This window comes from Roseateles depolymerans, assembly GCF_003387155.1.
Lineage (GTDB): Bacteria > Pseudomonadota > Gammaproteobacteria > Burkholderiales > Burkholderiaceae_C > Roseateles > Roseateles depolymerans.
This window is the reverse complement of sequence record NZ_QUMT01000006.1, coordinates 169,540-227,210: the sequence shown is the minus strand read 5'-3', so window position 1 is coordinate 227,210 and position 57,671 is coordinate 169,540. Positions and strand designations below refer to the sequence as shown.

The following is a 57,671-nucleotide window of genomic DNA, read 5'->3' as shown; positions in this document are numbered from 1 at the left end:
AGGCGCCGCCCCTATCTGAATTTGGAGCGTTGATTATATGGTTCAGGCAGGCCCGACCCCGGCCCCTGGGGAGCTGCTTTACCGGGCAGGGACAACCCCAGGGCCTGAGGTGCTGGAATCCCCCGAGGACGTGCAGGATGTGGGGGGCGAAACCCCCGAGCGGCGCGAGGCGGAAGCCGGTCCGCAGGAGATCGGCCAGCGGCTGGACAAGTGGCTGGTGCAACTGGCGCCGGAGTTCTCGCGCAGCCATCTGCAGACGCTGATCGACCGGGGCTGCGTCACGCTCGATGGTGCCGTCGTCAGCCAGGCCTCGCGCAAGCCGCGGCTGGGGCAGCATCTGGTGCTGGAGCTGCAGCCCACCGAGGAGGCACTGGCCTTCCGTCCGGAGGCGATGAGCCTGGCCATCGTGCATGAGGACCCGCATCTGCTGGTGGTCAACAAGCCTGCGGGCCTGGTGGTGCACCCGGCGGCGGGCAACTGGTCCGGCACCTTGATGAACGGATTGCTGGCCCATCACCCCGGCGCCGCGACGCTGCCGCGGGCGGGCATCGTCCACCGGCTGGACAAGGACACCTCCGGGCTGATGGTGGTCGGCAAGACGCTCGCGGCGGTGACGGCGCTGGTGCGCATGATCGCGGCGCGGGAGGTGCACCGGGAATACCTGGCCCTGGCCCATGGCCGCACCCCCGAAGACTGGACGGTCGATGCGCCGATCGGCCGAGACCCGCAGTCGCGCACCCGCATGGCGGTGGTGGGCAGCGGCAAGCCGGCGCGCACCGACTTCCATCGCCTGGCCGAGGTGCAGTGGCAGGATGACCGCGGCCTGTCCCGCACCGTGTCCGCCTTGCACTGCGTGCTGCACAGCGGGCGCACTCACCAGATCCGGGTGCATGCAGCCCATCAGGGCCATGCGCTGGTGTCGGATGCGCTGTATGGCGGCGCGCCTGCGCTGGGGCTGGTGCGGCAGGCGCTGCATGCGGCCCGGTTGAGCTTTGCGCATCCCGTCACCGGCGAGCCGCTGCGCTTCCAGGCGCCGCTGGCGTGCGAAATGGCCGCGGCCTGGGAGGTCGCGGGTTTGCCCGAGCCGGTGTTTTGAGGCGGGTGCCGAGACTGGCGCTACAATGAGCCCAGAATTTGCGCCAAATCGCCGCGGGCCTGTAGTTGTAGCCCGGGTGCAGCGCCAGGCGAAGCACGTGCGACGCATGTCACGGGGTCCGTCCCCGGTCACTGCTTTGCCCACCGTCCCGCCCCACCCGGCGGTACCCCAGATCCCAAGCACAAGCAGATCGAACTGGTTCGGCACGGCTGTTGCCGCTGCCGACGCCCAAGATGGCGAAAGACACAGACCTGACCGGCTCCCGGGCCGGCTGCATGACTGACTGCACATGAACACGCTGGAGGCCAAGCGCGTCCTCGAGACGGCGTTGTTGTGTGCACAAGGGCCGCTGACATTGCGAGACATGCGCTCGCTGTTTGCGGACGAGCTCAATGCCGACAGCATCCGCCTGCTGCTGGATGAGTTGCTGCGTGAATGGGAAGGGCGCGGGGTGGAGCTGGTGGCGCTGGCCTCGGGGTGGCGCTTTCAGAGCCGTCCGGAGCTGCGTGAACATCTGGACCGGCTCAATCCCGAGAAGCCGCCCAAATACTCGCGGGCGGTGCTGGAGACTTTGGCCATCATCGCCTACCGTCAACCGGTGACGCGGGGCGATATTGAAGACATTCGCGGCGTGGTGGTGGCCACGCCCATCATCAAGCAGCTGGAAGATCGCAACTGGATTGAGGTGATCGGCCACCGTGAAGCACCGGGACGACCCGCGCTGTACGCCACGACCCGTCAGTTCCTGGATGACCTGGGACTGTCGAGCCTGGAGCAGTTGCCCGCCTTGATCCAGGCGGGCGATCCGACGCCGATCCCCGGCAGCGTGCAGGGCTCGCTGCTGGACGAGACCCCGGCGGTGGTCGAGGTGGAGCCGGAAGAGGGCGCGCTGGCGGTGGGTGTGTCGGAAGCGGCGGCAGTGGAAGACGGGGCGTCGCCTGAGGCAGCAGCCCAAGAGGGCGTGCACGAAGAAGGGATGCCCGAGGGCTCTGCAGCGTCGGTTGAGTCGCCGGGGGCGCCACAGGCAGTACAGTCCGGGGATCAGCCTTCCGCATTGGCGGACGATGCTGAGGGTGCTGAAACGGTCTCTGCAGCGGACGCGGCACCTGCATCGGAAGAGACAGGCGCTGTGCTGCTGTCCGAGGCATCCGGTGATGAGGATGCGCGGCCGGGTGCGGCGGGTCGCAAGTCGGCGGGATCGTCGCCTGCCCTGGCAGGGGCGCCTGCGCCGATGGGCGGACTGTCGGCAGCAGCTTTTGCGGCATTTGCCGCATCGGTGGCGGCTTCGGTGGACGACGGCTCGGAGCCGGCCGCCGGGAACGACGCTGACGACACTGACGACACTGACGAGAATGTGGACGCCCAGGCCGATGGCCTGGACGTGGACGAAGGTCCCGAGGGCGATGCCGACCGGCTCGCGTCCGACGGAACCGGATCGGAAGACACGATCGGTGTCCTCCCCCAGGGGCGGGAGGAACCGGACGCTCTCGCCGAGAACAAACCCCAGGCCGGGACTTTCGCGGACAGCGAAGCTCCGGCCGGGCGTCTGGCAGGGGATGCGCCCGCCAGGGACGACAACACCGCATCGGCCTTGCCGGCGACTTCCATCGCTGAAGAGACCTCCGAACCGACGGCCGCCGAGCGCGCGCCGACTGAAGAACAACCGCCCGGGACGGTCAATCCCGTGGCTGATAAGAGTGCCTCGTGAGGGGCCGTGTCCACCGCTGACAAGGTGCAAGCCGACACATGAATTCAAACGATATTGACGATTCCAAGCCCGACGCGCTGAACGCAGCTGCGACGGATGCGACCCCTGATGCGCCGGCCAAGCCCAAGCGCACCCGCAAGACGGCCGCCGCCGCGCCTGCAGAGGCGACGGATGCGGCAGCGCCTGCGGCCGAGGACGCGCCCAAGCCGCGCACGCGCCGCAAGGCGGCTGCACCTGCAGAGGCCGCAGAGGCTGCGCCCGCCGCCGAAGCGAGCGCAGCGGCTCCGGCCGATGCCGCGTCTTCGGACGAAGAGGCCGCCGCCAAGCCCAAGCGCCGCACCCGCGCCAAGGCCGCAGCGACCGATGACGCATCGGCGGCTGTGTCCCTGGACGCCGCTGCCACGCCGGCCGTGGCCACTCCGCCCCAGGCTCGCACCGATGTGGCTGCGGCCGTGACGCCCGAGTCCGCCCCCGCGGCGGCGACGGGCCCCCGTTTCACGCTCGGCGACGAAGTGGTGGCTGAGCCGGTGCACGGCGAAGAAGCGGCTTCGGCCTCTGAAGAGGGGGACGATGGTGATCGTGGTCCGCGTCAGGGCCGCAATCGCCGCGGCCGTGGTCGCAACCGTGACGGCCGCGAGGCGCGTGACGGCGCTCCTGATGGCGCACAAGCCGCTGCCGACGGCACGCTGGCCGCCGAGGCACCGTCCGCCGATACCGCCGAGCTGCAAGCCCTGGCACAGGCCCGCTTCGATGACCTGCTCTCCGGCGCCTTCGACGCGGACGTGGATGCTGGCGCCCAAGCCGGCGCCCAGGCATCGGCCGACGACGAGGCCTCCGATGACGCCGACGCCCTGGCCGACCAGGACGGCGACGCCGGTGCCGATGCCCCCGCCAACAAGCGGGTGCTCGCGCCCGAGCCGGACGCTCCCAAGCTGCAGAAGGTGCTGGCCCAGGCCGGTGTCGGCTCGCGCCGGGACATCGAGGACATGATTGCCAAGGGCCAGATCACCGTGAACGGTGAAGTGGCCCATGTGGGTCAGCGCATCTCCTACGGCGACCGCGTGGCGGTGGCCGGCAAGCCGATCAAGGTGCGCATTGCCCCCGCGGCGCCGCGCATCCTGGCCTATCACAAGCCGGTGGGCGAAGTGGTGACCTTCAACGACCCGGAAGGCCGTCCGACGGTGTTCCGCAACCTCCCGCGCCTGCCCCAGGGCAAGTGGCAGTCGGTCGGTCGCCTGGACCTGAATACCGAAGGCCTGCTGCTGTTCACCAACTCCGGTGAACTGGCCAATCAGCTGATGCACCCGCGCTTTGGCGTGGAACGCGAATATGCGGTGCGCGTGCTGGGCTCGCTGAGCAATGAGCAGAAGAACACGCTGCTGACCGGCGTGGACGTGGATGGCCAGCAGGCCAGCTTCAAGAGCATCGTCGATGGCGGCGGTGAAGGCGTGAACCGCTGGTACCGCGTGGTCATCACCGAAGGCCGCAACCGCGAAGTGCGCAAGCTGTTCGAGACGGTGGGCCTGGCGGTGAGCCGCCTGATCCGCATCCGTTACGGCACCGTCGTGCTGCCGCGCGGCCTGCGCCGCGGCGTGTATGTGGAGCTCGGCGACGCCGACGTCCGCATCATCCGCCAACTGGCCGGCCATGTGCAGCAGGAACGTTCGGACCGCGGTGATCGCGGCGGCGACCGGGGTGACCGCAATGCCAAGCGCCGTCGTGGCGGTGGCAACGGCGGCCCGCGCCCGAGCCGTCCCGAACCCCGCCAGGAACGCGCCGACCGGCCGGACCGTGGCGAGTATCGTCAGCAGGAGTCGCGCCAGCAGGAGCCGCGTCAGTACGAGCCGCGCCAGCATGACCAGCGCCAGCACGAGCAACGCGCCCAGCATCAGCAGCGTCCGCAGCAGGAACGCGAACGCGAGCGCGATCGTGACCGTCCGCGCCGCGAAGAGGATGATGACGACTTCATCCCGCGCCATGTCAATCCGCTGGAGCAGACCTTCGACCGCCGTTTCGCCACCAGTGGCAAGCGCGGCATTCCGGCCGGTTTCGGCCGGGGTGGCAGCGATCCGCAGCACAACGGCGGCCGGGGTGGCAATGCCCGCGGTCCCGGCGGCGAGCGCCAGCCGGACCCGATGAAGACATCGATCGGCTATATCGGCGCTGATGCTTTCATTAACCGCAACAATCGCGGCGGTCGCCGTGGGGGTGGCGGCGGAGGGGGCGGCGGCGGTGGCGGTGGACGCGGCCGGCGCTGAGCGGGCAGGCCCTCACCCGTCTCTGCGCAGCACCTTCAGTAACCCCGGCGACATCCCGATGTCACTGGGGGCTTGACTTCACGCATTACAATCCCGGGCTTTGCCAAGTCCACGATTTCAAGGAAAAACATATGGCCATCGAACGCACCCTGTCCATCATCAAGCCCGATGCCGTGGCGAAGAACGTCATCGGCCAGATCTACGCCCGCTTCGAAGGCGCTGGTCTGAAGATTGTGGCCGCCAAGATGGTGCACCTGTCGCGTGGCGAGGCTGAGGCCTTCTACGCCGTGCACAAGGCGCGTCCCTTCTTCAACGACCTGGTGAACTTCATGATCTCGGGCCCCGTGATCATCCAGGTCCTGGAAGGCGAGAACGCCATCCTGAAGCACCGCGACCTGATGGGCGCCACCGACCCGAAGAAGGCCGAGAAGGGCACCATCCGCGCCGACTTCGCCGACAGCATCGACGCCAACGCCGTGCACGGTTCCGACGCTGCGGAAACCGCCGCCCAGGAAGTGGCGTTCTTCTTCCCCGGCATGAACGTCTACAGCCGTTAATGGCAATTGCCTCTGGACTCTGGGCCAGGAGGCCATAGAGAGAAAGAGGTCACCACCATGGACGCGGTCAACCTGCTCGGATTCGATCTGCAAGGCCTGGCCGCGTACTGCGATCAGCTGGGGGAAAAGCGTTTTCGCGCGACCCAGCTGTTCCGGTGGATTCATCAAAAGGGCGCTTCGGACTTCTCGCAGATGTCCGACCTGGCCAAGTCCCTGCGGGACAAGCTGGCCGGGCGCGCCCTCATCACCGGGCTGCCGGTGATCTCCGAACATGTCTCGGCCGACGGCACCATCAAGTGGCTGTTCGACGTCGGCCAGGGCAATGCGGTGGAAGCGGTCTACATCCCCGAGGATGACCGCGCCACGCTCTGCATCTCCAGCCAGGCCGGTTGCGCCGTTGGCTGCCGTTTCTGCTCCACCGGCCATCAGGGCTTCAGCCGCAATCTCGAGACCTGGGAAATCCTGGCCCAGCTCTGGCATGCCGAGCACAGCCTGCGCAAGCGCCTGAACCAGGACCAGCGCATCATCTCCAACGTGGTGATGATGGGCATGGGCGAGCCGCTGCAGAACTACGGCGCCCTGGTGCCCGCGCTCAAGGTGATGCTGGACGACCACGGCTACGGCCTGTCGCGCCGCCGCGTGACCGTTTCGACCTCGGGCGTGGTCCCGATGATCGACCGCCTGCGCGAAGACGTGCCGGTGGCGCTGGCCGTCTCCTTGCACGCCCCCACCGATCCGCTGCGCGACCAGCTCGTGCCGCTGAACCGCAAATATCCGATTGCCGAGCTGCTGGACAGCTGCAACCGTTATCTCGAATCCGCCCCCCGCGACTTCATCACCTTCGAGTACTGCATGCTCGACCATGTGAATGACTCGCCGGAGCAGGCGCGTGAGTTGATCCAGCTGCTCAAGGGCAAGGTGCCCTGCAAGATCAACCTGATTCCCTTCAATCCCTTCCCGGCTTCCGGCCTCAAGCGCAGCAGCAATGAACGGGTCAAGGCCTTTGCCGATCTGCTCATCCAGTCCGGCATCGTCACCACCGTCCGCAAGACGCGCGGTGACGATATCGATGCGGCTTGCGGCCAGTTGGCCGGTGAAGTCCAGGATCGCACCCGCGTCCATCTGCGGATGGTGAGGGCGCCGGTGGTGGTGCATCGTGGCGCGGCGGATGCCGCTCGGGGCACGGCCCCGGCCCCCGGTGGCACCCCAGCGTCGGCGGCCACGGGTGCATCCTCCAGTCCCGGTTCTCAACCCCCGCTACGTCCTCGCACATGACCACACTGACGCCTGGCTTCCTGCACACCCGCCGTACGGTCCGCATCCTGTCTGTTGCGCTGATGGTGGGCGCGTTGTTGCCAGGCTGCGGTGCACCCGCCGTGAATCGCCAGGAACCCAAGACGGCCAGCGATGCCACCGATGCCGACCGCCGCGCTGCTGTGCGGATGGAGCTGGCGTCCGCCTACCTGGGCCGAGGTCAGTATGAAACCGCGCTGGACGAGCTCAAGCAGGCGCAGGCGATCAAGCCGGACGTTCCGGGCGCGGTCAGCCTGCGGGCCCTGATCTACGCCGCCATGGGCGACTACGACGCGGCCGAGGACGGTTTCAAGAAGGGCCTGGCCAGTGGCCGCCCCGATGCCGACCTGATGCACAACTACGGCTGGTTCCTGTGCCAGCGCCAGCGCTACGACGAGGCCGCCCGCCAATTCGAAACCGCCCTGGCCGTCCCCCAATACCGCACGCCCGGCCGTACGCTGCTGGCCTGGGGCGTGTGTGACGCCCGCTCCGGCAAACTGCCGGCCGCCCAGCAGCATCTGCTCAAGGCCTTTGAATACGAACCGGGCAACCCGACGGTGGCCGTGAACCTCGGCGAAGTGCTGTATCGCCAGGCCGACTACGAACGGGCCCGCTTCTACGCGCGCCGCGTCAACAACAATCCTGAACAGGCGAACGCGTCCAGCCTCTGGCTGGAACTGCGGATTGAACGCAAGGCCGGCAACACGGCCAACATGGAAGATCTGGCGAAACAGATGCGGAGCAAATATCCGCAGTCGCCGGAGACACAGGCCTTGAACAATGGTCGATTCGATGAATGAGGGACATCGCATGACATCCACGGCGGCCGACGAGGCGCCGGCGTCGCTGGACGCCGCCATCCAGTCCGAGGTGACGGCCGGAGCCGCCCTTCGCCGGGCGCGGGAGGCCCGCGGACTGCACATTGCGGCCCTGGCCGCCACGCTCAAGGTGCCGCAGTCCAAGCTGGAGGCGCTGGAGGGCGACCGCTACAAGGAACTGCCGGACGCCACCTTCGCACGGGCCCTGGCCCGCTCGATGTGCCGGGCGCTGAAGATCGATGCCGAGCCGGTGCTGGCCATGCTGCCGCGCGGCGGCAACGAGGCCTCGCTGGACCGGGTGACGCCTGGGCTGAACCAGCCCTTCCGCGAGCGCGCGTCCAGCCAGGAACCGATGGTGTCGGCGGCGCTGCTGAAGAACCCGGTGCTGCTGGGCGGCGCTGCGCTGCTGGTGGCGGCCCTGGCGGTCTATCTGGTCCCCGCCAGCGTGGTGGACGATCTGACCCATCGCTTCCAGCGTGAGCCGGAGACTGCGTCCCAGACGGGCACCACGACCGAGCCGCTGCAGGTGGAAGCACCGACCGTGGCCGGTTCCGCGCCGGGCATGGCGGAGGCTGCATCGGCAGCGGGTGCGACCGGTCAACCGGTGGTCGCCGTTGCAGGGCAGGGCGCCAGCGCGCCGGTCGGCACGGTGCCGTCCGCAGGCGCCACGGGCACGACTGCCCCGTCTGGCACCACGAGCACCACGGTGGCGACGGGCGCTGGCAGCACGTCCGGAACCGGCAGCGCCGCAGCCACGCCGAGCGTCGGCGGCCTCGCGACGCCGTCCGGCACGCCCCCTCAGACGGCCGCTCAAACGACCGCTCAGACGACTGCTCAAACGACGCCCCAAAAGCCCGCCCAGACCCCCGTCCAGGGCGCAGCTCCCACGCCCACCCAGACCGCGGCCACCACCCCCGCAGCGTCCCCGTCCGCCCAGGCGGCCCCGGGCGCCAGCCTGCTGCGGGTGCGCGCGACCGGCGAGACCTGGGTGGAAGTGGTGGACAGCCAGGGCCAGACCCTGCTGTCGCGCCTGCTGCGCAATGGCGAGCAGGTGGACCTGAACGGCACCGCCCCCCTGAAACTGCGCGTTGGCAATGTTTCCGGCACTGAGCTGGTCTTCCGCGGCAAGTCCGTGGATCTGGCCGCTCGCGCCCGCGACAACGTGGCGCGCCTGGAATTGAACTGATGAGGGTGGGGGAGGTCGCTCCACCAGCCACCCTCCCAACCTGACTGCACGACCATGGACCATCCGACCGACTCCTCTTCCGACCGCGAGACCGCCAACAGCGTCGACAACGCCGACAGCGACCTGATCCTGGCGGCCTCCCCCGCCGCGCGCCGCAGCCGTCAGGCGCGGGTGCGCTGGGGCGACCATGAGGTGACGATCGGCGGCGACGCACCGGTGCGGGTGCAGTCGATGACCAACACCGACACGGTCGATGTCATCGAGACCGCCATCCAGATCAAGGAACTGGCGGTGGCCGGCTCCGAGCTGGTGCGCATCACCGTCAACACGCCGGAAGCGGCGGATGCGGTGCCGCACATCCGCGACCAGCTCGACCGCATGGGCATCAACGTCCCGCTGGTCGGCGACTTCCACTACAACGGCCACCGGCTGCTCACCGAGCATCCGGCCATGGCGCAGGCGCTCAGCAAGTACCGCATCAACCCCGGCAACGTGGGCAAGGGCGACAAGAAAGACCGCCAGTTCGCCCAGATGATCGAAGCGGCGGTGAAGTACGACAAGGTCGTGCGCATCGGCGTCAACTGGGGCAGCCTGGACCAGGAACTGTTGGCCCAGATGATGGACGACAACGCCCGCCGCCCCGCCCCCTGGGACGGCAAGCAGGTGATGTACCAGGCGCTGATCCAGTCGGCGCTGAGCTCCGCGACCTATGCCCGCGAACTGGGCATGAATCCGGACAACATCATCATCAGCTGCAAGGTCAGCGGCGTGCAGGACCTGATCTCGGTCTACCGCGCCCTGTCCCGCCGCTGCGACTACGCACTGCACCTGGGCCTGACCGAAGCCGGCATGGGCACCAAGGGCACGGTGGCCTCGGCCGCTGCGCTGTCGGTGCTGCTGCAGGAAGGCATTGGGGACACCATCCGCGTGTCGCTGACGCCCCAGCCCGGTGAGTCCCGCACCCAGGAAGTGGTGGTGGCGCTGGAGATCCTGCAGTCGCTGGGTCTGCGCGCGTTCAACCCGAGCGTGACCGCCTGCCCGGGCTGCGGCCGCACCACCAGCACCACCTTCCAGGAACTGGCCAAGCAGATCGACGACTTCCTGCGCGCCCAGATGCCCATCTGGCGCACGAAGTACGCCGGTGTCGAGAACATGAAGGTCGCGGTGATGGGCTGCATCGTCAACGGTCCCGGCGAGAGCAAGCATGCCGACATCGGCATCAGCCTGCCCGGCACCGGCGAAGCCCCGGCCGCCCCGGTGTTCATCGACGGCCAGAAGGCGCTCACCCTGCGTGGTGACAACATCGCTGGCGAATTCCACGCCCTGGTCGAAAACTACATCGAAAAACGTTTCGGCGGCCACTGAGGGCCGCACCCGACATGACAGACGTGAAGAAGCTCCCGCCCTTGCAAGCCGTCAAGGGCATGAATGACATCCTGCCGCCGGAGTCGGCCCGCTGGGAATGGCTCGAAGGCCTGATGCGCGGCGTGCTGCAGCGCTACGGCTACCAGAACGTGCGCACCCCCATCGTCGAGCCGACCGCGCTGTTCGTGCGCGGCATTGGCGAGGTGACCGACATCGTCGAGAAGGAGATGTACGCCTTCGAGGACCGTGCGGACAAGAACGGCCAGGCCGAGCATCTGGCCCTGCGTCCGGAGATGACCGCCGGCGTGGTGCGCGCCATGATGGAGCATTCCTTCCTGCGTGATTCGGGACGGCGCCTCTACTACTTCGGCCCGATGTTCCGCCGTGAAAAGCCGCAGAAGGGCCGCTACCGCCAGTTCCACCAGATGGGCGTGGAAGCGCTGGGCTTCTCCGGCCCGGACGTGGATGCCGAGGTCATCCTGATGGGCAGTCGCCTGCTGCGCGAGCTGGGCCTGGTGCAGGGCGACCACTTCGAGCTGGAGCTGAACTGCCTGGGCCAGCCGGACGAGCGCCGCGCCCACCGCGAGGCGCTGATCCAGTACCTGCAGCAGCATGAAGACCTGCTGGACGAAGACGGCAAGCGCCGCCTGCACAGCAATCCGCTGCGGGTGCTGGACACCAAGAACCCGGCGCTGCAGGACATGGCCAACAACGCGCCGCGCCTGCTGGACTTCCTGGGCGAGGCGTCCCTGGCGCACTTCAACGGCGTGCGGGCCATCCTGGACGCGGCGGGCGTGAGCTACCGCATCAACCCCCGCCTGGTGCGCGGCCTGGACTACTACAACCTGACGGTCTTCGAATGGGTCACCACGCGGCTGGGCTCGCAAGGCACCATCTGCGGCGGCGGCCGTTATGACTACCTGATCGAGCAGCTGGGCGGCAAGCCGTCCCCGGCGGTCGGTTTCGGCATGGGCATGGAGCGCATGCTGCTGCTGCTGGAAGAAGTCGGCACGCTGCCGGCGTCCCCGGTGCCGGACGCCTACGCCATCATTCCGTCCGCCGACGGCCTGCCTCAGGTCATGGTGGCGCTGGAAGCGCTGCGCGCGGCCGGCGTGTCCGTGGTGATGCATCCGGGGCAGGGCGGCATGAAGTCTCAGTTCAAGAAAGCCGATGGCTCCGGCGCGCGTTTTGCGCTCATCTTCGGCCAGGACGAACTCGCTCGCGGCGAAGTCTCGGTCAAGCCGCTGCGCGCCGAAGGTGGCGAGCAGGTCACCCGCAGCCTTTACCAAATCGCTGACTGGGCAGGCGAACTCCGCACCGCATAATCGCGGCTTTTGCACACTCAACCGACCCCCTCTCTCTCATGGCGTCTCATCTCGATCTCGAAGAACAGGAACAGTTGGAGCAGCTCAAGGCGTTCTGGCAACGCTGGGGCAATCCCATTGTGTGGGTGCTGACCCTGTGCCTGCTGGGTTACGCGGGCTGGACGGGCTGGAACCTCTGGCAGCGCAACAAGGCGGCCGAAGCGTCGGTGCTGTTCACGCAGCTGGAGCAGTCCGTGAAGACGGGCGACCTGAACGGCAGCCAGGGCCTGTGGGCGCAGTTGCAGAAGAATTACGGGTCGACGGCCTACGCGTCACAAGGCGCGCTGCTGACGGCCAAGCTGCAGCTGGACAAGGGCAAGGTGGATGAGGCCAAGGCGTCGCTGAACTGGGCGGCCGCCAATGCCAGCGATGGGGCCTATGCCGACGTGGCCCGCCTGCGCCTGGCCGCCCTGCAGATGGATGCCAAGCAGTGGGACGAAGCCGGCAAGACGCTGGACGCCGTCAAGGGCGCTGAATTCGCGCCCCTGGTGGCCGACCGCCGCGGCGACATCGCACTGCTGCAGAACAAGCCTGACCAGGCCAAGACCGAATTCAAGAAGGCCTACGACGGCCTGGACAAGCAACTGGACTACCGCCGCATGGTGGAGATGAAGCTGGCCAGCCTGGGCGTGGCGGTGGACGCTGACAAGGAGGCTGCCCAATGAGCCGCCGGCTGAGTGCGCTCCGGCCGCTGATGCGTGCGGCCGTGGTGGTCGGTGCCGCGGCGGCGCTGGGCGCCTGCTCGCTGTTCAGCAGCTCCAAGGACGTCAAGCCGGCCCCGCTGGAAACCTTCACCCCGGCGCTGAATGTGCGGGTGGGCTGGGAAGCGCGGGTCGACAGCGTCAAGTTCCCGCTGTCCATCACCGCGGTGAACAACCAGTTCGTGGTGGGCGGCTCCGACGGCGTGATCACCGCGCTGGCAGCCGACACCGGCAACGTGCTGTGGCGGGTCGAGATCGGCAAGGGCCTGAATGCCGGCGTCGGCAGCGACGGCCGCTTCGCCGCTGCGGTGAACCGGGACAACGAACTGGTGGTCAGCGAAGGCGCCAAGATCCTGTGGCGCAAGAGCCTGACCGTGCCGGTCATCACCTCGCCCTTCGTGGCGGGTGAACGGGTGTTCGTCATGACCCTGGACCGCATGGTGCAGGCCTATGACGCCCTGGACGGCCGCAAGCTGTGGGAACTGCGCCGCCCGGGCGAGCCGCTGACCCTGCAGCAGCCTGGCGTCATCGGTGCCTACCAGAACACGCTGCTGGTGGGGCAGGGCTCGCGTCTGGCGGGTGTGGACCCGCTGCGCGGATCGCTGCAGTGGGAAGCCACCATCTCCAACCCGCGCGGCACCAATGAGGTCGAGCGTCTGGCCGATCTGGTCGGCCCGATGGGGCGTGACAACGCCACCTTCTGCGCCCGTGCCTTCCAGTCGGCCGTCGGCTGCATCAACGCCGATCGCGGCTCCGCCATCTGGACCCGCACCGTCGGCGGCACCCGCGGCGTCAGCACCGATGCCGTCATGACGGTGGCGGGCGATGCCTCCGACCGCCTCTCCGCCTGGGGCACGCCCACCGGGGACGTGATCTGGACGGCGGACCAGTTCCTGAACCGCAAGCTCAGCGCGCCACTGGTGACCGACAAAGCGGTCATCGTCGGCGACAGCGAAGGCTATGTGCATTTCCTCTCCCGCGACAAGGGCCAGACGATCCAGCGTCTGTCCACCGACAGCTCCGGCGTGGCTGCAGCGCCCGTGCGCCTGGGCAATGTCGTGCTGATCGCCACCCGCAGCGGCAAGCTGTTTGCGCTGCGCCTCGATTGATTGATTGATGAAACCAGTGATTGCCCTGGTGGGCCGCCCCAATGTGGGCAAGTCCACGCTGTTCAACCGGCTGACGAAAAGCCGTGACGCCATCGTCGCGGACTTCGCCGGCCTCACCCGCGACCGCCACTACGGCGACGGCCGCCTGGGCGATCGCGAGTACATCGTCGTCGATACCGGCGGCTTCGAGCCGGACAGTTCCACCGGCATCGTCAAGGAAATGGCCAAGCAGACCCGCCAGGCCGTGGCCGAGGCGGATACCGTCATCTTCGTGCTGGACGTGCGCAACGGCCTGTCCGGTCAGGACCAGGACATTGCCCGCTACCTGCGCCAGTGCAACAAGCGGGTGCTGATCGCGGTCAACAAGGCCGAAGGCATGCAGGACTCGCCGCTGCTGGCGGAGTTCCACGAGCTGGGCATGGGCGAGCCCCATCCCATCTCCGCCGCGCACGGCCAGGGCATCCGCAGCCTGCTGGAGGCGGCCCTGGAAGGCTTTGAGACCGACGAGGACGACCTGCTTGACGCCGAAGAGGGTGACAAGCCGCAGGTCATCCGCCTGGCGGTGGCGGGCCGTCCCAATGTGGGCAAGAGCACGCTGATCAACACCTGGCTGGGGGAAGAGCGCCTGGTGGCCTTCGACATGCCCGGCACCACCCGCGACGCCATCAGCGTCGACTTCGAGCGCAACGGCCAGAAGTTCAAGCTGATCGACACCGCCGGCCTGCGCCGCAAGGGCCGGGTGTTCGAAGCCATCGAGAAGTTCTCGGTGGTCAAGACCCTGCAGGCCATTGCGGACGCCAACGTCGTGCTGCTGCTGCTCGATGCCACCCAGGGCGTGACCGACCAGGACGCCCACATCGCCGGCTACATCCTGGAAAGCGGCCGGGCGGTGGTGGTGGCCGTCAACAAATGGGATGCGGTGGACAGCTACCAGCGCGAGGTGCTGGAGCGCCAGATCCAGACCCGCCTGGCCTTCCTGCGCTTCGCGCCCATCCTGCACATCTCGGCGCTCAAGCGCCAGGGCCTGGGCCCGCTGTGGAAGGCGCTGGCCGATGCTTATTCATCCGCCTACCGCAAGATGACCACGCCGGTGCTGACCCGCCTCATCCATGAGGCGGTGGAGCACCAGCAGCCCAAGCGCGCCGGCACCTTCCGGCCCAAGCTGCGTTATGCCCACCAAGGGGGCATGAACCCCCCGATCGTGGTGATCCACGGCAATTCGCTGGAGCATGTCAGCGAGGTCTACAAACGCTACCTGGAGGGCCGGATCCGCGATCATTACAAGCTGATCGGGACGCCGATGCGCATCGAGATGCGCTCCTCCAAGAACCCGTTTGCAGACGAAACCTGATTCACGGCCGGTCCGGGGAAACCCGGGGCTGTGATAAGGTCCGGGTTCCAACACCTTCTCTCCCCCTCACAACACGGAGCATATCGTGAGCAACAAAGGACAACTCTTGCAAGACCCCTTCCTGAACCTGCTGCGCAAGGAGCATGTGCCGGTGTCCATCTATCTGGTCAACGGCATCAAGCTGCAAGGCCACATTGAGTCCTTTGACCAATACGTGGTGCTGCTGCGCAATACGGTCACGCAGATGGTCTACAAGCATGCCATCTCCACGGTCGTGCCCGGCCGCGCCGTCAACTTCCACGCTGGCGACGGCGGCGAAGCCAACTGATCCAGGCGGGCCTCCCGGCCATTCCTGACCCGGGCCTTGATTGGACGCCGACCACCCCCATCTAGGGTGAACATGCGCGAACCCGCACATGGGTTTTTGAACGCCGTCCAGACGAGGCCCGACACACATCCATCTTGAACAGCCAAGATCCCACTCATCAGTCGCCGCCCCCCGAGGCGGCGCGTGCCATTTTGGTGGGCGTCGACCTGGGCCGCGGTGAGCCCTTCGACCCCACCCTGGACGAACTGGCCCTGCTGGCCGAATCGGCCGGCGACACCCCCGTGGCCCGCATCGTGGCCAAGCGCAAGGCGCCGGATGCTGCCCTCTTTGTCGGTTCCGGCAAGGCGGACGAAATCAAGCTGATGGTGCAGGCCCATGCGGCCCACACCGTGCTTTTCGACCAGGCCATCTCTCCCGCGCAGCAACGCAACCTGGAACGCCACCTGGGCGTGCCGGTGGCCGACCGTACCGCGCTCATCCTGGAAATCTTCGCCGCTCGGGCGCAGAGCTTCGAGGGCAAGCTGCAGGTGGAACTGGCGCGCCTGCAGTACCTGGCCACCCGGCTGGTGCGGCGCTGGAGCCACCTGGAGCGTCAAAGCGGCGGCATCGGCATGCGCGGCGGTCCGGGCGAGCGCCAGATCGAGCTGGACCGCCGGATGATCGACGACCGGATCAAGACCATCAAGGAACGGCTCAAGAAGGTCGAGCGCCAGCGCAGCACCCAGCGCCGGGCCCGCGCCCGCAATGGCGTGTTCCGCGTGTCGCTGGTGGGCTATACCAACGCCGGCAAGAGCACGCTGTTCAATGCGCTGACCAAGGCCCGCACCTATGCGGCCAACCAGTTGTTCGCCACGCTGGACACGACCACCCGCTCCCTCTACCTCGAGGAAGCGGGCAGCAGTGTGTCGCTGTCGGACACGGTGGGTTTCATCCGCGACCTGCCCCACAAGCTGGTGGAGGCCTTCAAGGCCACGCTGCAGGAGGCGGCAGACGCCGACCTGCTGCTGCATGTGGTGGATGCCGCCAGCCCGGTGCTGACCGAGCAGATGGAAGAGGTGGAGCGGGTGCTGGCCGAAATCGGCGCCCAGCACATCCCGCAGATCCTGGTCTACAACAAGCTGGATCTGCTGGAGCCCACCCAGCGCCCCCGGGAGATGCAGGACTGGCTCCCGCGCCTGGGCGGCGAACATGGGGGCCAGCGTCTGCCCCGCATCTTCGTCAGCGCCGCCGGCGGGGAAGGGCTGGACCTGCTGCGTTCGCGAATTGCGGCGCTGATGCAGGCGTCCCCCGTGCCGGAAACATGGGATCCCGATTTCAAGAGCGACGAGCTTCCGCAAGACCTGACCCAGGATCTCCCCGCACCGAAGGATGCTTCGGGGCATGATCCCGGGGAATGACGGCTGGGATGCCCGATACTTGCAACAAGACTTCCTCACCAGGATGCGTATGAACCAACACAACAGCATGCCCGCCGGCTCCGGCCGGACGCCTCAGGGAGGCTCCCGCATTGGAGGGCGCTTGCGTCAATGGGTGGGCCTGTGGATGAGCAACGGCCGCAATGAAGGCCCGCCTGACCTGGACGAACTGTGGCGCGACTTCAACCGCAAGCTCTCCCGCCTGTTCGGCGGCCGCGGCGGCAATGACGGCAACAGCGGCGGCAGCGGCGGCGGCAACAACTACCAGCCCGACATGCGCGGCGCCGGCATCGGCGTGAGCCTGGTCATCGGCGTCGTGGTGCTGGGCTGGCTGGCCAGTGGCCTCTTCATCGTGCAGGAAGGCCAGCAGGGCGTGATCACCTCCTTCGGCAAGTACAGCCGCACGGTGGACGCCGGCATTTCCTACCGGCTGCCCTATCCGTTCCAGGCGCATGAAGTGGTGTCCTTCACCCAGCTGCAGTCGGTGGAAATCGGCCGCAGCCAGGGCACGACCGGCGGTCTGAAGGATTCGTCCATGCTGACCCAGGACGAGAACATCGTGGACATCCGCTTCACGGTGCAGTACCGCCTGAAGGATTCTCGCGACTTCCTGTTCGAGAACGTGGACGCCAACCAGGCGGTGGTGCAGGCCTCTGAATCGGCGGTGCGCGAGATCGTGGGCCGCAGCAGCATGGACTCGGTGCTGTACGAGCAGCGCGATGCCATCGCCATCGACCTGAGCAAGTCCATCCAGGCGCAACTGGACCGCCTCAAGACCGGCATCCAGATCGTCAGCGTCAACGTGAACGGCGTGCAGCCGCCCGAGCCGGTGCAGGCCGCCTTCGACGACGCCTTCCGCGCCAACTCCGACCGCGAGCGTCTGAAGAACGAGGGCGAAGCCTACGCCAACAAGGTCATCCCGACCGCGCAGGGCCAGGCCGCCCGGGTGCGTGAAGAAGCCGAAGCCTATCGGGCCAAGGTGGTCTCCACCGCCGAGGGTGATGCCGACCGCTTCCGCAGCGTGCTGACCGAGTACCAGAAGGCCCCGGGCGTGACCCGCGACCGTCTCTACATCGACGCCATGCGGGACATCTACTCCAACGTCACCAAGGTGATGGTGGACAGCCGCAACAACTCCAACCTGCTGTATCTGCCGCTGGACAAGCTGATCCAGCAGCAGGGCACCGGTTCGTCTGGTGTCACCAGCAGCACGCCCAGCCCGGTCGCTCCGCAGGATCCGACCACCAGCGGCAGCACCATGCTGAATCCGGACAACCGCTCGCGGGACAACCTGCGCGGTCGTGACCGCGACAGCCGCTGATCGAAGGGGAGACTCAGACAATGAACCGCATCGTTTCCGTCGTCCTCGGCCTGCTGATCCTCTTCATGGTGGCCAGTTCCACCCTGTTCGTGGTGGATCAACGTCAATTTGCCGTCGTCTATTCGCTGGGTGAGATCAAGGAAGTGGTCACCGAGCCGGGCCTGAAGTTCAAGCTGCCGCCCCCGCTGCAGAACGTGATCTTCCTGGACCGTCGCATCCAGACCCTGGACAGCCCGGACACCCGTCCCATCTTCACCGCTGAGAAGAAGAGCATCGTCATCGACTGGCTGGTGAAGTGGCGCATCGTGGATGCCAGGCAGTTCATCCGCAACAGCGGCCCCTCCATGCGCAACCTGGAGAACCGCCTCAGCCCCATCGTGCAGGCGGCGCTGAATGAGGAAGTGACCCGTCGCACCGTGCGGGCCGTGCTGGCCACCGAGCGCGAAAAGGTCATGACCGATGTGCGCAAGCGCCTGGAAGAAGAAGCCAAGCAGTTCGGCATCGAGATCGTGGACGTGCGCGTCAAGCGCGTGGACTTCTCGCCCACCATCACCGAAGCCGTCTACAACCGCATGAAGTCTGAGCGCATCCGCGTGGCCAACGAACTGCGCGCCACCGGCGGTGCCGAAGGCGAGAAGATCAAGGCCGATGCCGACAAGCAGCAGGACATCATCCTGGCCGAGGCCTATCGGGACGCGCAGAAGATCATGGGTGAGGGCGATGCCAAGGCGTCGGCCCTGTATGCCGAGGCCTTCGGCAAGGACCCCAACTTCGCGCAGTTCTATCGGTCGCTGGAAGCCTATCGTGCGTCCTTCCGCAAGAAGAGCGACATGATCGTGGTGGATCCGTCGTCCGACTTCTTCAAGGCCATGCGTGGGGCCGGCGGCGCCAACGCGCCAGCCGCTCCGCAGAAGAAGTAAACCCAACCCCGCAGGCACCGAAAGGTGCCTGTGTCGTTTCATGAATGGCAAAAGCTGGTGGGCAGCCCTCGGGCTGATGCTGGTGGTGGAGGGGCTGATGCCCCTGCTTCGCCCGATGGCCTGGCGCGAGGTGTTCACGAAGCTGCTGGCGATGAGTGACGGCCAGATCCGTTTCATCGGGCTGTGCAGCGTCGTGGCGGGGGGTGTGCTGCTGGTGCTGATGGCCGGCTGAGTCGCCCGGCCGTAGGGGTCGCCCGCCCTCAAACGTGGCGAAATACCGCAGTCGGCGCCGCTGCCGACGGTGCGGATGACCCTTGCTCGTGCGTTCAGCAACGCCAGCGCTGCGCGACCCCGGTACAATGCCGTTTTTAACCCCCTCCCTGAACGTCCATGGCCTCTGCTTGGCTGCTGCCCGAGCACATTGCTGACGTCCTGCCTTCCCAGGCCCGCCGCATTGAAGAACTGCGTCGAGATCTGCTGGATATGGCCCGGACCTACGGTTGCGAGCTGGTGATGCCTCCCATGTTGGAGCACCTGGACTCGCTGCTGTCGGGTACCGGCCAGGCTTTGGACCTGATGACCTTCAAGCTGGTGGACCAGCTCTCCGGCCGCAGTCTCGGCCTGCGGGCGGACACCACGCCGCAGGTGGCGCGCATCGACGCCCATCTGCTGAACCGCGAAGGTGTGACCCGGCTGTGCTACTGCGGCCCGGTGCTGCACACCCGTGCGGAAGGCCTCACCGCCACCCGCGAACCGCTTCAATTTGGCGTCGAGATCTACGGCCATGCCGGCCTGGAGGCCGACCTGGAAGTGCAGGAACTGGCACTGGATGCCCTGCATCGCGCCGGCCTGACCCAGATCACGCTGGACCTGGGCGACGCCCGGCTGGTGCGGGGCGTGCTGGGCGACCACCGTCTGGACGAAGACCGTCTGGCCGTGCTGGTCCAGGCCATGGGCGCCAAGGATGCAGGCGGTGTCGCCTCGTTCGAAGGCGAACTGCCCGCCGCGGTGATCGACGGCCTGCAGACGCTGCTGGGCCTGTATGGCGACATCGAGCTGCTGGCCCAGGCCCGTGAACGTCTGCCCCGTCACCCGCTCATCACCGCGGCGCTGGACGACCTGGACTGGCTGGTGCGTCACCTGCGCGCCACCCATCCGGAACTGCGCATCGGCCTGGACCTGGCCGACCTGCCCGGCTACGCGTACTACAGCGGCGTGCGTTTTGCACTGTATGCCCAGGGCTGCAGCGATGCCGTCCTGCGCGGCGGCCGCTATGACGAGGTGGGGGCCGTGTTCGGCCGCCGTCGTCCGGCGGTGGGCTTCAGCCTGGACCTCAAGACCCTGGTCGGGCTGATCCCGGCCACCCAGTTGCGCGCCGCCGTTCGTGCACCCTGGGGCGTGGCGCCGGACCTGCGCGCCGCGGTGCGTCGCCTGCGGGAGCAGGGCGAGACCGTGGTGTGCGTGCTGCCCGGCCATGAGCACGAGAACGACGAATTCGAATGCGACCGCGAGCTGGTGAACACCAGCGGTCAATGGGTGCTGCGAGCGCTGTAAGCCTCGCCCCCACCAACAACCTCTTTGATCGGATGAACAACATGCAAAGCACTGAGATCGCGCGCGGCCGCAACGTGGTGGTCGTTGGCACCCAGTGGGGTGACGAAGGCAAGGGCAAGGTCGTGGACTGGATGACCGATCACGCCGAGGGCGTGGTGCGTTTCCAGGGCGGCCACAATGCCGGCCACACGCTGGTGATCAAGGGCGTGAAGACGGCCCTGCAGCTGATCCCCTCGGGCATCATGCGCGACGGCGTGGCCTGCTACATCGGCAACGGCGTGGTGGTGGACCCCTCCCATCTGCTGTCCGAGATCGAGCGCCTGGAGAAGGCGGGTGTGGAAGTGCGTTCGCGCCTGTTCATCAGCGAATCCTGCCCGCTGATCCTGCCCTTCCACGTGGAAGTGGACCGCGCCCGCGAAGCCCTGCGTGAAAGCAGCGGCAGCGGCAAGATCGGCACCACCGGCAAGGGCATCGGCCCGGCCTACGAAGACAAGGTGGCCCGCCGCGCCCTGCGCGTGCAGGACCTGAAGCATCCGGAGCGTTTTGCCAAGAAGCTCAAGGAGCTGCTGGACATGCACAACGTGGCGCTGTCCGGCTATCTGAATGCCAAGCCGCTGGAATTCCAGCCGATCTTTGACCACGCCATGTCGCTGGCCGACCAGATCAAGCCGATGATGGCCGATGTGGGCTACCTGCTGCACAAGGCGCATCAGGCCGGCCAGAACATCCTGTTCGAGGGCGCGCAGGGCACGCTGCTGGACATCGACCACGGCACCTACCCCTACGTGACCTCCAGCAACTGCGTGGCCGGCAATGCGGCGGCGGGTGCGGGCGTGGGTCCGCAGATGCTGCATTACATGCTGGGCATCACCAAGGCCTATGCCACCCGCGTCGGCAGCGGTCCGTTCCCGACCGAGCTGGACTGGGAGAACCCGGGCACCGTCGGCCACCATCTCTCCACCGTCGGCCAGGAGCGCGGCACGGTGACGGGACGTGCCCGTCGCTGCGGCTGGCTGGATGCTGCAGCGCTCAAGCGCTCCATCATCATCAACGGCATCACCGGCCTGTGCCTGACCAAGCTGGACGTGCTGGACGGGCTCAAGGAAGTGAACATGTGCGTGGGCTATGAGCTGCATGGCCAGCGCATCGACATCCTGCCGCTGGACGCCGACGACATCCTGGCCTGCAAGCCGATCTACGAAGTGTTCCCCGGCTGGACGGAAAGCACCTTCGGCGTGACCGACTGGGATGCGCTGCCGGCCAATGCCCGCGCCTACCTGAAGCGGGTGGAAGAGGTGATCGGTGCGCCGATCGCGATGGTGTCCACCGGTCCGGATCGGGACCACACCATTTTGCTGCGTCACCCGTTCCAGGCCTGATCTTGGCTTGACCGCGGTCTGATCGCCATTTTTTGACCCCTTATCTGTTTCTTTCCTGAGGAGCCCTCCCCATGTTGACCGACGACGGCAAGCATCTGTATGTGTCGTGGGATGAATACCACTTGCTGATCGAACGCCTGGCATTGAAGGTGCACGCCTCGGGCTGGGAATTCGATCAGATCCTGTGCCTGGCCCGTGGGGGCATGCGCCCGGGGGACGTGCTGTCGCGGGTGTTCGACAAGCCGCTGGGCATCATGTCCACGAGTTCGTATCGCGCGGAAGCGGGGACGATTCAGGGGCGGCTGGATATTGCCAAGTACATCACCATGCCCAAGGGGGAACTCGCCGGCCGCGTGCTGCTGGTGGATGACCTGGCGGATTCGGGCGTGACGCTCAAGGCGGTGGTGGAGCGTCTGCGTGGGATGCCGGCGATTCAGGAGCTGCGTTCGGCGGTGATTTGGACGAAGAGTGTGTCTACGTATACGCCGGACTATTACGTTGAGCTGCTGACGACCAGCCCTTGGATCCATCAGCCGTTCGAAGACTACGATTCGCTGCGGCCGGATGCTTTGGCCAAGAAATTCGCGATCTGAGCTCCCCCCCTACCGGCTCACGCCGGCCCCCCCCGGGGGGCGAGCGCGGTGGACTGGCAGAGCCAGATCCACGCGCTCCGCTTGGGTGGGAGCGGCGCTTCGCGCGCTCCATTTGGTGAGGAGCGGTGCTTTCGCGTTCCGATGCGTGGGCGGCAACTGCCGGGTGTGCGTGAAAATGAAAGGTGGCCTGAGGGTCGCCTTTTTTTTGTTCTGGCGCGGTTGGGGATGGGCTTCAGCTGCGCTTTTGATTGGGGGCGGAGAGAGATGAGCGAAGAGAACAGTCAAGGTGTCAGCGACGATGACAAGGCGATCGCCAGGAAACTGGCGGCTGCGTTCAATCGTCCGATCAAAGTCTTCTCGCATCGCGACGATGAGCAGGACGACCTTGAGGTGAACGTCTTCTATGCGCCAGACGCCCCCGCGCGTGGAGTGGCGTCTTACGGCACCATCGGGCTGTCCAATTCCCCGCTTTTCACGCCAAAGGGGGAGGCGCAACATCGGCTCGAATTGGTCGGCGCCTGCGCTTCCGAGGTGGAACACTTCCCCAATGCGCTCGCCACCGTCGCCATGAAAATCATGGGAGGACACCCGGCGTTTCCCGGTGCCATCTTCCACGGGGTGATCGATACCTACAAGCTGTCCCCCACCATGAGCAGCATGATGCTGGTGGATCCGTTTCTCTGGGACGATTCATTTGCCGCTGAGACGCTCAGCGCAAAAACAGTGGCGTGGCTGCAGGCCATTCCCATCAGCAAGGAAGAGGCACAGTTCGCGCAAGCAAATGGGGCGGATGCGTTGACTGATCTGTTCGTTGAGGAGCAGATTGATGTGTACGACATCGAGCGCAGCAGTGTGGTGGGCCGCGGGGCGTAGAAGCTCAGTCACTTGGCGGTGATGTGCCGGTGGTGGGGCGGTAATGTGCCGGTGATGGCCGCGGCACGCGATGGCGCAGCTCTTTCTGGCGCCCCTCGGCACTCCTGTGCACTGCCCCGAGGACTCGGTCACGCAAGCGCGACCCCGGTTTGGACCTACGGTCCAAACCATTCGAGTCCTCGCGTGATGTCCACTGGACATCACTTCCTGGGCGTCAGAATGAGAAAAGGGGTCAGCTTGCGCTGACCCCTTTTCGAAATTGGTGCCCAGGAGAGGACTCGAACCTCCACGGAGTTACCCGCTAGTACCTGAAACTAGTGCGTCTACCAATTCCGCCACCTGGGCTAAGTTCCAAAAACCGACCCTCTCTGATTCCCCAGTTCCACATCACCTACATTGGATAGCTTCAGTCTTCAACCTCAGGTATCCTAGGAACCAAGTTCTCGAGAAGCGCTTTTGCGTTTCAGGAAAGACAAGGATCATACTATCAAAAACTTCAAGAACGCAAGCTCGCAAACGCCCAATTCATTGATGGGCGAAGTCGAAGGGACCGTGCAAGGCCATCGCGACGGCCACGGCTTCCTGATGCCGGATGACGGCCAGCCCGACGTCTACCTGTCCTCCCAGGAAATGCATGCCGTGATGCACGGCGACCGGCTGCGCGTGCGCATCGTGCGCTTCGACAAGCGCAATCGCCCCGAAGGCCGCGTGCTCGAAATCCTGGAACGCCGCAAGAAACCCATCATCGGCCGCTTGCTGCTCGAATCCGGTATCTGGCTCGTCGCCCCCGAAGACAAGCGTTATGGGCAGGACATCCTCGTCCCCAAAAACGCCATTGCCAATGCGACCGCCGGCCAGATCGTGGCCGTCGAACTGACCGAGCCGCCGTCCCTGTATTCGCAACCCGTTGGTCGCGTGACCGAAGTGCTCGGCGAGATCGACGACCCCGGCATGGAAATCGAGATCGCCGTGCGCAAGTACGAGGTCCCGCACGCCTTCAGCCCCGACACCCTTGCCCAGGCCGCCAAGCTGCCCGACAAGGTCCGCGCCGCCGACATGAAGCACCGCGTGGACCTGCGCGACGTCGCCCTGGTCACCATCGACGGTGAAGATGCCCGCGACTTCGACGACGCCGTCTATTGCGAACCCCACAAGCAAGGCCGCGGCAAGAACGCGTTCAAGGGCTGGCGCCTGCTGGTGGCCATCGCCGACGTGAGCCACTACGTCAAGCCCGGCGAGCCGCTGGACCGCGATGCCTACGAGCGCGCCACGTCCGTCTACTTCCCGCGCCGCGTGATTCCCATGCTGCCGGAAAAGCTGTCCAACGGCCTGTGCTCGCTCAATCCTGACCAGGACCGGCTGTCCATGGTCTGCGACATGCTCGTGGACGAAGCCGGTGAGGTCCAGGCCTACCAGTTCTTCCCGGCCGTCATCAATTCCCATGCACGGCTGACCTACACCGAGGTCGCTTCGATCCTGGGCAACACCCACGGTCCCGAAGCCGCCAAGCGCCGCGACCTCGTGCCGCATCTGCTGCATCTGCATGAGGTCTACCGCGCACTGCTGTCCCAGCGGGCCAAGCGCGGCGCGGTCGATTTCGAGACGACGGAAACCCAGATCGTCTGCGACGACAACGGCCGCATCGAGAAGATCGTCCCCCGCACCCGCAATGAGGCCCACCGCCTGATCGAGGAGGCCATGCTGGCCGCCAACGTCTGCGCCGCCGACTTCATTGCCGGCGGCAAGCATGCGTCGCTGTTCCGCGTCCACGAAGGGCCGACGCCGGAAAAGCGCACCGCGCTGCAGGCGTATCTGCGCGCGCTGGGCATCGGCATGGGCATCAGTGACGATCCGGCCCCCGGTGAGTACCAGGCCATCGCGCAGGCCACCAAGGACCGGCCCGACGCCACCCAGATCCACACCATGCTGTTGCGCTCCATGCAGCAGGCCATCTACACGCCCGCCAACTCCGGCCACTTCGGCCTGGCCTACCAGGCCTACACCCACTTCACCAGCCCGATCCGTCGGTATCCCGACCTGCTGGTGCACCGGGTGATCAAGGCCCTGCTGGGCAACAAGAAGTACACCCTGGATGCGCACAAGATGGACGCGGCCAAGCCGCTGCCCAAGCGTCCGGGACGTCCCACCAAGACGCTCAACCCCGCCACCGCCACGACCGAGGCGGAACGCTGGGAGATCGTCGGCGCGCACTGCAGTGCCAATGAGCGCCGGGCCGATGAGGCCTCGCGCGATGTGGAAGCCTGGCTCAAGTGCCGCTTCATGCGCGACCACCTCGGCGAGGAGTTCGCCGGCACGGTCAGCGCGGTGACCAGCTTCGGCCTCTTCGTGCAGCTCGATGCGCTGTATGTGGAAGGTCTGGTGCACATCACCGAACTGGGCGGCGAGTACTTCAAGTTCGACGAGGTGCGCCAGGAACTGCGTGGCGAGCGCACCGGCATTCGCTACGCCACCGGCGCGCGAGTGCAGGTGCAGGTCAGCCGCGTGGACCTGGACGGCCGAAAGATCGACTTCCGCCTCGTGCGGGAGCAGGACGAGGCCCGTCAACTGCAGCGCGCGATGCGCGACAAGCACGGCGACTCGCGCCGTCAGGACCGTCATGGCGACAAGCGGGCCGCTCGCAAGCCGCTGGCCGAGATCGTGAGCGCGCCGGAAGTCGGCGCGGAAACGGTGTCGGCGGTGGAGCAGCTCGAGCGCATCGAGAAGGTCGATCGCGCCCTGAAGGCAGAGCGCCGGAAGGCAGAAAGGTCCGCCAAGACGGTGGCCACGCATCCGGTCAAGGCGGCCAAGCGCACGGCGCGTGGCGCGAAGCGTCCGGCGGCGAAGGCCGCCAATGCGTCGGCACCGACCAAGGCGCCGCGCAAGTCGCGGACCTGAGCGGAAGCGGACCTGAGCGGAGGCGGACCTGAGCGGAGGCGGTCCTCGCGGCGGTGGCCCAAGAGGTCGCTGAAGCAGTTGTGGACGCGGGCACCTCAGTAGGGGGCCCAGCTGCGGCATCAGCGGCTGCCGGATTGGGGCGGGGGGGCGGCCTGCGGTGGCTGTGGACGTTGCGCCATCAAGCGCGTCGCAGCGCCCCCATCGCCTCGATCAGGTCGGCCGCGCGCAGGGGGCCTGCATGGTCCTGCGCGGCTGCTCCATGCCACAGCACCGCTGTGCGGGCGACCGTGTGGGCCTCCGCGTCTGGCGCCTGCGCCCAGAGGCCTCCGGCCCACCCGGCCAGCACATCCCCGGTCCCCGCCGTAGCCAGTGCGGGGGAGCCCGAGCTGTTGATGTCCGGCAGATGCCCCGGCGACGCGATCACGGTCCCCGAGCCCTTGAGCACCACCGTGCAATCAAACCGTTCGGCCAATGCCTTGGCGGCTGCCAACCGGTCGGACTGAATGGCGGCAGCGCCGGCCAGACCCAGCAGGCGCGCAGCTTCCAGCGGGTGTGGCGTCAGCATCGTCTGCAGGCCATGCGAGCGTCGCGCCGCCAGCCGTTTGCGCAGGGCCTCATCGTCCGCGACGAGATTCAATCCATCCGCATCCACCACCAGATGTCTGGCCTCGTGCAGCACCGCATCCAGCCAGGGCAGGATGCCGGTGTCGCCCCCACAGCCGCACACCACCACGGCATCACGCCAGGCTTGCGGCTGGCGCCACCGCTGCGCCGGCCAATGCATCAGCTCGGGGCGTGCCGGCCAGGGTTGTCCGTCGTCGTCCGGCAGGGCCGCATAGACACGGCCGGCGCCTGCGGTGAGTGCGGCGGTGGCCGCCAGCCAGGCCGCGCCGCGCATGCCCGGTGCGCCGCCCAGCACCACCACATCGCCCTGGCGCCCCTTGTGGCTGGTGGCGCCGCGAGGATGCTGCTGGTGCCACTCGGTCAACGCGTCCAGCCCGACCCAGTGCGCCGTGGCGGGCGAGGGCGTCACACCCAGATCGTCGAACCAGAGGCGTCCCGCATAGGCGCGGCCCTCGCCGGTCACCAGCCCGGGCTTGAGCGTCAGGAGCGAAAGCGTATGGTCGGCGCGGATGGTGTCGGCGCCGCAGGTCTGGCCGGTGTCGGCATGCAGACCGCTCGGCAGGTCGATGGCGAGCGTGGGGGCGGGATGGCGGTTGGCCAGACGGATGGCGGCCGCGATGTCACCTTCCGGGGCGCGGTGGGCGCCTAGTCCCAACAGGCCGTCAATCCAGAGGTCGATGGGTGCGGGAGGCGCGCCTGCAATCAAGCCCGAGCCCGATGCCGCACTCGACCCGGGGGAAGGGTGGCCATCCACCGTCGGAAGACCGCGCCGAATCTCAAGCCCCGCATCAACCGCAGCGCGAAGCGCATGGGCCGCGTCACTGCCTGCGGCCGGTTCCGGCCCGAAGCGGTACACCTGCAGGCGCCACCCGCGTGCGGCCAGCCATCGTGCCGCGATCAGCGCATCCCCGCCGTTGTTGCCGGGCCCCGCCAGCACCACGGCAGATCGGCCATGTGGCACCAGCGCCATCGCCAGCCTTGCGACGGCCGCGCCCGCCTGCTCGATCAACTGGTGCGCTGGTCGCTGCTGCAGCGCAGCCTTCTCCAGTTCGCGGCTGGCCGCGATGTCGTGGAGCGGCCAGGTGGCTTGGGTGTGGGGGAGCAAGGCGCGCATGCGCCGACTCTAGCGCAGCCGGGTCGGCTCCAGCACCGAGGCGTCCACGCCGCCGTCCCGTCCCGCCAGCCGTTCTCCCAGCCATTGGGCCGCGCCGCCGGACAGGGCCCAGCCCGATTCGCCATGGCCCAGATTCAGCCACACGCCCGGCACGCCGCTCGCGCCGATCACCGGCAGCTCGTCGGGCAGCAGCAGCCGGGCGGCCTTCCAGCGCTGCTGCCCGCCGGCCTGCAGTGCACCGGGGAACCAATCGTGGGCGGCCTGGTGCAGCGCGCTCATCGACGGTCCGTTCGGCTGGCCGGCGGTTCCGCCCAGCTCCTGGCCGCCGCCGATACGCACCCGCTGGCCCAGTCGCGTCATGCTCACGCCCAAGGCGACATCGATGACGGTTGCGGCGGGGCCGAGATCCGGGTGGGCTTCCAGCTGCCGCAGTGGCGCAGTGAGGGTGTGCGCATGCACAGTGCCCCAGGGCAGGCGAATCCCCAGCGGCGACAGCAGCGCCGGCGCCCCCTTGCCGGCGCACAGGACCACCGCATCCGCCCGCTGGGCGGGTCCGGTGGCCAGGTGCAGCGAGGGCTGGCTGCCCGGTTCGATCTTCAGCACTTCGGCATTGAACTGCCACCGCACGCCCAGCCGCTGGGCTTCCAGTTTCAGCGCCTGGCTGAACTGGCGGGCATTGGCCGATTCGTCTTGTGGCAGATGCAGGCCCCCATGCAGCCGCGTGTCCGGGTTGAGGCCGGGCTCCAGCGCCAGGCAGGCTGCGGCATCGAGCTCCCGATGGGGCAGCTGCGCCGCCTGCAGCCGGGCGATCAACGGAGCCGCCTGCTTGTAGTCCTTGGCGGTGCGCCACAGCAGCAGCACGCCGCTGCGGTGCTCCACCTCCAGTTGCAGCGCCTGGCGCCAGTCGGCCAGGAGCGCCTGCCCCTGAACCGCCAGTTGCAACACGGCGGACGGCACCGGCAGCGGCTGCTGGGCGCTGGCACGCCGCGCCCGCCAGTGGGCCCAGCGCCAGCCGAGTTGCCGGGGCGCACCGCGCCAGGCCAGGCGCGCGGGAGGGCGGGCCGCCAGCAGCGCCGGCGCGATGAGGCCCGGCGGCGCAAAGCTGGCGCCGGTGGCGACGCTGGTGTCCCGCTCGAACACCTGCACGTCGTGGCCTTGGCGGGCCAGTTCGTAGGCGGTGGTCACGCCGGCCAGGCCGGCGCCGATAATGGCCACGCGCATGTCAGTGACCCTCCGGGGCGTTTGCGCGTGCTAACCGCGGTGCGGAGCAAGCGGACCGCATGGGCGTTGCATGCGAAGCGAGGCGCGGATGAGGGCGCGGATCAAGGCGCGGATCAAGGCGCGGATTGAGGCAGGTCACCAGGCCGGCAAAGGCGTGCGTCATGTCATGCATCGGTGCCTGCCGGTCCGGCGGCACCAGGTTTCTTGTCAGGGGAAATCGGGGTTGCGCAACCGTCAGTCTTGCGCGCGGCGCTCATGGTGCCAGGGCGCAGGGCTGCCGCCGCCAATCTTGGTGGGAAGTTGTTGCACTTCAGTCACGGCTGACACGTTAAGTTCACACTTCTGGCGCGCCAGCCTCCACCAGCCCCCGGTGCCCCCCAACCGCGCTCGAGGGACCGACCATGACTGGCCTCGAAAGGCCGCAGAAATCGGGTTATACTCTTCGGGTTTTTGCCAAGGTCGCGACGTGCGGAACGTACGGAACACGTATTGAACGTACCGGCGCGGCAGGCAAAGACGCGGTGGCGACACTGAATGCACAGGAATGGGTTCTGTGCGACAGGTCACATCGCAAATTCGCGGATCCGGCAGTCACTGAACGCTTCAGTGATGACAGACAGCGTCAGCGCAGGCAGCAAGCATGCGGCTGAGGCGGTCCACAAGGTGTTGCAGGGCTTGTCCTGCAATTCGTGCCGGGTTCCAGAAACAACCTTCGGAGTTCATTCATGTCCGTCACGATGCGCGAGATGCTGGAAGCAGGCGTCCACTTTGGTCACCAAACCCGCTTCTGGAACCCCAAGATGGCCCCGTATATCTACGGCCATCGCAACAAGATCCACATCATCAACCTCGAAAAGACGCTGCCCGCGTTCGAGGAAGCCCTGAAGTTCGTGCGCCAGCTGTCGGCCAAGCGCGGCACCATCCTGATGGTGGGCACCAAGCGCCAGGCGCGCGACATCGTCGCTGAAGAAGCCGCACGCGCTGGCGTGCCGAGCGTGAACCAGCGTTGGCTGGGCGGCACGCTGACCAACTTCAAGACGGTCAAGACCTCGCTGAAGAAGCTCAAGGACATGCAGACCCAGGTGGACGCTGGCACCCAGCCGTCCATCAAGAAGGAAGCCCTGATGTTCCAGCGCGATATCGCCAAGCTGGAAAAGAACATCGGCGGCATCCAGGACATGGCCGCTCTGCCGGACGCCCTGTTCGTGATCGACGTGGGCTACCACAAGATCGCCGTGGCTGAAGCCAAGAAGCTGGGCATTCCCGTCATCGGCGTGGTGGACACCAACCACTCGCCCGAAGGCATCGACTACGTCATCCCCGGCAACGACGACTCCGCCAAGGCAGTGGCCCTGTACGCCAAGGCCGTGGCCGACGCCGTGCTGGAAGGCCGTGCCAACTCGACGCAAGAGCTGGTGCAGGCTGTCGCCGCTGAAGGCGACGAGTTCGTCGAAGTGAACGAAGGCGCCTGATCGCCGCGTCCCCGCAAGGGTTCGACCAGGGGGCTGATTCAGCCCCTTTTTTCTAAGCAATTTTCCAAGCAAGATTTCGCAGGCGCCCAAGCTTCCCGTTGAAGGATGGGGCCTGCACCACACGGAGATTGAAATGGCAGCAATTACCGCAAGCATGGTCGCCGAGCTGCGCGCCCGTACCGACGCTCCCATGATGGAGTGCAAGAAGGCCCTGACGGAAGCCGAAGGCGACCTGGGCCGCGCGGAAGAAATCCTGCGTGTCAAGCTGGGCAACAAGGCTGGCAAGGCCGCTTCGCGCATCACCGCTGAAGGCGTGGTCGCCGCAGCTGTGGTCGGCGGCGCTGGCGCCGTGATCGAAGTCAACTGCGAAACCGACTTCGTCTCCAAGAACGACGCCTTCCTGGCCTTCGTGAACGCCCTGGCTGGCCTGGTGGCCGAGAAGAACCCGGCCGACGTGGACGCCCTGTCCGCCCTGCCGCTGTCGCAGGAAGGCTTCGGCCCGACGGTGGAAGATGTTCGCAAGGGCCTGATCGGCAAGATCGGCGAGAACATGACCATCCGCCGCTTCAAGCGTTACGCCTCCGGTGCCAAGCTGACCTCCTACCTGCACGGCACCCGCATCGGCGTGATGGTCGAGTTCGACGGTGACGAAGTCGCCGCCAAGGACGTCGCCATGCACGTGGCCGCCATGAAGCCGGCTGCCCTGTCGTCGGCCGAAGTGCCGGCCGAGCTGGTCGAGAAGGAACGCAAGATCGCCACCGAGAAGGCTGCCGAGTCCGGCAAGCCTGCCGAGATCGTCACCAAGATGGTGGAAGGTTCGGTCCAGAAGTTCCTGAAGGAAGTCTCGCTGCTGGACCAGGTCTTCGTGAAGGCCGCTGACGGCAAGCAGACCGTCGCTCAGATGCTCAAGGAAAAGAACACCACGGTGAAGTCCTTCACCCTGTACGTGGTGGGCGAAGGCATCGAGAAGAAGGTGGACGACTTCGCCGCCGAGGTGGCTGCCCAGGTGGCCGCCGCCAGCAAGGGGCAGTAAGCTCCAGAAACAAAAGGGCGCCCCCGGGCGCCCTTTACACTTGTGCCTGCGCCAGGCGGATGGTGCCTGTGCGCGCGCAACTCCATTGCCTTCAGTGGCTGTATTGACGAGGTAACAATGCCCGCGCACAAACGCATCCTGCTCAAGCTCTCCGGCGAAGCCCTGATGGGGGACGATGCCTACGGTATCAATCGCGCCACCATCGTGCGCATGGTCCAGGAGATCCAGGACGTCACCCGTCTGGGCGTGGAAGTCGCCGTCGTGATCGGTGGCGGCAACATCTTCCGCGGCGTTGCGGGCGGCTCGGTCGGCATGGACCGTGCCACGGCCGACTACATGGGCATGCTGGCCACGGTGATGAACTCCCTGGCCCTGGCCGACACGATGCGCCAGGAAGGCATGACCGCCCGGGTGATGTCCGCCATTGCCATCGAGCAGGTGGTCGAGCCCTACGTGCGCCCCAAGGCGCTGCAATACCTGGAAGAGGGCAAGGTCGTGATCTTCGCGGCCGGCACTGGCAACCCCTTCTTCACCACCGACACCGCTGCTGCGCTGCGCGGCGCTGAAGTCGGCGCGGAAATCATGCTGAAGGCCACCAAGGTGGACGGCGTCTACACCGCCGACCCCAAGAAGGACCCGACGGCCACCCGCTACAGCCGCATCAGCTTTGATGAGGCCATCAGCAAGAATCTGCAGGTGCTGGATGCCACCGCGTTCGCCCTGTGCCGGGACCAGAAGCTGCCCATCCGGGTGTTCTCCATCTTCAAGCCGGGCGCACTCAAGCGCGTGGTGCAAGGTGAGGACGAAGGCACGCTGGTGCACGTCTGAGCGGGTCGGCGCGTTAAGTGATCGGGCGCCCGTGCGGGCGCCACGCCGTCTCCATTGATCGAGGAAAAGAACATGAGCATCGCCGACATCAAGAAGAACGCCGAAGCCAAGATGGCCAAGTCCGTCGAGGCGTTCAAGAATGAACTGCAAAAAATCCGTACCGGTCGGGCCCACCCGGGCATCCTGGACCAGGTCCATGTGGACTACTACGGATCCCCCGTGCCCATCTCGCAGGTCGCCAACGTCAGCCTGCTGGACGCCCGTACGCTGAGCGTGCAGCCCTGGGAAAAGGGCATGGGCCAGAAGATCGAAAAGGCCATCCGTGAATCGGACCTGGGCCTGAACCCCTCCAGCCAGGGCGACCTCATCCGCGTGCCGATGCCCCCGCTGTCCGAGGAACGCCGCCGTGACCTGACCAAGGTGGTCAAGGGCGCCGCCGAAGATGCCAAGGTCGCCGTCCGCAACCTGCGTCGCGATGCGAACGAACAGGCCAAGAAGATGACCAAGGACAAGACCATCACCGAAGACGACGAACGTCGCAGCCAGGACGAAGTCCAGAAGCTGACCGACCGCGTCATCGCCGAGATCGACAAGCTGGTGTCGGCCAAGGAAGCCGAGATCATGGCGGTCTGAGTCCAGACGACGTGAGTGCAGACAAGAAGGCGGGTGTCCCCCGCCACGTCGCCATCGTCATGGATGGCAATGGACGCTGGGCCAAGAAGCGCTTCCTTCCGCGCTTCTTCGGCCACAAGCAGGGGGTGGATGCGCTGGTGCGCGTGGTGCAGGCCTGCATCGATCGTGAGATCGAGTACCTGACCGTCTTCGCCTTCTCCAGCGAGAACTGGAAGCGCCCCAGCGATGAAGTCTCCGGCCTGATGGGCCTGGTGCTGGCGGCGGTGTCACGTTACCTGGCCCGCATGGGCGCGATGGGCGTGCGCATCCGCATCGTGGGCGACCGTGAAGCGGTGTCGGACAAGCTGCGGGCCGCATGGGCCGAAGCCGAGAACAGCACCGCCCACAACAGCAAGCTCACCCTCAACGTGGCCTTCAACTACGGCGGTCGCTGGGACATTGTCCAGGCCTGCCGCAAGGCCATTGAAGCGGGTGTGCCGGCGCATGAGCTGACCGAGGCCAAGCTGTCGCAGTTCATGGCCATGAGCTATGCGCCGGATCCGGATCTGTTCATCCGCACCGGCGGGGAGCTGCGCATCAGCAACTTCATGTTGTGGCAGACGGCGTACACCGAGTTTGTGTTCTCCGATTGCCTATGGCCTGAATTCGGCGAAGCCCAGCTCGATGATGCGATCGCGGCCTTCCAGGCGCGGGATCGGCGCTTTGGCGGCGTCAATGTGCCCGGCGTCGCAGGCGCCGTCCAGGAAGCCTGAGTCCCCACCCGGAAAGGTCCGAGTCCATGCTGTTGCCCCGCATCATCACAGCGCTTGTGCTGCTTGCCCTGCTGCTGCCGGCGCTGTTTGCGTCCACGCCGCTGCCCTTTGCCCTGCTGACGCTGGTGATGATCGCCGCCGGCGGCTGGGAGTGGTCCCGGCTGAACGGACGCCCGGGCGCGCCGGCCCTGGCCTTCGGGGCGGCGCTGGCCGCGGCCTGCGGCGTGTGCCTGTATGCGGTGAATGCGGTGGGTTTTGCGCTGCCGGCCTGGTGCTGGTGGATCGTGGGCGGGCTGTGGGTGCTGGGCGGCGCGCAGGCGCTCAAGACGGGCGTGGCCGGCTGGCCGACCCTGCCGGTGGGTCTGCGCCTGCTGCTGGGGGCCGTGCTCCTGTGGGCAGCCTGGCTGGCCCTCATCAGCGCCCGCGCCCGCGGCATCAATTTCCTGCTGTCGGCCATGTGCCTGGTGTGGATGGCCGACATTGCCGCCTACATCTTTGGCAAGCTGTTCGGCCGACGCAAGCTGGCGCCGGCCATCAGCCCGGGCAAGAGCTGGGAAGGCGCGCTGGGCGGGCTGTTCGGCGTGGTCGTGATGGCGGCCGTGTGGGTGCATGGCATCGACACGCATCTGCCGGTGGACGGCCCCAGCCTGTATCAGATCCTGGTGAAGCGTCTGGGTTGGCTCTCCCTGCTGGCGGTGGTGTTCCTGACCGCCATGAGTGTGGTGGGCGACCTGTTTGAATCGCTGGTCAAGCGGGCGGCCGGGGCCAAGGACAGCAGTCAGCTGCTGCCTGGCCACGGCGGTGTGCTGGACCGTGTGGATGCCTTGCTGCCGGTGCTGCCGCTGGCCATGGCCCTGAGTTCGCTGTGATGGTTCTGTGATGACTGCTTCCTCCCTTCGTCCGCAGCAGGTGTGTGTGCTGGGATCCACCGGATCCATCGGCACCAACACCCTCGATGTCATCGCCCGTCATCCGGATCGCTACCGGGTCTTTGCCCTCTCGGCCATGAGCCGGGTGGACGAACTGCTGGCGCAGTGCCTGACCCATCAACCCCGTTTCGCCGTGCTGCCCGACGCGCGCCTGGCCGCCGACCTGCGCCAGCGTCTGTCCGAGGCCGGCGCCCGCACCGAGGTGCTGGAAGGCCTGCAGGCGCTGTCTGACATTGCCGCCCATCCGGATGTGGATGCGGTGATGGCCGCCATCGTCGGCGCGGCCGGCTTGGCGCCGGCCATGGCGGCTGCGCGCGCCGGCAAGCGGCTGCTGCTGGCCAACAAGGAAGCCATCGTGCTGGGCGGCGCGCTGTTCATGCGGGCGGTGGAGCAGGGCGGTGCCACGCTGCTGCCGATCGATTCGGAACACTCGGCCATCTTCCAGTGCCTGCCGGAAGACCGGACCACCTGGCATGAACGCATCGACCACATCGTGCTGACTGCCTCCGGGGGCCCGTTCCGCCAGCGGGATCCGGCCACGCTGGCCGACGTCACGCCCGACCAGGCCTGTGCCCATCCCAACTGGGTGATGGGTCGCAAGATCTCGGTGGACTCGGCCACCATGATGAACAAGGCGCTCGAGGTCATCGAGGCGCGCTGGCTGTTCAACCTCCAGCCGGAGCAGGTGAAGGTGATCATTCACCCGCAGAGCATCATCCATTCGATGGTGGTCTGCCGCGACAACTCCGTGCTGGCCCAGCTCGGCACGCCGGACATGCGGGTGCCCATCGCCTACGGCCTGTCCTTCCCCGAACGCATCACCTCCGGCGCCAGCCGCCTGGACCTGCTGGCCACCTCCGGCCTGAGCTTCGAGGACGCGGACGAACGCCGTTTCCCCGGTCTGCATCTGTCCTGGCGGGCGCTGCGCTCGGCCGAGGGCAGCACGGCGGTGCTCAATGCCGCCAACGAAGAAGCGGTGGCCGCCTTCCTCAGCCGCGGCCTGCGCTTCGACCAGATCTGCCAGGTCAACCGGCTGGCGCTCGATGAGGTGCAGCCCCAGTCCGGCGAGGTCGATAGTGTCGAAGGCCTGCTGGCGCTGGATGCGCGCGCGCGGCGTCATGCGCAGAGCCAGATCCAGCGTTTGTCGAGCCAGCACTGATGCCCACCACCCTGCTCGCTTTCGTGGTCACCCTTGGGGTGCTCATCATCTTCCACGAGTGGGGCCACTACCGCATGGCCCGTGCCTGCGGCGTGAAGGTGCTGCGGTTTTCGCTGGGCTTCGGGCCGGTGCTGGGGCGCTGGAAACGCGGCGCGGACGGGACCGAGTTCGTGCTGAGCCTGCTGCCGCTGGGCGGATACGTCCGGCTGCTGGACGACCGCTTCGACGCCGTGCCGCCGGACCGGCTTCATGAATCCCTGAACCAGAAATCCCTCTGGCAACGCTCGGCCATCGTGCTGGCCGGGCCGATGGCCAATCTCGTGCTGGCGGTGCTGCTGTTTGCGGCGGCGGGCATGGTGGGGCAGGAGGAGCCCGTGGCGGTGCTCGGCTCGCCGCAGAGCGGCAGCCTGGCCGATGCCGCGGGACTGCGCGCGGGGGATCGGGTGCAGGCCTGGTCCGACGACGGGCAGGACTGGCAGGACGTGCGCGGCATGCCCGATGTCACCTGGCAGCTGGCGCGTGCCGTCGGCGACCGCCGGCCGCTGTACCTGAGCGTGAGCCAGGGCGAGGGCCACAGCGCCCGACAGGTCAAGCTGGACACCGACGCCTTGGGCAGCCGCGACCTCGATGCCGACAACCTGCGCCGCATCGGCCTGGGAGGCGTCTGGATGGAACCGGTGCTGGGGGCCATCCAGCCCGACAGCCCCGCCCAGGCCGCGAACCTGCGCGCGGGTGACCGTGTGATCTCGGTCAATGACCGCGCCATCGCGGACCTGTCCGCCTTCCAGCAGGCGGTGCGCCAGTCGCTGGTGGAGGGCTGCGTGCAGCCGATGCGTCTGGTGGTGCAGCGCGGCGGCGAGTCCATCGAGACCGTCGTCACCCCCCGTCTGGAGGGGGCGAACGGGCAATTCATCCCACGCATCGGGGTGGGCTTCGGCGGAACACCCGCGCTGGTGACGGTGCACTACGGGCCGATGGAAGCGGTCCAGCAAGGACTGACCCGCACCTGGCAGTTCAGCACCCATTCGCTCAAGACGCTGTGGCGCATGCTCACCGGTGAAGCCTCGGTAAAGAATCTCAGCAGCTTCATCACCATTGCAGACTACGCAGGTCAGTCCGCACGCCTGGGAGCCGCAGCATTCCTGGGTTTTCTGGCCAGTGTCAGCGTGAGTCTTGGCGTGCTGAACCTGCTGCCGGTGCCGATGCTCGATGGCGGACACCTGATGTATTATCTTTTCGAGGGTCTGAGTGGCCGCCCAGTCTCCGAGCGGTGGCGCAGGTTGCTGGAACGCGTAGGTATTACCGTCCTGCTGCTGATGATGAGTCTGGCCCTTTTCAACGATCTGACCCGTCAGCGGGTCCGCACTGAAACTTCCGCATGTCCCGATTCCTGCCTGAGCCAATGCGCCCCCAAGTGATCCAACTGGCGGTGCTGGCCGCCGCGATGCACGCGGGTGCCGCCTGGGCCGTCGAGCCCTTCGTCCTCAAGGACATCCGCGTCGAAGGCCTGCAACGGACCGACCCCGGCACGGTGTTCGCCGCGCTGCCCTTCCGCATCGGCGACACCTACAACGACGAAAAGGGCGCCGCCGCCCTGCGCGCCCTGTTTGCCACCGGCCTCTTCAAGGACGTGCGCATCAACATCGACACCGACGCGGTGGTGGTGGTGATCGAGGAACGTCCGATCATCGCGAACGTGAACTTCGTGGGTCTGAAGGAATTCGACACCGAGGCCCTGACCAAGTCGCTCAAGGACGTTGGCATCGGTGAAGGCAAGCCCTTCGACAAGGCGCTGGCCGACCGCGCCGAGCAGGAACTCAAGCGTCAGTATCTGACCCGCAGCCTCTACGGCGCGGAGGTGACGACCACCATCACCCCGATCGAGCGCAACCGCGTCAACGTCAGCTTCCAGGTGACCGAAGGCGAGCCGGCCAAGATCGCCGAGATCCGCATCCTGGGCAGCAAGGTCTTCAGCGAGAGCACGCTGCTGGGCCTGCTGGAGCAGACCACCAGCGGCTGGCTCACCTGGTACACCAAGACCGACCGTTATTCCCGCGCCAAGCTGAATGCGGACCTGGAAACCATCCGCAGCTACTACCTGAACCGCGGTTATCTCGAGTTCAACGTCGAGTCCACCCAGGTCACCATTTCGCCGGACAAGCAAAGCATCAGCATTGCCATCACGGTGAGCGAAGGCCAGCCCTACACGGTCAGCGCCATCAAGATGGAAGGCGAGTTCCTCGGCCGTGACGAGGAATTCAAGCGCCTGATCGCGCTCAAGGCCGGCCAGCCCTACCAGGGCGAAGCCGTGGCCCAGACCACCCGCAATTTCCAGGACCTCTACGGCACCTTCGGCTACGCCTTTGCACGGGTGGAAAGCCGTCCGGAAATCGACCGCGCCACCGGCCAGGTGGTGGTGACCTTCGTGGGCGAACCGCAGCGCCGCGTCTATGTGCGCCGCGTGCTGGTCTCGGGCAACACCCGCACCCGCGACGAAGTCATCCGCCGTGAATTCCGCCAGTTCGAATCCGCCTGGTACGACGGCGCGCGCATCAAGGCGTCCCGCGACCGCGTCGAGCGCCTGGGCTACTTCAAGGATGTCACCATCGACACCTCCGAAGTCCCCGGCTCCCCGGACCAGGTCGACGTCACCCTGACCGTGACCGAGCGTCCCACCGGCAACATCCAGATCGGTGCCGGTTATTCGAGCGCCAGCAAGCTGTCGCTGTCGGGCTCGATCTCCCAGGAAAACGTCTTCGGCTCCGGCAACTACCTGGGCATTCAGCTGAACACGGCCAGCACCGGCCGCTCGCTGGGGGTCTCGACGGTGGACCCGTACTTCACCGTGGACGGCATCTCCCGCGCGGTGGACGTGTTCTACCGCACCGTCAAGCCGATCAACAACCTGGGCGAGCAGTACGAACTGGCGTCCTACGGCGGCTCGGTCAAGTTCGGCGTGCCCTTCTCCGAGGAAGACACGGTGTTCTTCGGCATCGGCGCCGAGAACACCCGCATCACCACCTCCAAGGGTCTGCCCAACAGTTATCTGCTGTTCCAGCAGGCCTTCGGCGGCTCGGCCCTGTCCATCCCGCTGACCATCGGCTGGAAGGCCGACAACCGCGACAGCGTCATCACCCCGACCGCGGGCACGATGAAGCGGGTCAACCTGGAAACCAGCGTGGTGGGCGACTCGCGCTACGCCATCGCCAACTTCCAGTACCAGCAGTTCATCCCGCTGGGCCGCAAGTTCTCGCTGATGGTCAACGGCGAAGTGGCCTGGGGTGAAGGCCTGATGGGGCGTCCTTATCCCATCTTCAAGAACTTCTACGGCGGTGGCCTGGGCTCGGTGCGGGTGTTCGAATCCGGAACGCTGGGTCCGGTGGACATCACCGGTTCCTACACCGGCGGCAACCGCAAGTTCAACCTGAACACCGAGCTGTACGTGCCGGTGCCCGGCGCCGGCAACGACAAGAGCTTCCGTCTGTTCGGCTTCTTCGACGTCGGCAATGTCTGGGGCACCGACGAAAAGCTGAATTTCAGCGAGACCCGTGCCGCTGCCGGCGTGGGCATCAGCTGGCTGTCTCCCATGGGTCCGCTGCGCCTGAGTTACGGCACACCGATCCGGAAGCAGCGGACGGATAGAATCGAGCGATTCCAATTCCAGATCGGGACGTCATTCTGATGAAGAGCACGCTGTTGAAGATGGTGGCCGCCGTCGCCCTGACGGCAGCCACGGCTTTGGCTGCCCAGGCGCAGGAACTGAAGATCGGCTACGTCAACAGTGAGCGGATTCTTCGCGAGACCAATCTGGCCAAGGCGTCGGAAGCCAAGCTGCAGGCGGAGTTCAGCCGTCGCGAGAAGAACCTGCTGGAGCAGGAAGGCAAGCTGCGCGCTGCGGCCGAGAAGCTGGACAAAGACGGTCCGGCCCTGACCGAGTCCGAACGCAGTCGCCGCCAACGCGAACTCATCGAGCAGGACCGTGACCTGCAGCGCAAGCGCCGCGAATTCAACGAAGACGTGGCCCAGCGCAAGAACGAAGAGTTGTCCTCCGTGATCGAGAAGGCCAACAAGGTCATCAAGCAGATCTACGAGCAGGACAAATACGACCTGATCGTGCAGGACGCGGTTCATGCGAGCGCGCGGGTGGACATCACCAAGAAGGTGATCGACACCCTCAACGCGCAGAAGTAATGCGTTTTGTAATGCGTTCTGCATGAGGCAATCAGCATGACATCGGTCTCGGTCTCCGACCTGATCGCCGCCTTGGGCGGCGTTTCTGTTGGTGCGTCAGACACGGCCATCCAGCGCATCGCGCCGCTGGACGAAGCCGGTCCGGACGCCATTTCCTTTCTCTCCAACCCGAAGTACGCCGCCCAATTGGCGACCACGCAGGCCGGTTGCGTCATCGTGTCACCGGCCGCGCAGGACGCCGCTGCGGCCCGCCGCGGCGACGGCCAGGTGGCCAGCTGCATCGTCACGCCCGACCCCTACCTGTATTTCGCCCACCTGACCCAATGGTGGGTGCAGCACATGCGTGCAGCGCGTCCGGCGCCGTCGGTGCATCCGACGGCGAGCGTTGCGCCGGATGCCCATCTTGGCGCCGGCGTGGACATCGGCCCGTTCGCGGTCATCGAATCCGGCGCCCGCATCGGCGATGGCGCCCGCATCGGCGCTCACACCGTGGTGGAACATCATGCGGTGGTGGGCGAGGGCGCCCGCCTGGAGCCTCGTGTGGTGCTGGGCTTTGATTGCACCGTGGGTGCACGGTCGCTGATCCACAGCGGCGCGGTGATCGGTGCGGATGGGTTCGGTTTTGCGCCGACCAAGGGCGAGTCCGGCATGCGCTGGGTCAAGATCGAGCAGCTCGGCGCGGTGCGCATCGGGGATGACGTGGAGATCGGCGCCAACACCTGCATCGACCGCGGCGCGTTGGGTGACACCGTCATCGCGGACCGCGTGATCATCGACAACCTCGTTCAGATTGCCCACAACGTGAAGATCGGCGCGGGCACCGCCATCGCCGGTGCCGTGGCCATTGCCGGCAGTGCAGAAATCGGTGCCAATTGCATTGTTGCAGGCGCGGCCCGAATCAATGGGCACATCAAGATCACTGACGGTGTGCAGATCGGCCCCACGGCCAACATCAGCAACAGCATCGACAAGCCCGGCGCCTACGCCGGCATGTGGCCCTTCGAGGACGCCGCATCCTGGCAGAAAAATGCCGCCGCGCTGCGCGGGCTCTATGAGCTGCGCCAGCGTGTGCGAGCCCTTGAGAAAAAGACGACATGAACGAGAGCAGCAAAATCGACATCCACGGCATCCTGGCGAAGCTGCCGCACCGCTATCCCATCCTGCTGGTGGACCGGGTGCTGGAAGTGGAGAAGGGCGTGCGCATCCGTGCACTGAAGAACGTCAGCATCAACGAGCCGTTCTTCCAGGGCCACTTCCCGCATCGTCCGGTCATGCCGGGCGTGCTCATCCTGGAAGCGCTGGCCCAGGCGGCCACGCTGCTGGCGGTGCAGAGCTACGACTTCTCGCTGGACGAGAACCATGTCGTGTACTTCGCCGGCATCGACGGCGCGCGTTTCAAGCGTCCGGTGGAGCCGGGTGACCAACTGCTGCTGGATGTCACGCTGGAGCGGGCCAAGGCCGGTATCTACAAGTTTGGCGCCAAGGCCCTGGTGGGCCAGGACATCGTGGCCGAAGCCGGCCTGATGTGCACCATGCGCCGTCTGGACTGCTGAACGCCGACCATGGCCAAGATTCACGCCACTGCGCTGGTTGACCCCAAGGCCCAGATCGATGAGGGGGTCGAGATCGGCCCGTACGCGGTCATCGGTCCGCAGGTGCGCATCGGCGCCGGCACGCGGATCGGTCCGCACACCGTGGTGGAAGGACGCACCACCATCGGCCGCGACAACCACATCTACCAGTTCGCCTCCATCGGCGCGATGCCGCAGGACATGAGCCACGGCGGCGAGGTGACCGAGCTGGTGATTGGGGACCGCAACACCATCCGCGAGTTCTGCACCTTCAACACCGGCACCTTCAAGGAGCAGGGGGTGACGCGGGTCGGGTCGGACAACTGGATCATGGCCTATGTGCATCTGGCCCATGACGTGGTGGTCGGCGACCACTGCGTGCTGGCCAACAATGCGACGCTGGCCGGCCATGTGCATGTGGGCGACTGGGCCACCATCGGCGGCCTGACTGGTGTGCATCAGTTCGTGCACATCGGCGCGCACGCGATGATTGGCTTCCAGGGCCATGTGGCGCAGGACGTTGCGCCCTACATGACGGTCGATGGCAATCCGCTGACGGTGCGTGCCGTCAACCTGACCGGCCTGCGGCGCCGGGGCTTCAGCAACGAGCGCATCGGCATCATCCGCCAGATGCACAAGCTGCTGTTCCGGGATGGCCTGACGCTGGAGCAGTCGGTGCAGCAGATCGAAGCGCTCAAGGCCGACCAGGCTGCCGACACGGTGGCCGATGTCCAGTTGATGCTGGACTTCCTCGCGGCGGCCAAGCGCGGACTCGTACGCTGACATGAGCAGGATCACGGACCCTCGACTGGGCCTGGTGGCCGGCGAGGCCTCCGGGGATCTGCTGGCCAGCCTGCTGCTGCAGGCCCTGCAGGCACGCTGGCCGGGACTGACCAGCGCCGGCATCGGCGGACCCAAGATGCAGGCGCTGGGCTTTCAGGCCTGGTGGCCGAGCCACAAGCTGTCCATCTTCGGATATTGGGACGCGATCAAGAACATCCGTGAGCTGCTGGCCATCCGGCGTCAGCTGGGGGACCGGTTGATCCAGGAGCGCCCGTCCGCCTTCGTGGGCGTGGATGCCCCCGACTTCAACTTCGGCCTGGAGCAGCGACTGCGCGAGGCCGGCATCAAGACCATCCACTTCGTCTGCCCGTCCATCTGGGCCTGGCGGGCGGAGCGGGTGCACACCATCCAGCGCAGTGCGGACCACGTGCTGTGCCTGTTCCCCTTCGAGCCGGAACTGCTGCAGCGGCATGGCATCGGCGCCACCTATGTCGGCCATCCGCTGGCGGACAAGATTCCGATGGAGCCGCCGCGGGACGAGGCACGTGCCCACCTCGGCCTGGCGCCGGAGGCCACGGTGGTGGCCGTGCTGCCGGGCAGCCGCCGCAGCGAGCTGAACTACATCTTCCCCCCGCTGCTGGATGCCGCCCGCCGCATGGCGGCGCAGCGCCCCGGACTGCGCTTCATCGTGCCGGCGGCGCCGGGTGTGCGCGAACTGGCCGAGGCCCTGGTGCGCGAGCACGGACAAGGCCTGGACCTGCAACTGCTGGACGGCCAGGCGCATGAGGCGCTGGCCGCCTGCGACCTGACCCTCGTTGCCAGCGGCACGGCCACGCTGGAGGCCGCGCTGTTCAAGCGGCCGATGGTCATTGCCTACAAGCTGCACTGGTTCAATGCCTGGCGGATGAAGGGCAAGGCGCTGCTGCCCTGGGTGGGGCTGCCCAATGTGCTGGCCCGCGAGACGCTGGTGCCGGAGTGCCTGCAGGACGACTGCACGGGCGAGACCATCGCCCGTGAAGGCCTGGCCTGGCTGGACGACGCGCCGCGTCGTGAGCGGCTGCGCCAGCGCTTCATCGAGATCCACGAGACGCTGCGCTGCAACACTGCGCAAAGGGCGGGCGATGCGATCGCGCAAATCCTCGGCGCCTGAGCAACTCGGTCTGGACTGGCAGCGCGAAGGCCTGCTGGCGGGCGTGGACGAAGCGGGCCGCGGGCCGCTGGCGGGCCCGGTGGTGGCTGCGGCGGTGATCCTGGACGACATGCAGCCCATCAAGGGCCTGAACGACTCCAAGGTGCTGAGCGAGAAAAAGCGCGAGCAGCTCTACGACGAGATCCGCGCCAAGGCCCTGTGCTTCTGCATTGCCGAAGCGACGGTGGAAGAGATCGACCGCATCAACATCCTGCAGGCCACCTTGCTGGCCATGCGCCGGGCGGTGGAAGGGCTGCGCCTGACGCCGGCCCAGGTGAAGGTGGACGGCAACCGGCTGCCGGTGCTGCGCATTCCGGCAGAGGCCATCGTCAAGGGCGATGCGCTGGTGCCGGCCATCTCGGCGGCCAGCATCCTGGCCAAGGTGCATCGGGACCGCATGTGCCTGCAGATGCATCATGCCCACCCGCAATACGGCTTTGACAATCACAAGGGCTACGGCACGCCCGAGCATCTGGAAGCGCTGCGGCTGCATGGGGCCAGCCCCTGGCATCGCACCAGCTTCGCGCCGGTGCGCATGTGCCTGGAGACGGTGTCGGTGAGCACGCTCGCCACCGCCACCACTTCCACCTCCACCTCCACCTCCACCTCCACGATACACAGCACGACGGTGGTCCGCACCGCCGCCAGCGCCACGCTGTCCGCCACCATTTCCTCTTCCTTCACTTCCAGGGTCGACCCAGAATGACCACCGGCCCCGTCTGGCATCCCATCAGCGCCCGCGACAACCCGCAACTGCAGCGCTTGCGCAAGCTGGCGCAGGACGCGACGGCCTATCGCAAGATGGGCGGCGTCTGGCTGGAAGGGGACCATCTGGCACGCGCCGCGCTGCAGCGCGGCTTGCGGCCGGCGCTGGCGCTGATCACCGATGTGGCCGCCGCAGACGAATCACTGCGGGCGCTGGCAGACCAGGCCAGCAAGGTGCTGGTGGTGTCGCCGGCGCTGTTCAAGACGGTGTCGGGGCTGGAGTCGCCGGCGCAGATCGGTTTTGACCTGCAACTGCCGCCGCCGCTGCGCATCGAGCCGCAGGCGGATTCGGTGGTGCTGGACCGTCTGCAGGATGCGGGCAATGTCGGCACCATCCTGCGCAGCGCGGCTGCCCTGGGCTTTCGGCAGGTGCTGGCGCTCAAGGGCACGGCGGCGCTGTGGTCCCCCAAGGTGCTGCGCGCCGGCATGGGGGCGCATTTCGGGCTGCGGCTGGTGGAAGGGCTGAGCGTGTCCGACCTGGACGGCCTGAAGGTGCCCTTGCTGGCCACCAGCTCCCACACCGATGCGCTGCTGCATGAAGCGGAACTGCCGTCGCCCTGCGCATGGGTGATGGGCCACGAAGGGCAGGGCGTGGATGAGGCGCTGATGGCGCGCTGCGCCCTGCGCATCGGCATTCCGCAGCCGGGCGGCGAGGAGTCGCTGAACGTGGCGAGTGCGGCGTCGATCTGCCTCTATGAATCGGCCCGTCGCCGCCTGACGCGTCAGGGCTGAACTCGCAAGCGTCAGTACATCAACCGGTCCGGCCGGATGTCCCGCAGGATGGTGGTGGCGATTTCCTCGATCGACTTGTGGGTGGACGACAGCCACGAGATGCCGGCCTTCTTCATCATCGTCTCCGCCTCACGCACCTCGTAGTGGCAGTTCATCAGGTCCGCATACTTGCTGCCGGGACGGCGCTCGTTGCGTACCTGGGCCAGGCGCTCGGGGTCGATGGTCAGGCCAAAGCACTTCTTCCGGTGGGGCACCAGCAGCGAGGGCAGGGCGCCGCGATCGAAGTCTTCCGGGATCAGCGGATAGTTGGCCGCCTTGATGCCGTGCTGCATGGCGAGGTAGAGCGAGGTCGGCGTCTTGCCGCAGCGGCTCACGCCCACCAGGATCACGTCGGCTGAATCCAGGTTGCGGGCGGACTGGCCGTCGTCATGGGCCAGCGAGAAGTTGATCGCCTCGATCCGGTCGTGATATTCCTGGCTCTTGGCCACATCCGAGAACCGGCCGACCCGGTGGTTGGACTTCACCCGGAACTCGTCTTCCAGCGGGGCGATGAAGGTGCCGAACATGTCCAGCACCAGGCCTTCGCAGTGCTGGCGCACCACGTTGAGCACCTCTCGGTTCACCAGGGTGGCGAACACCACGGGCCGCTGGCCCTCGCGCACGCCGGTCTCGTTGATCTCCTTGACCAGTTGGTGCGCTTTCTCGGCGTTGTCCACGAACGGCCGCCGCACATGCCGGGCTTTGACCGAAAACTGGGCCAGGATGGAGTTACCGAAGGTTTCAGCAGTGATGCCGGTGCCATCCGAGACGAAATAGACGGTGTGCTGGGTCATGGCGAGCCTGACTGGCGAGGTGCCGCCGGGGGGCGGACGGGTGGTGGGAAGGGACGCGGAAACGGACGCGGAAAGGGAAGCGGAAAGGAAAAACCGCCTGGGGTTGCGGGCACGTCACATGCCCAAAAGGGCCGGACCGGTTGCGCGCAGTCCCCGAACCGGGGTTTACATCATAGAGGCGCGAACCCGTAGAATCGTCCGCAACTTGCCCCTGCCCATCATGAACGCCCCGCTGCGACGCCCACAAGAATCGACAAAACCTGTCGCGCGCGCCGTTCTGTCTGCTGCGTTTGCAGCCCAATGTGCAGCCCGCCTTTGTGCCCGCTTACCTGCCCGCTTTCCTGCCCGCAAGCGCGTCCCTGCGCATGACGCTTCCCGGCAGGACATGCCTCACGGCCCCGGGGCCCCAGTTTTCCAACATCACGGAGTTTTCCCATGTCTGATGCACGCTTCGAGGCGACCGCCCTGGTTGTACCCTTCGAGAAACTGAGGATGACCGACGTCGAGTCGGTCGGCGGCAAGAACGCCTCGCTCGGCGAGATGATTTCGCAACTGGCGGATGCCGGCGTGCGGGTGCCTGGCGGCTTCGCCACGACGGCCCATGCCTTCCGTGAGTTCCTCAAGTACGAAGGCCTGGATGCCCGCATCCAGAAGCGCCTGGCTGACCTCAATACCGACGACGTGCGTGCCCTGGCGGAAGCGGGTGCGCAGATTCGCGGTTGGGTGGAAGCCCAGCCGTTCCCGCAGGATCTGGAAGCGGCCATTCGGGCGGAGTTCGCCCGTGTGACCGAAGGCCAGCCGGACGCTTCGTTTGCCGTGCGGTCTTCCGCCACTGCGGAAGACCTGCCGGATGCGTCCTTTGCCGGTCAGCAGGAAACCTTCCTGAACGTGGTGGGCATCGAAGATGTCCTGCACAAGATGAAGGAGGTGTTTGCCTCCCTCTATAACGACCGCGCCATCAGCTATCGCGTCCACAAGGGCTTTGCTCACAGCGATGTGGCTCTGTCGGCCGGTGTGCAGCGCATGGTTCGCTCCGATCTGGGCGCGGCCGGCGTGATGTTCACCATCGACACCGAATCCGGTTTCAAGGATGTGGTGTTCATCACCTCCAGCTACGGTTTGGGCGAAACGGTGGTGCAGGGCGCCGTGAACCCGGACGAGTTCTACGTGCACAAGCCGGCGCTGACGCGCGGCAAGTTCCCCATCATCCGCCGCAACCTGGGCTCCAAGCTGATCCAGATGACCTTCTCCACGCCGGAGGAGAAGGCGGCCAGCGGCAAGCTGGTCAAGACGGTGGATGTGGAAGTCGAGCAGCGCAATCGCTATTCTCTGACCGATGAGGATGTGATCCAGCTGTCGCGTTACGCCCTGATCATCGAGCAGCATTACGGCCGCCCGATGGACATCGAATGGGGCAAGGACGGCCAGGATGGCCAGCTGTACATCCTTCAGGCGCGTCCGGAGACGGTGAAGAGCCAGTCCGAAGGCCAGGTTGAGCAGCGCTACAAGCTCAAGGGCCAGGGCACTGTGTTGGTCGAGGGCCGGGCGATTGGCCAGAAGATTGGGACTGGTCCGGTTCGGCTGGTCGAGAGCGTGGCAGAAATGGAGCGGGTGCAGCCGGGTGACGTGCTGGTCACCGACATGACCGATCCCAACTGGGAGCCGGTGATGAAGCGGGCCAGCGCCATCATCACCAACCGCGGTGGCCGCACCTGCCACGCCGCCATCATCGCGCGTGAGCTGGGCATTCCTGCCGTGGTGGGCTGCGGTGACGCAACCGACAAGCTCAAGGATGGCCAACTGGTCACCGTGGCTTGCTCGGAAGGCGACACCGGCTACATCTACGACGGCCTGCTGGAGACGGAGGTCAGCGAAGTCCATCGGGGTGAGCTGCCGTACTGCCAGGTCAAGATCATGATGAACGTCGGCAATCCGCAGCTGGCTTTCAACTTCGCGCAGATGCCCAACAGCGGCGTGGGGCTGGCGCGTCTCGAGTTCATCATCAACAACAACATCGGCGTGCATCCGAAGGCGATCCTCGACTATCCGAATGTCGACAGCGACCTGAAGAAGGCGGTCGAATCGGTGGCGCGGGGTCATGCTTCGCCGCGTGCCTTCTATGTCGACAAGCTGGCCGAAGGCATTGCCACCATCGCGGCGGCGTTCTGGCCGCAGCCGGTCATCGTGCGCCTGTCTGACTTCAAGAGCAATGAGTACCGCAAGCTCATCGGCGGCTCGCGCTACGAGCCGGACGAAGAGAACCCGATGCTGGGTTTCCGTGGTGCGTCGCGCTACATCAGCGGCGAGTTCTCGGACGCGTTCGCCATGGAGTGCGAGGCCCTGAAGCGGGTGCGCCATGACATGGGCCTGACCAACGTCGAGATCATGGTGCCGTTCGTGCGGACCGTGACGCAGGCGGAGAAGGTGGTGGCCATGCTGGCCGAGCGAGGCCTCAAGCGTGCTGCTGCCGGTGGCAAGGACGATCTGCGCGTCATCATGATGTGCGAGGTGCCGAGCAACGCCATCCTGGCCGAGAAGTTCCTGGAGCATTTCGACGGCATGTCGATTGGCTCCAACGACCTGACCCAGCTGACCCTGGGTCTGGATCGGGATTCGGGTCTGGAGCTGCTGTCGGGCGACTTTGATGAACGTGACCCTGCCGTGAAGGCGCTGATCTCGCGCGCCATTGCCGCTTGCCGTGCAACCGGCAAGTACGTCGGTATCTGCGGTCAGGGCCCCAGCGACCATCCGGACTTCGCCGACTGGCTGGCGGAGGAGGGCATCGTGTCCATCTCCTTGAACCCGGATACCGTCATCGAGACCTGGACGCGGCTGGCGTCGAAGTAAGAGCATCATGGGGGGCGATGCGCTTCCCTCTGCTGACACTACCGAAAGGGCAGCATCGCTGCCCTTTTTTTTCGCTTGCGGTGGCGGTCGGGGTCTCGGTCGCGGTCGGGGCGCAGGGCAAAGACCGTAGGACCGAGGTCCGCAGCGAAGGTGAGGCATGCCGGCGGGTTTGGGGGTGTGAGTCCGGAGGTCTTGAGGGCGGACGCCCTCAAGACTCCCCTGCGGTGCTCGGAAGTCGGGGCGGGCCCAACTCGCTTCGCTCACCTGCGGCTCGCTCCGCTCAAACAGCCGGTCCCTCTAGCTAGTCATTGACGCGCGCTTCGCGCGCCCCCGACTTCCTCCGCTCCTCGGCTCCTCCCACACACCCCCAAACCCGCCGGCATGCCCCACCTCAGCGCTCGCCCCCGCCACGCCCCACCCCCAACCCCACTCCACCCTCAACCGCGCCCCACACACATCGCGCCGTATCCAGGTCCCATGCCACCGTGCAGGAAATAACCGATGCGCCCAGCAACGCGACTGGCGAAGATCCATAGGCGATGTCCAAACCCACTCTCTTCAACCCCCAACAGTCGCCGCAGGCGCAGCAGGCCCAGGCGCCGCAGGAGCAGCAGGCGCCTCATGGCTTGGCGTCGGCGAGCGCTTTTCGCCGGCGTCTGAACCGCAACTACGCGGCCTATACCGTGGGCGTGGTGATGTTGGTCGGCGTGCTGGGTGTGCTCGAGCATTTCGGCATGTCCAAGCAGTGGCTGGGCTTCAGTTTTCTGCTGCTGACCGTGCTGGTGTATGCCGGCATCGGCGTGCTGAGCCGGACCACCGACCCGGTGGAGTACTACGTCGCTGGCCGGCGCGTTCCCGCGTTCTACAACGGCATGGCGGCAGGCGCCGACTGGATGAGTGCGGCGTCGTTCCTGGGCATGGCGGGGAGCCTCTACTTGTCGGGCTACGGCGGGCTGGCGTTTGTGCTGGGCTGGACCGGGGGGTTTTGTCTGGTGGCCCTGCTGCTCGCGCCGTATCTGCGTCGCTTCGCCAGGTTCACCGTCCCGGACTTCCTCGCGGAGCGCTTTGACAGTCGCGGCCTGCGAGTCATGGGCGCTGCGGCGGCAGTGCTGGTGTCGTTCATCTATCTGGTCGCGCAGATCTACGCCGTCGGGCTGATCACCACCCGGCTCACAGGGCTCACCTTCGAGATCGGTGTATTCGTCGGCCTCGGCGGCGTGCTGGTCTGCAGCTTTCTGGGCGGCATGAGGGCGGTCACCTGGACGCAGGTGGCGCAGTACATCATCATGATCCTGGCCTATGTGCTGCCGGTCATGTGGCTGTCCGTCCAGCAGACAGGTGGCCCGCTGCCGCAGCTGACGGCAGGCCGGCAGCTCCAGCAGATCACCGCCCGGGAGCAGGCCCTGCTGCAAGACCCCAAGGAACTGGAGGTGCGCGCCCTCTACGAACGCAGCGCCCGCGACTACGAGCGGATGATCGCCGAGCTGCCGCAGTCCCTGGACCTGGAACGCCAGGCCGCCTCCCAGCGCATCGCCCGCCTCAAGGCCGAGGATGCCCCGCTCGCGCAGATCCAGGCCGCCGAAAAGCTGCGGGCCGCGCTCCCCCGCACCGAAGTTCAGGCTCGCGAGCAATGGGCCTGGGCGGCGCATCAGCAGCACCAGCGCGCTCAGCCCCTGGCCGGCATGCCGCCCCACGCCCGGCCCTTCGCCGGCAACCCGGACGGCACCCCGGAAGAGCGCGAAGCCTTCGAACTCTCGCGCCGCAACTTCGTCGCCCTGGTGTTGGTGCTGATGGTCGGCACCGCCGGCTTGCCGCACATCCTGACGCGCTACTACACCACGCCCAGCGTCGCCGAGGCGCGCACCTCGGTTGCCTGGTCGCTGTTCTTCATTGCGCTGCTCTATCTCAGTGCGCCCGCGCTGGCCGTGCTACTCAAGCATGAGGTCTTCACCCACCTGGTCGGCATGCCCATCGCGGAGCTGCCGTCATGGGTCCGGCAATGGATGCGGGTGGATCCGGGCCTGCTCAGCATCCAGGACGTCAACCAGGACGGCATCCTGCAGCTCGCGGAGCTTCGCGTGGGGGGCGACGTCATCATGCTCATCACGCCAGAGCTGGCAGGGCTGCCCTATGTGCTGTCGGCCATGGTCGCCGCCGGCGCGCTGGCCGCAGCGCTCTCCACGGCGGACGGCCTGCTGCTGACCATCTCCAGCGCCCTGTCCCACGACATCTACTACCGCGTGCTGCATCCCGCCGCCTCGGCCACCCAGCGAGTGACCGTCTCGAAGGCCCTGCTGCTGGCCACGGCGCTCACCGCCGCCGCCGTCGCCACGCAGAAGCCGGCGGACATCCTGCTGCTGGTCTCCGCGGCCTTCTCCCTGGCCGGGGCCACGCTGGTGCCGGTGCTCGTGGGCGGCATCTTCTGGCGCCGCGCCAACAAGCACGGGGCCGCCGCCGCCATGCTCACCGGGCTGGGCGTCACGCTCTACTACATGATCAGCGCCCATGCGGGCCTGCGCCAGGCCCTGGGGCTGTCCGGAGACCCGCAGCTCTGGTGGGGCATTCAGCCCGTGGCCGCTGCGCTGTTCGGTCTGCCCGCAGGCATCCTGGCCCTGGTGGCGGTGAGCCTGCTCACCCCGCCACCGCCGGCGCCCGCTCAGGCGGTGCAGCGTCGCCTGCACGAGATCTAGCCCGGCATTTCCGCACGGCCGCAAATGCCCGGTGGACGCAACCCTGCGACTTGCACTAGAATCGCGGGCTTCCCTTGCCGGACCCAGGAGACGCTGGGGTTCGGCTTTCAGACCCTCTGAAACCCACAAGGAGTATTTATGCGTCATTACGAGATCGTTCTGCTGATCCATCCGGATCAAAGCGAACAAGTTCCGGCCATGCTGGAGCGCTACAAGGGCCTGGTCACCAACGGTGGTGGCAAGGTGCATCGCGTGGAAGACTGGGGCCGCCGTCAACTGGCCTACATGATCCAGAAGCTGGCCAAGGCACATTACCTGTGCCTGAACATCGAGGCATCCAAGGAAATCCTGGGTGAGCTCGAGACCGGTTTCCGCTTCAACGACGCCGTGCTGCGTCACCTGACCGTTGCCAAGGACAAGGCGGAGACCGCCCCCTCGGTGATGATGAAGGCTGTTGAGCGCGAAGAAGCCCGCAAGGCTCCCCAAGAAGCGTCCGCCTGAACTGGCCGTCGCGATTCCTGAAGTTCTCTGTTTCTGAATCAGCCGCTCGTGGCGATCCGGTTCCTGAAGACTGCGCTTTGAACCCTCTGGTCTGAACCAACTGGTATGAACCAACTGGTTTTAAGCGCACGAATCCTCGAACTCGCCGCAGTCCGCTACACCCCCGCCGGTCTTCCGGCCCTGGACCTGATGCTCACGCATGAGTCCCAGGCCGAAGAAGCCGGGGCCCGCCGCAAGGTGGCCCTGGAGATCAAAGCGGTGGCCGTGGGCGAGATCGTCAAACGGGTGCAGGCCCTGGGCCTGACGGAAGCTGCGGTGTTCACCGGGTTTCTGTCAGCACAGCGGCAAGGCCGAGGCACGGTGTTCCACATCACTGCCGTCGATCGCTGAGTCAGCGCTGGTACAGACGTCCTTCATTCAAGGTTTCGCGCACATCGTTTTATCTGGATAGATTCGAAGAGGTCAATATGCCCCCGCCACGTGGTAAAGGTCGGTTCTCGAAGGACCGCAAGCCCAAGCGCAACCAACAATCGCTGCTGTTCCGTCGCAAGCGTTTCTGCCGCTTCACCGTCGCCGGTGTTGAGCAGATCGACTACAAGGATGTCGACGTCCTGCGCGACTTCATCAGCGAAAACGGCAAGATCGTGCCCGCACGCCTGACCGGCACGCGCGCGTTCTACCAGCGTCAGCTGTCGGTCGCCATCAAGCGCGCCCGCTTCCTGGCTCTGCTGCCTTACAGCGACCAGCACAAGGTCTGAGGAGTACACCATGCAAGTGATCCTGCTTGAAAAGGTGGCCAACCTCGGCAACCTGGGTGACGTCGTCAAGGTCAAGGACGGCTACGCTCGTAACTTCCTGATCCCGACCCGCCGCGCCCGTCGCGCCACCGAGTCGGCCATCAAGGAATTCGAAGCCAAGCGCGCTGAGCTGGAAAAGGCTGCTGCTGAAAAGCTGGCCGCCGCCCAAGCTCTGGGCGAGCAACTGAACGGCAAGACCGTCACCATCAGCCAAAAGGCTGGCGTGGACGGCCGTCTGTTCGGCTCCGTCACCAACGCTGACATCGCAGAAGCACTGACCAAGTCCGGCATCGCCGTGGCCAAGTCGCAAGTGCGCCTGCCCAACGGTCCGCTGAAGACCGTCGGTGAATTCGCTGTGACCGTGGCTCCGCACACCGACGTGGTGTCGGACGTGACGGTGCAGATCGTCGCCGAAGCCGAGTAATTGGCACCTGATGCGTCGGTGGTTTGTCCACCGCGCATGCCCTAATGGTGGCCTCTCCGGAGGCTGCCACACTAGGACAAACGAAAGCCGACAGCTGAAAAGCGGTCGGCTTTCGGCATTTCAGGGCCTGGGGTTGTCCACGGGATGTCCCGGACTCTCCAGAGCTTGATCACCGCTTTCCCACAGAGTTGTCCACATGTCCGCGATTTTTTCCGCCAACCCGCCCGGTTCCGGCGCCCGCGACGACGATGTCGCCCGCCTGCGTGTGCCGCCCAATTCGGTGGAGGCCGAGCAGAGCGTGCTGGGAGGGCTGCTGATCGACAACACCGCCTGGGACAAGGCGGCTGACACCCTCAGCGACACCGACTTCTACCGCTTCGAGCACAAGCAGATCTATGCCGCCATCGGCAAGCTGGTGAACGCCGGCAAACCTGCGGACGTGGTGACGGTGTTCGAGGAACTGACCTCGCTGGGCAAGGCCGAGGAATGCGGCGGCCTGGCCTACCTGAATGCGTTGGCGCAGGGCGTGCCCAGTGCCGCCAACCTGCGCCGTTATGCGGAAATCGTCCGGGAGCGGGCCATCCTGCGCAAGCTGGTGGCCACCTCCGACGAGATCGCCACCGCTGCCCTCAATCCGCAGGGGCGTCCGGTCAATGAGATCCTGGACGAAGCCGAAGGCAAGATCTTCCGCATCAACGAAGAAGGCTCCCGCGGCGGCCAGGGCTTCCAGAGCATGGACCGGCTGATGGTCGAGCTGATGGACCGGGTCAATGAGCTGGCGGAGCAGGGGGCGGAAGACGTCACCGGCGTGCGCACCGGCTTCTTCGACCTGGACCGCATGACCGCCGGCCTGCAAAAGGGCGACCTCATCATCCTGGCGGCACGTCCCTCCATGGGCAAGACCGCTTTTGCGATCAACATTGGCGAATCGGTGGCCATCAATGAAGGCCTGCCGGTTGTCATCTATTCGATGGAAATGGGCGCCGCCCAGCTGGCTTTGCGGATGGTGGGCTCCATCGGCCGCATCGACCAGAGCCATCTGCGCACCGGTCGCCTGCAGGATGACGAATGGGGCCGACTGGCCGAGGCGGTCGACAAGCTGGGCAATGCGCCCATCTTCATCGATGAAAGCCCGGGCCTGTCGCCCAGCGAAGTGCGGGCCCGTGCCCGTCGCCAGGCGCGCATCTGCGGACAGCTGGGCCTGATCATCATCGACTATTTGCAGCTGATGAGCGGCAACGGCGGTGGCAGCGAGGAAAACCGGGCCACGGTGGTGGGCGAAATCTCGCGGGGCCTGAAGGCGCTGGCCAAGGAACTGCGGTGCCCGGTGATTGCGCTGTCGCAGCTCAACCGTTCGGTGGAAACGCGGCCGGACAAGCGGCCCATGATGTCGGACCTTCGTGAGTCCGGCGCCATCGAGCAGGACGCGGACATCATCATGTTCATCTACCGCGACGAGTACTACACCAAGGACGAGTGCAAGGAACCCGGCGTGGCGGAGATCATCATCGCCAAGCAGCGTAATGGCCCGGTGGGCACGGTGAAGCTGGCCTTCCAGCGACAGAACACCAAGTTTGAAAATCTCGCGCCGGGCTATGTGAGCCCGGGCGGCGACGAGTACTGATCCGGGGCCTGGCAGATGAGCGCAGAAGTGGCGGTGGTGAACACCCAAGGCAAAGGCCCCCAGGAGATCGTCACCGATGTGGTCGTGATCGGCGCTGGCGCCGCTGGCCTGATGTGCGCCGCGCAAGCCGGTGCACGTGGCCGGCGGGTGCTGGTGCTGGACCATGCCAACAAGGCCGGCAAGAAGATCCTGATGTCCGGCGGCGGGAACTGCAACTTCACCAACCTCTACACCGAGCCGGCCAACTTCCTCTCGGAGAACACCCACTTCTGCAAATCGGCCCTGGCCCGCTACACGCAGTGGGACTTCATTGCGCTGGTCAACAAGCATCGCGTGCCGTATCACGAGAAGAAGCTGGGGCAGCTCTTCTGCGACAACAAGTCCATCGACATCCTGAAGATGCTGCTGGCTGAATGCGAGGCCGTGGGGGCCACGGTGCAGCTGAACACCAGCGTCGAGAAGATCGAGTGCATTCCGCGAGTGGACGCAATGAGCGGTGAGGGCGCGCAGGTCGCGGAAGGTGTCGTTGCATCCAACTCCACGCCTGCCAAGGCCACCAAGGCCGACAAGCGCGCCAAGGCGGCCAAGCCCTCCAAAGGCGCCTCCGCAGCCCCCGCCGCACCGCCCAACGACGGCTACCTGCTGCACACCTCCATCGGCCCTGTCCGCTGCCAGTCGCTGGTCATCGCCACCGGCGGCCTCTCCATCCCCAGCATGGGCGCCACCGGCTTCGGCTACGACGTCGCCCGGCAGTTCGGCCACCGCGTGCTGCCCACCCGCGCCGGCCTGGTGCCGTTCACCATCACCGATCAGCTCAAGGACCTGTGCACCGAGCTCTCCGGCACGTCGGTGGACTGCCTGGTGAGCTGCAACGGCAAGAGCTTCCGCGAGAACATCCTGTTCACCCACCGCGGGCTCAGCGGCCCGGCCATCCTGCAGATCTCGTCCTACTGGCTGCCGGGCCAGGCGGTGGAGATCAACCTGCTGCCCGACCGCTCGGTGCCGGACTGGCTGGCCCAGCAGCGCCTGGACCGTCCCAATGCTGAGCTCAAGACGCTGCTCGGCGAGGTCTTCACCAAGAAGATGGCGCAGTTGCTTTGCGAGCAATGGTTCCCGTCCAAGCCCATCAAGCAATACACGCATGCGGAGATGGAGGCCATCGCCGACAAGCTCTCCGCCTGGCAGGTGGTGCCGGCGGGCACCGAGGGCTACCGCACCGCGGAAGTGACCCTGGGCGGCGTGGACACTCGGGAGGTGTCGTCCAAGACGATGGAGTCGCTCAAGTCGCCGGGCCTGTACTTCATCGGCGAGGTGCTGGATGTGACCGGCCATCTGGGCGGATTCAATTTCCAATGGGCCTGGGCCTCCGCCCACGCCGCCGCACAGTTCGTCTGACCTCGCTCAGCACACCCGCGACGGCCGGGTGAGCGCCTGGCGGCCCTCAGCGGCCGCTCCCCGCATCTGCTGTTGCCAAAATCCGCCCACCAGGGGCGATCTCTGTACTTGGTTTCGCCAGATTAGTAGTAACACTAATCAAGTGGTGCAACTCAGTATCTTCTGATGGACCACTGGGTACCACCGCGGCATTTCTGCATCGGTATCGTTCGTGTCGTCGGCGCTGCTCCCCCACGCCGGACATGAAAACCAACAAACAGGAGACTCCCCGATGCACGCTTCCATTCGTGTCGCGCGTGCCGCTCGTGTAGCGGCCGCGGCTGCGGCGGTGATGTGGTCCTTCGCCGGTGCGGCGCAGGCGCAGACCGAGCTGGTGATTGCCACCGTGAACAACGGTCACATGATCGAGATGCAAAAGCTCAGCAAGCATTTCGAGCAGGCCAACCCCGACATCAAGCTCAAGTGGGTCACGCTGGAAGAAGGGGTGCTGCGCCAGCGCGTCACCACCGACATCGCCACCAAGGGCGGCCAGTTCGACGTGATGACCATCGGCCTGTACGAGGCGCCGATCTGGAGCAAGAAGGGCTGGCTGCAAGAGCTCAAGCCCGATGCCGGCTATGACGTGGACGACCTGCTGCCGGCCGTGCGCGCCGGTCTGTCGGTGGACGGCAAGCTGTTTGCCGCGCCGTTCTACGCCGAGAGCTCCATGCTGATGTACCGCAAGGACCTGGCCGACAAGGCGGGCGTGCAGGTGCCCGAGCGTCCGACCTGGCCGCAGATCAAGGACCTGGCGGCCAAGATCCATGACCCCAAGAACGGCATCTACGGCATCTGCCTGCGTGGCAAGCCGGGCTGGGGCGACAACATGGCGCTGATCACCACCATTGCCAACACCTTTGGCGGTCAGTGGTTCGACATGCAATGGAAGCCGCAGCTCGAGTCCAAGCCGTGGAAGGAAGCGGTCAGCTTCTATGTGGACCTGCTGAAGAACTACGGCCCGCCCGGGTCGTCGGCCAACAGCTTCAATGAGATCCTGGCGCTGACCAGCTCCGGCAAGTGCGGCATGTGGGTGGACGCGACGATCGCGGCCTCGTTCGTGTCGGATCCGAAGCAGTCGAAGGTCGCGTCGCAGATGGCCTTTGCGCAGGCGCCGACGATGAACACGCCGAAGGGCGCCAACTGGCTCTGGTCCTGGAATCTGGCGATTCCGGCGGGCTCGAAGAAGGTGGCGGCGGCGCAGAAGTTCATCACCTGGTCGACCAGCAAGGAGTACATCCAGCTGGTGGCCAAGACCAATGGCTGGGCGAATGTGCCGACCGGGACCCGCAAGAGCACCTATGCGAATGCGGAGTTCCAGAAGGCGGCTCGGTTTGCGGCTGCGGAGAAGACGGCGATCGACTCGGCCAATCCGACCGATGCGACGCTGCCGAAGAGCCCGTATGTGGGCGTGCAGTTCGCCGCGATTCCGGAGTTCCAGGCG

Annotated in this window: 51 protein-coding genes and 1 tRNA gene (1 of these 52 running past the window's edge); 48 read left to right on the top strand and 4 right to left on the bottom strand. The window is 66.4% G+C overall.

Annotated features, from left to right (window positions below; translation table 11 throughout):
- The first annotated feature begins 37 nt into the window (after positions 1-37).
- From DES44_RS23005 to DES44_RS22905, 21 genes are all read left to right on the top strand, one after another.
- Positions 38-1,096 (top strand): RluA family pseudouridine synthase, encoded by a 1,059-nt coding sequence (locus DES44_RS23005; RefSeq protein WP_058934333.1) that lies wholly within the window; start codon positions 38-40, stop codon positions 1,094-1,096.
- A gap of 289 nt (positions 1,097-1,385) precedes the next feature.
- Positions 1,386-2,804, top strand: coding sequence for an SMC-Scp complex subunit ScpB (scpB, locus tag DES44_RS25195; RefSeq protein ID WP_083525422.1), 1,419 nt, complete (start codon positions 1,386-1,388; stop codon positions 2,802-2,804).
- A 38-nt stretch (positions 2,805-2,842) separates the two neighbouring features.
- Entirely contained in the window at positions 2,843-5,062 is a 2,220-nt protein-coding gene (locus DES44_RS22995; protein ID WP_083525423.1) for a pseudouridine synthase, read from the top strand.
- Positions 5,063-5,193: 131 nt separating this feature from the next.
- Positions 5,194-5,619, top strand: coding sequence for a nucleoside-diphosphate kinase (gene ndk, locus DES44_RS22990; protein ID WP_058934334.1), 426 nt, complete (start codon positions 5,194-5,196; stop codon positions 5,617-5,619).
- A gap of 57 nt (positions 5,620-5,676) precedes the next feature.
- Positions 5,677-6,894, top strand: coding sequence for a dual-specificity RNA methyltransferase RlmN (gene rlmN / locus DES44_RS22985; RefSeq protein ID WP_083525424.1), 1,218 nt, complete (start codon positions 5,677-5,679; stop codon positions 6,892-6,894).
- Positions 6,891-7,712, top strand: a complete 822-nt coding sequence (gene pilW / locus DES44_RS22980; RefSeq protein ID WP_058934335.1) for a type IV pilus biogenesis/stability protein PilW — start codon at positions 6,891-6,893, stop codon at positions 7,710-7,712. The genes rlmN and pilW overlap by 4 nt, the downstream gene beginning before the upstream one ends.
- Positions 7,713-7,722: 10 nt before the next feature.
- A complete protein-coding gene (locus DES44_RS22975) occupies positions 7,723-8,916 on the top strand; it encodes a RodZ domain-containing protein (protein ID WP_058934336.1) in 1,194 nt (397 codons plus the stop codon).
- Between the two features lie 54 nt (positions 8,917-8,970).
- Positions 8,971-10,281, top strand: a complete 1,311-nt coding sequence (ispG, locus tag DES44_RS22970) for a flavodoxin-dependent (E)-4-hydroxy-3-methylbut-2-enyl-diphosphate synthase (RefSeq protein ID WP_083525426.1) — start codon at positions 8,971-8,973, stop codon at positions 10,279-10,281.
- Between the two features lie 14 nt (positions 10,282-10,295).
- Positions 10,296-11,606 carry a histidine--tRNA ligase gene (hisS, locus tag DES44_RS22965; RefSeq protein ID WP_058934337.1) on the top strand — a complete coding sequence of 437 codons (1,311 nt, stop codon included), beginning with the start codon at positions 10,296-10,298 and terminating at the stop codon, positions 11,604-11,606.
- Between the two features lie 38 nt (positions 11,607-11,644).
- Positions 11,645-12,310, top strand: a complete 666-nt coding sequence (locus DES44_RS22960) for a YfgM family protein (protein ID WP_058934338.1) — start codon at positions 11,645-11,647, stop codon at positions 12,308-12,310.
- Complete coding sequence (gene bamB / locus DES44_RS22955; RefSeq protein WP_083525427.1) at positions 12,307-13,455, top strand: outer membrane protein assembly factor BamB; 1,149 nt, start codon at positions 12,307-12,309, stop codon at positions 13,453-13,455. Before DES44_RS22960 ends, bamB begins: the two co-directional genes overlap by 4 nt.
- A gap of 7 nt (positions 13,456-13,462) precedes the next feature.
- Positions 13,463-14,806: a ribosome biogenesis GTPase Der gene (gene der, locus DES44_RS22950; RefSeq protein WP_058934339.1), complete on the top strand. Its 1,344-nt coding sequence runs from the start codon at positions 13,463-13,465 to the stop codon at positions 14,804-14,806.
- An 85-nt stretch (positions 14,807-14,891) separates the two neighbouring features.
- Positions 14,892-15,134 carry an RNA chaperone Hfq gene (gene hfq / locus DES44_RS22945; RefSeq protein WP_058934340.1) on the top strand — a complete coding sequence of 81 codons (243 nt, stop codon included), beginning with the start codon at positions 14,892-14,894 and terminating at the stop codon, positions 15,132-15,134.
- Positions 15,135-15,268: 134 nt separating this feature from the next.
- Positions 15,269-16,531, top strand: coding sequence for a GTPase HflX (gene hflX, locus DES44_RS22940; protein WP_058934341.1), 1,263 nt, complete (start codon positions 15,269-15,271; stop codon positions 16,529-16,531).
- A 145-nt stretch (positions 16,532-16,676) separates the two neighbouring features.
- The gene (hflK, locus tag DES44_RS22935; RefSeq protein ID WP_375137573.1) at positions 16,677-17,870 is read left to right on the top strand and encodes an FtsH protease activity modulator HflK; all 1,194 of its coding nucleotides are present in this window, start codon (positions 16,677-16,679) and stop codon (positions 17,868-17,870) included.
- 20 nt (positions 17,871-17,890) lie between these two features.
- A complete protein-coding gene (gene hflC / locus DES44_RS22930) occupies positions 17,891-18,790 on the top strand; it encodes a protease modulator HflC (RefSeq protein ID WP_058934343.1) in 900 nt (299 codons plus the stop codon).
- 40 nt (positions 18,791-18,830) lie between these two features.
- Positions 18,831-19,022, top strand: coding sequence for a DUF2065 domain-containing protein (locus tag DES44_RS22925; protein ID WP_058934344.1), 192 nt, complete (start codon positions 18,831-18,833; stop codon positions 19,020-19,022).
- A gap of 158 nt (positions 19,023-19,180) precedes the next feature.
- A complete protein-coding gene (locus tag DES44_RS22920; RefSeq protein WP_058934345.1) occupies positions 19,181-20,344 on the top strand; it encodes an ATP phosphoribosyltransferase regulatory subunit in 1,164 nt (387 codons plus the stop codon).
- Positions 20,345-20,376: 32 nt separating this feature from the next.
- Positions 20,377-21,723: an adenylosuccinate synthase gene (locus DES44_RS22915; protein ID WP_375137571.1), complete on the top strand. Its 1,347-nt coding sequence runs from the start codon at positions 20,377-20,379 to the stop codon at positions 21,721-21,723.
- Positions 21,724-21,794: 71 nt separating this feature from the next.
- On the top strand, positions 21,795-22,316 hold the full coding sequence (locus DES44_RS22910; RefSeq protein WP_058934346.1) for a phosphoribosyltransferase: 522 nt from the start codon (positions 21,795-21,797) through the stop codon (positions 22,314-22,316).
- A gap of 264 nt (positions 22,317-22,580) precedes the next feature.
- Positions 22,581-23,189 carry a suppressor of fused domain protein gene (locus tag DES44_RS22905; RefSeq protein ID WP_058934347.1) on the top strand — a complete coding sequence of 203 codons (609 nt, stop codon included), beginning with the start codon at positions 22,581-22,583 and terminating at the stop codon, positions 23,187-23,189.
- Positions 23,190-23,449: 260 nt separating this feature from the next.
- Here the strand turns inward: DES44_RS22905 and DES44_RS22900 are convergent.
- Positions 23,450-23,534: transfer RNA gene (locus DES44_RS22900), tRNA-Leu, on the bottom strand.
- A 186-nt stretch (positions 23,535-23,720) separates the two neighbouring features.
- Between DES44_RS22900 and rnr the strand changes: the two genes are divergently transcribed.
- Positions 23,721-26,084, top strand: coding sequence for a ribonuclease R (gene rnr / locus DES44_RS22895; RefSeq protein ID WP_058934348.1), 2,364 nt, complete (start codon positions 23,721-23,723; stop codon positions 26,082-26,084).
- 178 nt (positions 26,085-26,262) lie between these two features.
- Here the strand turns inward: rnr and DES44_RS22890 are convergent, their stop codons facing one another.
- Positions 26,263-27,822 (bottom strand): NAD(P)H-hydrate dehydratase, encoded by a 1,560-nt coding sequence (locus DES44_RS22890; RefSeq protein WP_058934349.1) that lies wholly within the window; start codon positions 27,820-27,822, stop codon positions 26,263-26,265.
- Positions 27,823-27,831: 9 nt separating this feature from the next.
- Positions 27,832-29,043, bottom strand: a complete 1,212-nt coding sequence (locus DES44_RS22885) for an FAD-dependent oxidoreductase (RefSeq protein ID WP_058934350.1) — start codon at positions 29,041-29,043, stop codon at positions 27,832-27,834.
- A 401-nt stretch (positions 29,044-29,444) separates the two neighbouring features.
- Between DES44_RS22885 and DES44_RS24845 the strand changes: the two genes are divergently transcribed.
- From DES44_RS24845 to DES44_RS22805, 17 genes are all read left to right on the top strand, one after another.
- Positions 29,445-29,693 (top strand): hypothetical protein, encoded by a 249-nt coding sequence (locus tag DES44_RS24845; RefSeq protein WP_147307192.1) that lies wholly within the window; start codon positions 29,445-29,447, stop codon positions 29,691-29,693.
- Positions 29,694-29,768: 75 nt separating this feature from the next.
- Positions 29,769-30,515, top strand: coding sequence for a 30S ribosomal protein S2 (rpsB, locus tag DES44_RS22880; RefSeq protein ID WP_058934351.1), 747 nt, complete (start codon positions 29,769-29,771; stop codon positions 30,513-30,515).
- A gap of 133 nt (positions 30,516-30,648) precedes the next feature.
- Entirely contained in the window at positions 30,649-31,548 is a 900-nt protein-coding gene (gene tsf, locus DES44_RS22875; protein ID WP_058934352.1) for a translation elongation factor Ts, read from the top strand.
- Between the two features lie 117 nt (positions 31,549-31,665).
- Positions 31,666-32,376, top strand: coding sequence for a UMP kinase (gene pyrH / locus DES44_RS22870; RefSeq protein WP_058934353.1), 711 nt, complete (start codon positions 31,666-31,668; stop codon positions 32,374-32,376).
- Between the two features lie 72 nt (positions 32,377-32,448).
- Positions 32,449-33,009, top strand: a complete 561-nt coding sequence (gene frr, locus DES44_RS22865; RefSeq protein ID WP_058934354.1) for a ribosome recycling factor — start codon at positions 32,449-32,451, stop codon at positions 33,007-33,009.
- Between the two features lie 11 nt (positions 33,010-33,020).
- Entirely contained in the window at positions 33,021-33,761 is a 741-nt protein-coding gene (gene uppS / locus DES44_RS22860) for a polyprenyl diphosphate synthase (protein WP_058934355.1), read from the top strand.
- Positions 33,762-33,787: 26 nt separating this feature from the next.
- Complete coding sequence (locus DES44_RS22855; RefSeq protein ID WP_058934356.1) at positions 33,788-34,630, top strand: phosphatidate cytidylyltransferase; 843 nt, start codon at positions 33,788-33,790, stop codon at positions 34,628-34,630.
- A gap of 10 nt (positions 34,631-34,640) precedes the next feature.
- Positions 34,641-35,849 (top strand): 1-deoxy-D-xylulose-5-phosphate reductoisomerase, encoded by a 1,209-nt coding sequence (gene ispC, locus DES44_RS22850; RefSeq protein ID WP_058934357.1) that lies wholly within the window; start codon positions 34,641-34,643, stop codon positions 35,847-35,849.
- Complete coding sequence (gene rseP, locus DES44_RS22845) at positions 35,849-37,267, top strand: RIP metalloprotease RseP (protein ID WP_083525430.1); 1,419 nt, start codon at positions 35,849-35,851, stop codon at positions 37,265-37,267. Before ispC ends, rseP begins: the two co-directional genes overlap by 1 nt.
- Positions 37,228-39,531 carry an outer membrane protein assembly factor BamA gene (gene bamA / locus DES44_RS22840; protein WP_375137570.1) on the top strand — a complete coding sequence of 768 codons (2,304 nt, stop codon included), beginning with the start codon at positions 37,228-37,230 and terminating at the stop codon, positions 39,529-39,531. Before rseP ends, bamA begins: the two co-directional genes overlap by 40 nt.
- Positions 39,531-40,040, top strand: coding sequence for an OmpH/Skp family outer membrane protein (locus tag DES44_RS22835; protein ID WP_058934359.1), 510 nt, complete (start codon positions 39,531-39,533; stop codon positions 40,038-40,040). The genes bamA and DES44_RS22835 overlap by 1 nt, the downstream gene beginning before the upstream one ends.
- Before the next feature lie 36 nt (positions 40,041-40,076).
- Positions 40,077-41,138: a UDP-3-O-(3-hydroxymyristoyl)glucosamine N-acyltransferase gene (gene lpxD / locus DES44_RS22830; protein WP_058934360.1), complete on the top strand. Its 1,062-nt coding sequence runs from the start codon at positions 40,077-40,079 to the stop codon at positions 41,136-41,138.
- Positions 41,135-41,593 (top strand): 3-hydroxyacyl-ACP dehydratase FabZ, encoded by a 459-nt coding sequence (gene fabZ / locus DES44_RS22825; protein ID WP_058934361.1) that lies wholly within the window; start codon positions 41,135-41,137, stop codon positions 41,591-41,593. Before lpxD ends, fabZ begins: the two co-directional genes overlap by 4 nt.
- 9 nt (positions 41,594-41,602) lie before the next feature.
- Entirely contained in the window at positions 41,603-42,394 is a 792-nt protein-coding gene (gene lpxA / locus DES44_RS22820; protein WP_058934362.1) for an acyl-ACP--UDP-N-acetylglucosamine O-acyltransferase, read from the top strand.
- Position 42,395: 1 nt separating this feature from the next.
- Positions 42,396-43,544, top strand: a complete 1,149-nt coding sequence (lpxB, locus tag DES44_RS22815) for a lipid-A-disaccharide synthase (protein WP_058934363.1) — start codon at positions 42,396-42,398, stop codon at positions 43,542-43,544.
- On the top strand, positions 43,516-44,289 hold the full coding sequence (gene rnhB, locus DES44_RS22810; protein WP_058934364.1) for a ribonuclease HII: 774 nt from the start codon (positions 43,516-43,518) through the stop codon (positions 44,287-44,289). The genes lpxB and rnhB overlap by 29 nt, the downstream gene beginning before the upstream one ends.
- Positions 44,286-45,080: a TrmH family RNA methyltransferase gene (locus DES44_RS22805; RefSeq protein WP_058934365.1), complete on the top strand. Its 795-nt coding sequence runs from the start codon at positions 44,286-44,288 to the stop codon at positions 45,078-45,080. The genes rnhB and DES44_RS22805 overlap by 4 nt, the downstream gene beginning before the upstream one ends.
- An 11-nt stretch (positions 45,081-45,091) precedes the next feature.
- On the opposite strand, the gene ppsR is transcribed toward DES44_RS22805, so the two are convergent.
- Complete coding sequence (ppsR, locus tag DES44_RS22800; protein ID WP_058934366.1) at positions 45,092-45,913, bottom strand: posphoenolpyruvate synthetase regulatory kinase/phosphorylase PpsR; 822 nt, start codon at positions 45,911-45,913, stop codon at positions 45,092-45,094.
- Between the two features lie 435 nt (positions 45,914-46,348).
- Between ppsR and ppsA the strand changes: the two genes are divergently transcribed.
- From ppsA to DES44_RS22750, 9 genes are all read left to right on the top strand, one after another.
- Complete coding sequence (gene ppsA, locus DES44_RS22795; protein ID WP_058934367.1) at positions 46,349-48,760, top strand: phosphoenolpyruvate synthase; 2,412 nt, start codon at positions 46,349-46,351, stop codon at positions 48,758-48,760.
- Between the two features lie 539 nt (positions 48,761-49,299).
- Positions 49,300-51,450: a sodium:solute symporter family protein gene (locus DES44_RS22790; protein WP_083525431.1), complete on the top strand. Its 2,151-nt coding sequence runs from the start codon at positions 49,300-49,302 to the stop codon at positions 51,448-51,450.
- Positions 51,451-51,588: 138 nt separating this feature from the next.
- The gene (gene rpsF / locus DES44_RS22785) at positions 51,589-51,951 is read left to right on the top strand and encodes a 30S ribosomal protein S6 (RefSeq protein WP_058934368.1); all 363 of its coding nucleotides are present in this window, start codon (positions 51,589-51,591) and stop codon (positions 51,949-51,951) included.
- Between the two features lie 105 nt (positions 51,952-52,056).
- Complete coding sequence (gene priB, locus DES44_RS22780) at positions 52,057-52,341, top strand: primosomal replication protein N (protein ID WP_058934369.1); 285 nt, start codon at positions 52,057-52,059, stop codon at positions 52,339-52,341.
- A gap of 77 nt (positions 52,342-52,418) precedes the next feature.
- Entirely contained in the window at positions 52,419-52,709 is a 291-nt protein-coding gene (gene rpsR / locus DES44_RS22775) for a 30S ribosomal protein S18 (RefSeq protein WP_058934370.1), read from the top strand.
- A 10-nt stretch (positions 52,710-52,719) separates the two neighbouring features.
- A complete protein-coding gene (rplI, locus tag DES44_RS22770; RefSeq protein WP_058934371.1) occupies positions 52,720-53,172 on the top strand; it encodes a 50S ribosomal protein L9 in 453 nt (150 codons plus the stop codon).
- Between the two features lie 196 nt (positions 53,173-53,368).
- Complete coding sequence (dnaB, locus tag DES44_RS22765) at positions 53,369-54,796, top strand: replicative DNA helicase (RefSeq protein ID WP_058934372.1); 1,428 nt, start codon at positions 53,369-53,371, stop codon at positions 54,794-54,796.
- A 15-nt stretch (positions 54,797-54,811) separates the two neighbouring features.
- A complete protein-coding gene (locus DES44_RS25340; RefSeq protein ID WP_058934373.1) occupies positions 54,812-56,191 on the top strand; it encodes a BaiN/RdsA family NAD(P)/FAD-dependent oxidoreductase in 1,380 nt (459 codons plus the stop codon).
- Positions 56,192-56,462: 271 nt separating this feature from the next.
- Positions 56,463-57,671, top strand: the 5' portion of a protein-coding gene (locus tag DES44_RS22750) for an ABC transporter substrate-binding protein (protein ID WP_058934374.1). It continues 126 nt past the right edge of the window; only the first 1,209 of its 1,335 coding nucleotides appear in the window; its start codon is at positions 56,463-56,465; its stop codon lies off the right edge, out of view.

Coding starts and splice junctions, on each gene's coding strand:
- scpB (WP_083525422.1), top strand. CDS start 1,386: ATGAACACGCTGGAGGCCAAGCGCGTCCTCGAGACGGCGTTGTTGTGT.
- fabZ (WP_058934361.1), top strand. CDS start 41,135: ATGAACGAGAGCAGCAAAATCGACATCCACGGCATCCTGGCGAAGCTG.
- lpxD (WP_058934360.1), top strand. CDS start 40,077: ATGACATCGGTCTCGGTCTCCGACCTGATCGCCGCCTTGGGCGGCGTT.
- ppsR (WP_058934366.1), bottom strand. CDS start 45,913: ATGACCCAGCACACCGTCTATTTCGTCTCGGATGGCACCGGCATCACT.
- DES44_RS23005 (WP_058934333.1), top strand. CDS start 38: ATGGTTCAGGCAGGCCCGACCCCGGCCCCTGGGGAGCTGCTTTACCGG.
- pilW (WP_058934335.1), top strand. CDS start 6,891: ATGACCACACTGACGCCTGGCTTCCTGCACACCCGCCGTACGGTCCGC.
- der (WP_058934339.1), top strand. CDS start 13,463: ATGAAACCAGTGATTGCCCTGGTGGGCCGCCCCAATGTGGGCAAGTCC.
- rlmN (WP_083525424.1), top strand. CDS start 5,677: ATGGACGCGGTCAACCTGCTCGGATTCGATCTGCAAGGCCTGGCCGCG.
- DES44_RS22885 (WP_058934350.1), bottom strand. CDS start 29,043: ATGCGCGTGGCCATTATCGGCGCCGGCCTGGCCGGCGTGACCACCGCC.
- rpsF (WP_058934368.1), top strand. CDS start 51,589: ATGCGTCATTACGAGATCGTTCTGCTGATCCATCCGGATCAAAGCGAA.
- DES44_RS22805 (WP_058934365.1), top strand. CDS start 44,286: ATGACCACCGGCCCCGTCTGGCATCCCATCAGCGCCCGCGACAACCCG.
- lpxB (WP_058934363.1), top strand. CDS start 42,396: ATGAGCAGGATCACGGACCCTCGACTGGGCCTGGTGGCCGGCGAGGCC.
- tsf (WP_058934352.1), top strand. CDS start 30,649: ATGGCAGCAATTACCGCAAGCATGGTCGCCGAGCTGCGCGCCCGTACC.
- hisS (WP_058934337.1), top strand. CDS start 10,296: ATGACAGACGTGAAGAAGCTCCCGCCCTTGCAAGCCGTCAAGGGCATG.
- ndk (WP_058934334.1), top strand. CDS start 5,194: ATGGCCATCGAACGCACCCTGTCCATCATCAAGCCCGATGCCGTGGCG.
- rnr (WP_058934348.1), top strand. CDS start 23,721: ATGGGCGAAGTCGAAGGGACCGTGCAAGGCCATCGCGACGGCCACGGC.
- DES44_RS22920 (WP_058934345.1), top strand. CDS start 19,181: ATGGCCTCTGCTTGGCTGCTGCCCGAGCACATTGCTGACGTCCTGCCT.
- bamB (WP_083525427.1), top strand. CDS start 12,307: ATGAGCCGCCGGCTGAGTGCGCTCCGGCCGCTGATGCGTGCGGCCGTG.
- priB (WP_058934369.1), top strand. CDS start 52,057: ATGAACCAACTGGTTTTAAGCGCACGAATCCTCGAACTCGCCGCAGTC.
- DES44_RS22790 (WP_083525431.1), top strand. CDS start 49,300: ATGTCCAAACCCACTCTCTTCAACCCCCAACAGTCGCCGCAGGCGCAG.
- rplI (WP_058934371.1), top strand. CDS start 52,720: ATGCAAGTGATCCTGCTTGAAAAGGTGGCCAACCTCGGCAACCTGGGT.
- DES44_RS22995 (WP_083525423.1), top strand. CDS start 2,843: ATGAATTCAAACGATATTGACGATTCCAAGCCCGACGCGCTGAACGCA.
- DES44_RS22925 (WP_058934344.1), top strand. CDS start 18,831: ATGAATGGCAAAAGCTGGTGGGCAGCCCTCGGGCTGATGCTGGTGGTG.
- hflC (WP_058934343.1), top strand. CDS start 17,891: ATGAACCGCATCGTTTCCGTCGTCCTCGGCCTGCTGATCCTCTTCATG.
- DES44_RS22960 (WP_058934338.1), top strand. CDS start 11,645: ATGGCGTCTCATCTCGATCTCGAAGAACAGGAACAGTTGGAGCAGCTC.
- frr (WP_058934354.1), top strand. CDS start 32,449: ATGAGCATCGCCGACATCAAGAAGAACGCCGAAGCCAAGATGGCCAAG.
- rpsR (WP_058934370.1), top strand. CDS start 52,419: ATGCCCCCGCCACGTGGTAAAGGTCGGTTCTCGAAGGACCGCAAGCCC.
- ppsA (WP_058934367.1), top strand. CDS start 46,349: ATGTCTGATGCACGCTTCGAGGCGACCGCCCTGGTTGTACCCTTCGAG.
- hflK (WP_375137573.1), top strand. CDS start 16,677: ATGAGCAACGGCCGCAATGAAGGCCCGCCTGACCTGGACGAACTGTGG.
- ispG (WP_083525426.1), top strand. CDS start 8,971: ATGGACCATCCGACCGACTCCTCTTCCGACCGCGAGACCGCCAACAGC.
- rseP (WP_083525430.1), top strand. CDS start 35,849: ATGCCCACCACCCTGCTCGCTTTCGTGGTCACCCTTGGGGTGCTCATC.
- DES44_RS25340 (WP_058934373.1), top strand. CDS start 54,812: ATGAGCGCAGAAGTGGCGGTGGTGAACACCCAAGGCAAAGGCCCCCAG.
- rnhB (WP_058934364.1), top strand. CDS start 43,516: ATGCGATCGCGCAAATCCTCGGCGCCTGAGCAACTCGGTCTGGACTGG.
- DES44_RS22975 (WP_058934336.1), top strand. CDS start 7,723: ATGACATCCACGGCGGCCGACGAGGCGCCGGCGTCGCTGGACGCCGCC.
- lpxA (WP_058934362.1), top strand. CDS start 41,603: ATGGCCAAGATTCACGCCACTGCGCTGGTTGACCCCAAGGCCCAGATC.
- bamA (WP_375137570.1), top strand. CDS start 37,228: ATGTCCCGATTCCTGCCTGAGCCAATGCGCCCCCAAGTGATCCAACTG.
- DES44_RS22905 (WP_058934347.1), top strand. CDS start 22,581: ATGAGCGAAGAGAACAGTCAAGGTGTCAGCGACGATGACAAGGCGATC.
- ispC (WP_058934357.1), top strand. CDS start 34,641: ATGACTGCTTCCTCCCTTCGTCCGCAGCAGGTGTGTGTGCTGGGATCC.
- DES44_RS22910 (WP_058934346.1), top strand. CDS start 21,795: ATGTTGACCGACGACGGCAAGCATCTGTATGTGTCGTGGGATGAATAC.
- DES44_RS22835 (WP_058934359.1), top strand. CDS start 39,531: ATGAAGAGCACGCTGTTGAAGATGGTGGCCGCCGTCGCCCTGACGGCA.
- DES44_RS22855 (WP_058934356.1), top strand. CDS start 33,788: ATGCTGTTGCCCCGCATCATCACAGCGCTTGTGCTGCTTGCCCTGCTG.
- DES44_RS22890 (WP_058934349.1), bottom strand. CDS start 27,822: ATGCGCGCCTTGCTCCCCCACACCCAAGCCACCTGGCCGCTCCACGAC.
- pyrH (WP_058934353.1), top strand. CDS start 31,666: ATGCCCGCGCACAAACGCATCCTGCTCAAGCTCTCCGGCGAAGCCCTG.
- rpsB (WP_058934351.1), top strand. CDS start 29,769: ATGTCCGTCACGATGCGCGAGATGCTGGAAGCAGGCGTCCACTTTGGT.
- dnaB (WP_058934372.1), top strand. CDS start 53,369: ATGTCCGCGATTTTTTCCGCCAACCCGCCCGGTTCCGGCGCCCGCGAC.
- DES44_RS22915 (WP_375137571.1), top strand. CDS start 20,377: ATGAACAACATGCAAAGCACTGAGATCGCGCGCGGCCGCAACGTGGTG.
- DES44_RS24845 (WP_147307192.1), top strand. CDS start 29,445: ATGACTGGCCTCGAAAGGCCGCAGAAATCGGGTTATACTCTTCGGGTT.